This window comes from Ramlibacter cellulosilyticus (assembly GCF_014297465.1).
In the GTDB taxonomy this organism is placed as follows: Bacteria; Pseudomonadota; Gammaproteobacteria; order Burkholderiales; family Burkholderiaceae_C; genus Ramlibacter; species Ramlibacter cellulosilyticus.
In genome coordinates, this window is sequence record NZ_JACORT010000003.1 from 168370 (window position 1) to 223233 (window position 54864).

Here is a 54864-nt window from a genome sequence, read left to right on the forward strand (position 1 = left end):
ATCCGGCTGGGAGGGGCTGGACCCTGACCGGATCGCTGGGGTGCGCTTCGCGCAACCCAGCCTACGGCCTTGCTGGGTGCGCTTCGCGCAACCCGGCCTACACGGATGCGCACCGGCCGTAGTTCGTAGGCTGGGTTGCGCGAAGCGCACCCCAGCAGCTCACCTCCTCACCACGCAGCCCCGAACGCGGCGCGCAGCTCCGCGAGCGCCTCGGGCGGCAACGGCGAGGGCGGCACGGCGCTCAGCTGCCACAGCTTCGCGGTCTCCTCCAGCTCCTCCAGCACCGCCATCGCCTGCGCGGGCGACTCGTGCCAGACGTTCGGGCCCAGCCGCGCCAGCATCACGGCGCGGATGGGCGTGCCTTGCGAGCCGTAGCGCGCGATGCGTTCGGCCACCGCATCGCCCACGCGCGCATCGCCGGGACGGTGATAAGGCACCACGGGCACGTGCCCCACCTTCATCACGAAGTAGGGCGTGATCGGCGGCAGCAGCTCGGCTCCGACGTCGGGGCGCAGCGTGAGCGCCACGCAATGCGTGCTGTGCGTGTGGATCACGCAGCGCGCCGGCGCGTCCAGGGCCGCCTGCGCCTCGTAGATGCGCCTGTGCAGCGAGAGGGTCTTGCTGGCCTTCGCACCGGACCGCTGCCGGCCGTCCAGGTCCACGCGCGCCAGATCCGCCGGATCCAGGAACCCGAGGCACGCATCCGTCGGCGTGATCAGGAAGCCGTCGTCCAGCCGCACGCTGATGTTGCCCGCGGTCGCATGCACGTAGCCGCGCTCGAACAGCGAGCGTCCGACGCGGCAGATCTCCTCGCGCGCGCGGCCCTCGTTCATCCGAGCTGCCCGAAGGCCTTGGTGAAGAAGTCGGTCGTGCCGAAATTGCCGGACTTCAGCGCGAGGTGCACGGTGCGCCCGCAGGCCTGCGCCTCCGCATGGCACCAGGGCACGCCGGGATCGATCTGCGGTCCGATGCGCATCTGCTGCACGCCCAGCGCCTGCACGGCCGCGCCGGAGGTCTCGCCGCCGGCCACGACCAGCTGGCGCACGCCGCGGTCGACCAGGCCCTTGGCGATGGCGGCGAGGGCCTTCTCCACCATCTCGCCGGCGTTGCCCACGCCCAGCTGCTGCTGCACGCTGCGCACCGACTCCGGCGGCGCGCTGGAGTACACCAGCACCGGCTGGTCGCCGAGGCGCGGCTCCGCCCACGCGAGCGCTTCGCCCACCACGTCGCGGCCCGAGGCGATCTGCAGGGGATCGACGGCGAGCGCAGGCAGTCCGCGGCGCAGGAAGTCCGCGACCTGCGCGTTCGTCGCCTGCGAGCAGCTCCCCGACACGATGGCCGTGGCGCCATGGGCCGGCGGCAGCGCCGCCGCTGCGGCGGACGGCGCGAGGCCGTGGTTCTGCGGCAGCCCGATCGCCACGCCGGAGCCCGCGACCACCAGCGGCATGTCCGCGATCGCGCGGCCCAGGTGCATCAGGTCCTCGTTGTCCAGCGCATCGACGATCGCGAAGCGGTAGCCCTCGTCCTGCAGCTGCCGCAGGCGTGCGTGGATGGGCGCGGCGCCGCCCCGCACCACGCGGTGCTCGATCAGGCCGACCTTGCCTTGCGACTGCGCCTGCATCACGCGCACGAGGTTCGGGTCGGTCATCGGCGTCAGCGGGTGGTTGCGCATTCCCGAATCGCTCAGGAGCACGTCGCCCACGAACAGGTGGCCCTTGTAGACCGTGCGGGCGTTCTCGGGAAAGGCGGGCGTGACGCAGCAGAAGCTGCTGCCCAGCGCCTCCAGCAGCGCCTCCGCGACCGGGCCGATGTTGCCCTGCGGGGTGGAATCGAAGGTGGAACAGACCTTGAAGTAGAACTGGCGCGCCCCGTGCGAGCGCAGCCAGTGCAAGGCCGCGAGCGACTGCGCCACGGCTTCGGCCGCCGGGATGGTGCGCGACTTGAGCGCCACGACCACGGCATCCGCTTCGGGCGCGGGCCCTTCGGGGACGCCGATGGTCTGCACCACGCGCATGCCCGCGCGCACGAGGTTGTTGGCGAGGTCGGTGGCGCCGGTGAAGTCGTCGGCGATGCAGCCCAGCGGGAGGTTGGTGGTCATCCTGGAATCGTCAAGCGGCCGCGGCGGCGGCGGCCACCGCATCGCCGAAAGCCTTGCAGGCTATCGTACCGCCGATGTCGCGCGTGCGCGTCTTGGGGTTCTCCAGCAGCTTGTGAAGTGAAACGGGGGCGGTGGGGTTCGCGTTCGCTCACCCTCCGCGGCGGTGCCACGCCACCCTACATGCCGGGGTTCGCTGCGCTCACCACCAGCCTGCGAGGACCCAGCGCTTTTCGTAGGGTGGCGCGGCGAACGCCGCGGAAGGTGAGCGCAGCGAACCCCACCGAATGGCTCACGCCGTGCCCAACCCCTCCTGCACCGCGTGCAGCAGCGCATCCGGCCCCGCCGGCTTCACGAGGTGCTGCCCGAAGCCCGCTTCACGCGACTTGGTGATGTCGGCGGTGGTGCCGTAGCCCGTGAGCGCCACGAGGTAGCACGCGTGGCCGTTGCGGTGCGCGCGCAGGCGTTGCGCGAGCTCGTAGCCGCTCATGCCGGGCAGGCCGATGTCCAGCACCGCGACCTGCGGCATGAAGTCGTCCAGCATCGTGAGCGCCACGCCCGGGTCGTAGGCCACCTTCACCTCGTAGCCGGAGAGCTCCAGCAGCGATGCCGCCGTGTCGGCCGCGTCCTGGTTGTCGTCCACGAGCAGGATGCGGCCCTTGCCGTCCGCCGCCTGCGCGGCCGCGGCGCCTTCCTCGCTGCCCGCGGGTGCCGCGATGGTGGGCAGGCGCACCGCGAAGCAGCTGCCTTCCCCGGGGCCGCCGCTCCTGGCCTGCACGGAACCGCCATGCATCTCCACGAGGCTGCGCACGATGGCGAGGCCCAGGCCCAGGCCGCCGCGCGCGCGGTCGGCTTCCTGCGGTGCCTGGTAGAAGAGGTCGAACACGTGCTCCAGCACCTCCGGCGGCATGCCCATGCCGTCGTCGCCCACCGTGATTTCGGCGTCGTCGTCCACGCGGCGCAGGGCGAGCGCGATGCGGCCCTCCGGCCCGGTGAACTTCACCGCGTTGCCCAGCAGGTTGTTCAGCACCTGCACGAGGCGCACTTCGTCGCCGGACACCCACAGTTCCGCCGCTTCGGGCGCGACGTCGACGTCCAGCCGGCGCAGGCCCAGGACCGGCTGCACCGACTGCCCCGCGTGCCGCACGAGCTCCGCCAGGCGCAGCGGCTGCTGCCGCATCTGCAGGCGCTTGCCCGTGATGCGCGAGACGTCCAGCAGGTCGTCGACGAGCCGCTTCATGTGCGCGACCTGGCGCTCCATCACCTCGCGCTCCAGGCGCGTGCCGGGGTCGCCCTTGCGCGCCATGAGGTGCAAGGCCGTGGCCATGGGCGCGAGCGGGTTGCGCAGCTCGTGCCCCAGCATCGCGAGGAATTCGTCCTTGCTGCGGGCCGCGTCCTCGGCGCGGCGCAGCGCTTCGGTCACGCGCGTGAGCAGGCTCTCCCGCTCGGCCTCCGCGGCGCGGCGGGCTTCGTTCGCGCGGTCGCGCTCGGCCGACGCGATCTGCAGCGACCGGCCCACTTCCTCCAGTTCCGCGATGCCGAGCGGCTGCAGGTCCACCGGTTCGCCGCGCCCCAGCGCCCCGGCGGCGGCCTTGAGCGTGTCGATGGGTTCGGTCACGTCGCGCGCGAAGTACCAGGCCATGAAGGCGGCGAGCGCGAGCGACGCGAGCAGGCCCGCGCCGACGGCGCCGAGCACGCCGTACATGCCGCGGTCGGCGTCCTCCACCGACATGCCGGTGGCGACCACCCAGCCCGAGCCGGGCAGGCGCACGTAGCCCGTCTGGCTCTTCACGCCTTCGAGCGTCCAGGTCGTCCCCGCGCCTTCGGCCTTGCCTTGCCGCAGCAGCGCCTCCAGCGAGGGCGAGGGCCGGGCGGACGCGTGCATGCGCGAGCGGGCGATGCGGTTCAGGTGCTGGTCGAAGATGCCGACGACGGACGTGGGCGAGAGGCGCTGCCGCTGCACCACGCTCCTGATCTGCTCCACCGGGACCACCGCGGAGAGGACGTATTGCAGCTGCCCTTCGGCGAGCACGGGCACGCGCACCGCGAAAGCCGGGCCCATGCGTTGCGGGCCTTCGGCCACGGTGCCGACGGTGGGCTCGCGCGTGGCGATGACGCGCTGCATGCTTTCCTCCTCCACCGGGCGGGGGCTGGCGGACCCGAGCGGCTGCGAGGACGTGAGGATCACGCGGCCCACCCGGTCCGCCAGCACGATGGCGCGCCAGCCCTGCCGCTCGGCGATGCGGCGGGCCAGCGAGTGGAAGTCGGCATGCCGCGCGGGCTGCAGTTCGTCGGAGAGCGACAGGCTCTGCAGGATGCCCACGGTGGAACTCAGCTCCGCGTCCACCGCCGAGGCGATCGCGCGCGACACGGCCAGCGAAGCGTCCTGCGCATCGTGCTCGCGCTCCCCCGTCACGTAGGCCACGACGATCGCGGCCACGATCGCCAGCGGCAGCAGCCCGCTCGCAGCCAGCAGGAAGAGCCGGTAGCGCAGCGGGCGCACGAGGGGTTTCATTTCTGCCGGATCACGTAGCGGACGAAGTCGTCGGCGGTGGTGAAGCGGTCGTAGAGCCGGCGCGCTTGCGCGTTGTCCTGCTTCGTCATCCAGTAGAGGCGTGCCCACCCTTCGGCGCGCATCGCGTTGCGCAGCCACTCGATGAGCGCGGCGCCGAGACCCCGGCCGCGCGCTTCGGTGCGCACGAACAGGTCCTCGAGGTAGCAGATGGCCTGCGTCTCCCACGTCGCCTCGTGCACGACGCAGTTGGCGAAGCCGTAGACCTGGCCTTCGACCTCGGCCACGATGCACATCACCTGCGCATCGGGATCGAGGATGCGCTTCCAGGTGCGGTTCGTGACCTCCTCGGGCAGCCGCGTGCCGTAGAAGTCGCAATAGGCCTTCCAGAGCTCGCGCCAGGCGGCTTCATCGGAAGGGAGGGCGGCGCGGATGATGCAGGGCGTCGTCGACACCTCGGCATTGTGCCGTGTCGCCCGTCGTCGCGGGTGTCACCCGCGACGCGGGATCATGTGCGTTGCATTGCCATCCGCAGCACCACCGCCGCATGCACCGCCTCCCGCTGCGCACCGTCGTGGATCTGGTGGCGGCAGCTGGTGCCGTCGGCCACGACGATGGCGTCGGGCGCGGAGCGCACCGCCGGCAGCAGGCTCAGTTCGGCCATCTGCATGGACACGGCATGGTGCTTCGCTTCGTAACCGAAGCTGCCGGCCATGCCGCAGCAGCTGGACTCGATGAGCTGCGGCTGGGCACCGGGCACGAGCTTCAGGACCTCGAGCACGGGCGACACGGCGCCGAACGCCTTCTGGTGGCAGTGGCCGTGCACCAGGATGGGCTTGCCCAGCGGCTTCAGCTGCGTCTTCAGCGCGTCCAGTCGTCCCGCCGCCGCTTCGCGCGCCAGGAACTCCTCGAGCAGCAGCGACTGCTTCGCGAGCACTTGCGCGCGCTCGCCCAGGCCCATGGCCGTGACCTCGTCGCGCAGCGACAACAGGCAGGACGGCTCCAGGCCGACGATGGCGATGCCGCGCTCGGCCAGCGGATGCAGCGCGTCCAGCAGTTCGGTCGCCTTGGCCTTCGCCTCGTCGACCATGCCGCTCGCGAGGTAGGTGCGGCCGCAGCACAGGTGCTTGCCGTCGTCCCTTTCCTTGCGCGCGACGTGGATTGTGTAGCCGGCGGCCTGCAGCACGGCGAAGGCGGCGCGCGCATTCTCCGATTCGAAGAAGCCGTTGAAGGTGTCGACGAAGAGCACCACCGGCTTGGCCGCCGCCAGCACTTCCTCGCGCGTCGCGCCGGGCAGCCGGCCCTGGAAGAAATGCGCCCCCTGCCATTCGGGCAGGCTGCGCTTCGCGGAGAAGCCGAGCATCTTCTCGCCCAGGGTGGCGAGCAGGGGAATGCGGTTGCGCAGGTTCAGCAGCCCGGCGAAGCGGCTCGCCGTGGCGGCGTACTCGGGCAGGCGGGCGATCAGCTTGTCCTTGAGCGACCAGCCGTTCTTCCGGCCGTCCGCGTGCCTGGACTCGATCTTCATGCGCGCCATGTCCACGCCCGTGGGGCAGTCGCGCTTGCAGCCCTTGCAGCTCACGCACAGCTCCAGCGCCTCGCGCACGGCCTCGCTCGCGAGCCCTTCGGGGCCGAGCTGGCCGCTCACCGCGAGGCGCAGCGTGTTGGCGCGGCCGCGGGTGAGGTGCTGCTCGTCTCGCGTCACACGGTAGCTGGGGCACATGGTTCCCGCGTCGAACTTGCGGCAGTGCCCGTTGTTGTTGCACATCTCCACCGCCTTGGCGAAGCCCTTGGCGGGATCGCCGCCGGTGCCCGGCGCGGTGGTGCGTTCGGTGGCGGGGTCGTTCTGCACGTCCCAGGCGCTCCAGTCCAGCGCGGGCTGCAGCGGGATCACCTTGTACGAGGGCGGGAAGCGCATGAGCCGCGTGTCGTCCATGCGCGGCGGGTCGATGATGCGGTTGGGCGAGAGCAGGCCGATCGGGTCGAACAGCTGCTTGATCTCGCCGAAAGCGGTGTTGATCGCCGGGCCGAACTGCCACTGGATCCATTCGCCGCGGCACAGGCCGTCGCCGTGCTCGCCGGAGTAGGCGCCCTTGTACTTGCGCACCAGCTCGGAGGCTTCCTCGGCGATGCGGCGCATCTCCGGCGCGCCGTTGCGCCGCATGTCCAGGATCGGGCGCACGTGCAGCGTGCCGACCGACGCGTGGGCGTACCAGGTGCCCTTGGTGCCGTGCTTGCGGAACACCTGGGTCAGGGCGTCGGTGTATTCGGCCAGGTGCTGCAGCGGCACGGCGCAGTCCTCGATGAAGGACACCGGCTTGCCGTCGCCCTTGAGGCTCATCATGATGTTGAGGCCGGCCTTGCGCACCTCCCACAGCGCCTTCTGCGGCACGTCGTCGGGCATCAGCACCACCGAGCCGGGCAGGCCCAGGTCGCCCATCAGCTGTTCCAGCTCGGAGAGCTTGCGGACCAGGGCCGCCTTGTCGGCGCCGGCGAACTCGACCAGCAGCAGCGCGTCGGGCGAGCCGATGAGGGCACTGCGCACCGTGGGAGCGAAGGCCGGGTTCTGCAGCGACAGCTCGATCATGGTGCGGTCCACCAGTTCGACCGCGGTGAGCGTGCCGTCCGAGCCCAGCTTGACGATGTGCTGGGCGGAGTCCATCGCCTTGTAGAAGGTCGGGAAGTTCACCACGCCCAGGACCTTGCTGCGCGGCAGGTCCGAGAGCTGCAGCTTGAGGCTGCGCGTGAGGGCGAGCGTGCCTTCGCTGCCCACCAGCAGGTGCGCGAGGTTGACGCTGCCGTCGCGCGTGTACGGCTTCTCGTTCTGGTTGTGGAAGACGTCGAGGTTGTAGCCCGCCACGCGGCGCAGCACCTTGGGCCAGCGCGCCTCGATCTCGGGCCGCAGCGCCATGGCCAGGTCGCGCACGCGTTCGCCGAGCTGGCGCACCGTGCCGGTCGCTTCGTCGAAGCGCCCGAAGGTGTGCAGGTGGCCGTCGGAGGTCCAGGCCTGCGCGCCCAGCACGTTGTGCACCATGTTGCCGTAGGCGATGGAGCGGCTGCCGCAGGAGTTGTTGCCCGCCATGCCGCCGAGCGTCGCCTGCGCGGAGGTGGAGACGTCCACCGGGTACCAGAGGCCCGTCTTCTTCAGGTGCGCGTTGAGGTGGTCCAGCACGATGCCGGGTTCCACGGTGACGGTGCGGTTCGCCTCGTCGACTTCCAGTACCTTGCGCACGTGCTTGGAGAAGTCGATGACGAGGCCGGCGCCCACGGTCTGGCCGCACTGGCTCGTGCCGCCGCCGCGGGGGACGACGGGCACCTTCAGGTCGCGGCAGATGTCCAGGGCGATGCGGGCGTCCTCGGCGGACCTGGGCACGAACACGCCGACCGGCACCACCTGGTAGATGGAGGCGTCGGTGGCGTAGCGGCCGCGGTCCGCGGGGGAGAAGAGCACTTCGCCGGTGGTCTCGGCGGCGAGGCGCTGCGCCAACCGGCCGGCGACCTCGTTGCTGGCGCCGGCGACCTTGTCGTAGGCGTTCGCGGTGCCGCCCGCGATCTCCAGGGGGACGCGTGCGTTCATGCGGCACCCCGCTGGCCGTTCGCTGCTTCGCGCAGCTGTTCCAGCACCACGTCGCGCTTGTTGCGCAGGTGCAGCTGCAGGATCTCGCGCATGGCCTGGCCATCGCGCGCGACGAGCGCTTCGATCATCTTCTCGTGTTCCTTCACGGCGCGCTTCCATTTCTCGCCGTCCTGGTTGGAGCGGAAGCGCAGGGCCTGCAGGCGGGCGTTGACCTGCTTGTAGACGGTGGCGAGTACCGGGTTCTTGGCGGCGTCGCTGATGGCGGCGTGGATGCGCGCGTTGACCGCGTAATAGGCGGAGAGGTCGCGCCGCGTGTACGCGGCCATCATCTCGAACTGCATGGCCTGCACCTCGGCGAGCTCCTGCGCGGTGATGCGCTGCGCGGCGAGCTCGCCCGCCATGCCTTCGAGCCCGGCCATCACCTCGAAAGTATTCAGCACGTCGGCCTCGGTCAGGGAAACCGCTATCGCGCCGCGATTGGGCAGCAGTTCCACTAGCCCTTCGGCGGCCAGCATCTTGATGGCTTCCCGCAAGGGCGTGCGCGAGACGTTCAGCAGCTCGGAGAGTTCGCGCTCGTTGAGCTTGGCGCCGGGCGCGATGCGCCCTTCCACCAGCATCTGGCGCAGCCGTTGCGCCACCTGCTCGTGCAGGGCGGCGCGGGGGATGGAGATCACGTCCGCAGTCATGGAGTGGATTTTGTATGCAAATCGGATTCGGTGCAAACCCGTAGTTTCGGCTTGATGGCCCTTGACAACTGAATTTTGTATGCAAAAAATGGGCGCCTCCTGAAACGCAACCGGAACAGCCCGCATGGTCACGCTCGACTTCCACCCCACCGGCCGCCACTTCCTGCAGATCCCGGGCCCGTCCCCGGTGCCGGACCGCATCCTGCGGGCGATGAGCCTGCCCACCATCGACCACCGCGGCCCCGAGTTCGGCGTGCTGGGCCTGCGCGTGCTCAAGGGCATCCAGAAGATCTTCCAGACGAAGCATCCCGTCGTGATCTACCCGGCGTCCGGCACCGGCGCGTGGGAAGCCGCGCTGGCCAACACGCTGTCGCCCGGCGATCACGTGCTGATGTACGAGACCGGCCACTTCGCCACGCTGTGGAACAAGATGGCAACGCGCCTCGGCGTCAAGACCGAGTTCCTCGGCCTGCCCGGCACCGAAGGCTGGCGCAAGGGCGTGCAGGCGCACCTGATCGAGGAGCGCCTGAAGAAGGACACGCAGCACAGCATCAAGGCGGTGTGCGTGGTCCACAACGAGACCTCCACCGGCGCCACCAGCAACATCCTGGCCGTGCGCCGCGCCATCGACGCCGCGAAGCACCCCGCGCTGCTGATGGTCGACTCCATCTCCGGCCTCGCCTCCGCCGAATACAAGCACGACGAGTGGGGCGTGGACGTCACGGTGAGCGGCTCGCAGAAGGGCCTGATGCTGCCCCCCGGCATCAGCTTCAACGCGATCTCGCCCAAGGCGATGGAGGCGAGCAAGGCCGCGAAGCTGCCCAAGTCCTTCTGGGCCTGGGACGAGATCGTGGAGATGAACAGGACGGGCTACTGGCCCTACACCCCCAACACCAACCTGCTGTACGGCCTGGCGGAAGCCTGCGACATGCTGCTGGAGCCCGCGTTCGGCGGCCTGGAAGGCACGTTCGCCCGCCACAAGCGGTGGGCCGAAGGGGTGCGCGGCGCGGTGAAGGCCTGGGGCCTGGAGATCCAGGTGACCGAGGCCGCGAGCCAGTCGCCCGTGCTGACCGGCGTGATCATGCCCGAGGGCGTGGACGCGGACGCGGTGCGCAAGCTGATCTACGAACGCTTCGACCTGTCGCTCGGCACCGGCCTGGGCAAGGTCAAGGGCCGCATGTTCCGCATCGGCCACCTCGGCGACTGCAACGACCTGACGCTCATGGCGGCCCTCTCCGGCTGCGAGATGGGCCTGAAGCTGTCCGGCGTGAAGCTGGCCGGCTCCGGCGTGCAGGCGGCGATGGAGTACTTCGCCGGACATCCGGCCCCAGTCGCCCTGCAGAAGGCGGCGTAACGGTTTTCTCGATTCCCAAACCCAAGTCCACCAGGAGAGAGAGACAACATGCAACGCAGAACCTTCGTGACCGGCGCGGCCGGACTGGCCGCTTCCGTCGCGCTGCCGATGGCGCGCGCGCAGCAACTGCCCACCGGGCCGGTGCGCATCATCGTGGGCTTCGCGCCCGGCGGCGGCACCGACATCCTCGCGCGCGTCATCGGGCAGAAGCTCGCCGACATGTGGAAAACGCAGGTCATCGTGGAGAACAAGGCCGGCGCCTCCGGCACCATCGCCTCCGACTACGTGGCCAAGCAGCCGGGCGACGGCACCGTGCTGCACATGGCGCACATCAACAGCCATGCGCTCATGCCCAACCTGCAGAAGCTGGGCTACGACGCCGAGAAGGACTTCCAGCCGATCGCGCTGGTGGGCGTGACGCCCAATCTGCTGATCTGCGGCCAGATGCAGCCGGCCAAGACGGTGAAGGACCTCGTGGCGCTGTGCAAGGCCGAACCGGGCAAGATCAGCTTCGGCTCCGCCGGCCCGGGCTCCGCGCAGCACCTCGCGCTGGAGATGTTCATGCTGCAGGCCGGCGTGAAGGCGATCCACGTGCCGTACAAGGGCTCCGGCCCGATGCTGACCGACCTGATCGGCGGCCAGGTGCAGTACAGCTTCGACACGATGACGGCCGCCACGCCGCACGTGAAGAACGGCAAGGCCATCGCGATCGCCCAGACGCGCCAGAAGCGCGCCTCCGGCCACCCGAACGTGCCCACGATGTCCGAGAGCGGCTTCCCCGGCTTCGAGGCAACCACGTGGTACGGCCTGGTGGGCCCGGGCAAGATGCCCGTGGGCCTGGCCCGCCGCATGAACGAGGACGTGAACAAGGCCCTCGTCATGCCCGATGTCGTCGAGAAGCTGGAAGCCTCCGGCGCCGAGGACGGCGGCGGCTCGGTCGACAAGTTCCGCGAGTTCATGCACGTGGAACAGGTCAAGTGGGCCAAGGTCATCAAGGAAGCCAACGTCAAGGTCGACGCCTGACTTCCCGGCGCCTGCATCGGCATGTGCCGGTGCAGGCATTTTCCTGAACGCAGAGGTCGCAGAGGTTTCGCAGAGGTCGCAGAGGAACATCCACGGAAGGTTTTCTCTGCGACCTCTGCGTCTTCTCTGCGACCTCTGCGTTCGAAAGGGCTCGCGCCCGCACAGCAGAGACATTTCCGCATGAACGATACACAGCGCCCGCTCCCCCTCGCGGGCGTCCGCGTCCTCGACATCTCCCAGGTGATGGCCGGCCCTTACGCCTGCATGCTGCTCGGCGACCTCGGCGCCGACGTGATCAAGGTGGAGCCGCCCGGCACCGGGGACCAGACCCGGGGCTCCATGGGCTTCAAGATGAAGGGCGCCGACAGCCTCGGCTTCCTGAACATGAACCGCAACAAGCGCAGCATCACGCTGGACCTCAAGACCGAGGCCGGCAAGGAGGCGCTGAAGACGCTCGCGCGCGACGCCGACATCCTCGTCGAGAACTACCGCCCCGGCGCGCTGCGCCGCCTGGGCCTCGGCTACGACGTGCTGAAGGACATCAACCCGCGCCTGGTCTACACCAGCATCTCGGGCTTCGGCCAGACGGGCCCCTGGGCCGACCGGCCCGGCTTCGACCTCATGGCGCAGGCGATGTCCGGCGTGATGAGCGTGACGGGCTATCCCGATTCGCCGCCGGTGAAGGCCGGCGTGCCCGTGGCCGACATCGGCTGCGCGCTGTTCGCGATCTACGCCACGCTGGCGGCCTACATCGGCGCGAAGAACACGGGGCAGGGCCAGTACATCGACGCGGCGCTCTTCGACACCGCCATGGCTTTCTCGGTCTGGGACACCTGCGACTGGTGGGGCACCGGCAAGCCGCCGCAGCCGCTGGGCACGTCCAACAAGATGACGGCGCCGTACCAGGCGATGGCCTGCGCCGACGGCCACTTCGTGATGGGCGCCAACAACCAGAAGCTGTGGGTGCAGCTGTGCAAGGTCATGGGGCGCGAGGAGCTGCTCGAGGACCCGCGCTTCACCACGATCGCGCTGCGCCTGGCCAATCGCCCCGCGCTGCAGGACGAACTGGAGAAGACCTTCCGCACGCAGGGCAAGGACTACTGGGTGGAGACGCTGCTGGCCAACGGCATCCCCGCCGGCCCCATCCTCTCGTATCCCGAAGCCTTCGGCAGCGAGCACGCGAAGGTGCGCGGCATGCGCATGGAGATCGACCATCCGATGGAGGGCAAGGTGCCCAACATCGGCTTCGCCGTGAAGCTCTCCGGCACGCCGCAGCAGGTGCGCAGGCACCCGCCGCTGCTCGGCGAACACACCGAGGAAGTGCTGGCCGAAGCGGGGCTGGCCGCCGAGGACATCGCGCGGCTGCGCAGCGAAGGAGCGTTCGGGTCATGAGCAACGAAGGCGCCGTCCACCTCGCGATCGAAGGCCCGGTCGCCTCGATCACCTTCGACCGCCCCGAGGCGCGCAACGCGATGACCTGGGCGATGTACCAGCAGCTGCGCCGCCACTGCGAGCAGCTGCGCGAGAACAAGGCCGTGCGCGTGGTGCGCTTCCAGGGCGCGGGTGGCGAGGCTTTCGTCGCCGGCACCGACATCGCGCAGTTCCAGGACTTCACGAGCGGCAAGGACGGCGTGGAGTACGAGCACCGCATCGACGGCACCATGCAGCTGCTCGCGGCGCTGCCCATGCCCACCGTGGCCGTCGTGCAAGGCTGGTGCATCGGCGGCGGGCTCGCGATCGCGAGCACCTGCGACTTCCGCATCGCGACGCCCACGAGCAAGTTCGGCGTGCCGATCGCGCGGACGCTGGGCAACTGCCTGTCGATGGCGAACGTCGCGGGGCTCGTGGCCGCGTTCGGCCGTCCGCGCGTGCAGCGCCTGCTGCTGCTGGCGGACATCATCGGCGCCGAGGAAGCACAGGCTTGCGGCTACGTGCTCGAGATCGCCGCGCCCGAGGACATCGAAGCCGCCGCGCAGAAGCTGTGCGGCAAGCTCGCGAACCTGGCGCCCGTGACCCAGGCCGTGAGCAAGGAGGCGCTCGCGCGCCTGCTGCGGCACAGCCTGCCGGATGCCGAGGACCTCATCCGCCGCACCTACGGCAGCGAGGACTTCCGGGAAGGCGTGCAGGCCTTCGTGGGCAAGCGTCCGCCGGTCTGGAAGGGTCAGTAGCAACGCCGTCCTACGCGCCGCGCCGCGGGTGCTGCCTAGCATGGGTGCATCACGAGGTGCACCATGGCCGCGAAAGACGACTCCCCGCTGGGCTCCAGCAAGCCCGCCCGACCGGGCGACCCGCTCGACCTCGCCACGTCCGTGGCCGGCGAGGAAGACCCCGGCGCGTCCATCGACATGGCGCAGCCGCGCGGCACCGAAGGCCGCAACGACCAGCCGGCCGGCGAGGCGCCCACGCAGCCTTCCGGCGGTGGCGCGCAGGCGCAGATGGCCCCCGGCGACGAAGCGCCGGCCGGCACGCCCAGCACCGGCGAGAGCGTGTGCCCGCAATGCGGCGGCAGCGGCAAGCTGGGCGCATCCGCCTGCCCCAACTGCCTCGGCACCGGCAAGGTGATCGTGGGCATCGGCGGGGCCTGACCGGCGCGCCGATGCCAGGCGACCGCATCGGCGTCCTGCCTCCCGTCCGTGCGCTGCAGACGCGCAGCGGCCGCCTGGGCTACATGCTCTCCGGAACGGGCGATCCCACGATCGTCCTGGTGAGCGGCGCCGGCGTGAGCCTGCAAGGCTGGGAGGCCCTGTATCCGGGGATCGAACAGGTCGGCACCGTCTTCGGCTGGAACCGCTTCGGCCTGCAGGGCAGCGACCCGCCCGTGGAGCGGCAGACGGGCATCGTGGTGCTGGGGTCGCTGCGCGAGCTGCTCGGGTACAGCGGCCTGGAGCCGCCGTACGTGCTGGTCGCCCATTCCCTGGGGGGCCTGTTCGCCAACCTCTATGCGCGTGTCTATCCCGAGCAGGTGGCCGGCGTGCTGTTCCTGGAAGCCACGCACCCGGACGACCGCGAGCTGCTGCAGAAGCACGAGGAGCACCTCGTGCAGGCGCTCGGCAGGATGCAGGCGTTGCCCGAGATGTTCCTGCGGCCGAACGTCGAGCGTGAACTGGCCTGCGTGGACGACACGGTGCGCGAGATCGCGTCCGCCGGCCCTTTCCCCGACATCCCCGTGCGCGTGGTCACGGGCGGGCTCACGCCCCGGGGCGCGCTGATGTCGCCCGCCGCCATCGCGGCGAAGCGCGCGAACCAGCAGGCGCTCGCGCGCCTGTCGCCGCGGGGCGAGCACGTCATCGCGCAGAAGAGCGGGCACTTCCCGCAGCTCACCGAGCCGGACCTTGTCCTCTCCGTCCTGGAGGAGCTCTGCAGGCTGGTGGTGAGCGAAGCGAACCCCAGCTGACGGCGCCTCAGTCCCCCGCCTGCACCTCCACCCACTTGCGCCCGTTGAAATAGTGCACGCGCGACCGCTTCTCCAGGAACGCGTCCTCGATCCCCGCATGCTGGAACCGCACGACGATGCGGCCGCGCGCCTGGTTCTGCCGCCGATGCGCCTGCGTCGGGCCGATGGCGATCACGCTGCGCGAGAAGCCTATCCTGCCGCCGCCGACCTGCTGCAGGAAGTCGGCGTCCTTGCGCGCGGAGCCGGGCACTTCCTGCACGCCTTGTGCCGTGCCGCCCGGGTACACGAGGATGCGCGACGCGCGCGCGATCGAGCAGAGCACCGCCCAGTCGTCGGCATCGCTGCCGAGGAAGGTGCCGCGCGCGAAGTTGCCGGCGTTCTTCGCTGCGAACGCCTGCGGGATGCGGCAGCCGCGCCGCTCCAGGTCCGCGCGCACCGGCGCCGGCAGGGCCTGCACCTCCGAGGGCGCGAGGCGGCGCGTCGCGAGGTCGGCATCGCTCCATTCGTCCGCGTGCGCGGACGCCGAGAGGGCGAGGACGAGACTCGCCGCCACCTTCTTCATGCGAGCTTCACTCCGAGGGAGGACAGCGCCTCCTCGCCGGCGGGCGTGATACGCACCTCGCGCGAATGCTTCCTGCGCTCGATCCAGTGGCGCGCCTGCAGTTCGTCGGCGAGCGCGGCGCCGAGCGCGCCGCCGAGGTGGTCGCGGCGCTCGGACCAGTCGAGGCAGCGGCAGGCGAACTGGCGGCGGCGGGCCTGCGCGGCCTCCACGTCGACCCCGAGCTGGCCCAGGGCCTTCGTGCCGCGCGGCGTGAGCGCGAGCTGCTTGGGTTCGGCGTCGTCCTGCAGCCAGCCCTTGCGCAACATGTGCGCGAGCAGGCCGGTGCCGAGCGCACCCGCGAGGTGGTCGTAGCAGTAGCGCGCGCGGCGCAAGGGCTGCGGCGTCGACGGGCGCACGGCGGCCACCCGGCGCGGCGCCACGCGCATCAGGCTCTCCACGAGCTGCGCCACCTGCTCGGAGGCGAAGCGGAAGTACTTGTGGCGGCCCTGCGCGGCCGCCTCGAGGAGGCCGTCCTCCAGCAGGCGCTTGAGGTGCGTGCTCGCCGTGGCGGGCTCCACGCCCGCGCCCAGCGCGAGCTCCTTGGCGGTGAGCGCGCGGCCTTCCATCAGCAGGGCGAGCATCTGGATGCGGCGCGGGTCGCCCACGGTGGCGGCGATGCGCGCGAGGTCGGGTTCGGCTTCCATGCTTCGATCGTAGTCAAACCATTGGCGCTGGCCAAACCGCCGGTCGGGGGCCACACTGCGCCCATGGACGAACCGCGCCACGTGCTGGAGGCTCCCAGCCATGCCGACCCCTACGCCTGGTACGCACGCCTGCGCGTGAGCCGGCCCCTGTTCTTCGACGAGGGGCTGGGGCTCTGGGTGGCGAGCGGGCCGTGGCTGGTCGAGCAGGCCTTGCACCATCCGCAGCTGCGGGTGCGCCCGCCGGCGGAGCCGGTGCCGCCCGCGTTGCAGGGGCGCGCGGCGGGCGAGGTGTTCGCGCAACTCGTGCGCATGAACGACGGGGACTTCCACGCACGGCATCGGCCCGGGGTCGAGCAGGCGATCGTGCGCTGGGAGGAGAGCGCGGTGCAGCGCGCCGCGGAGGAATCCGCGAGCGACCTGGTCACTCGCTGCGATGCGAACGCGTTGCTGTCCGCCATCCCCGTGCAGGCGATGGCACGCATGCTGGGCGTCCCGCGGGACGCGCTCGATGCCACGGTCGCATGGGTGCATGCGTTCACGCGGGGCATCGCGGCCGGTGCGAGCGCCGGCGCGCTGCAAGAGGCCGACGCCGCCACGGTGGCCTTGATGGCGCAGGGCGAGCGGGAGGGCTTGCCGCACGTGCGTGCAGCGAACCGCATCGCCCTCATGCAGCAGGCGCTGGATGCGACGGCGGGCCTGTTGGGCAACGCGATCCGCGCCGCGCTGGACGGCGCCGGGGGCGACGCGGCGGAGATCGTCGCGCACGTGGCGCGCACCGATCCCGCGATCCACAACACGCGGCGCTTTGCCGCGGGGGACCTCGAGCTGGGCGGCTACGCCATTGCCGCGGGGCAGGGGCTCGTGCTGGTCCTCGTGCCCGAGCATCCGTTCGGCCGCGGCGCGCATGCCTGCCCCGGCGATCGCATCGCGCTGCAGCTGGCGGCGGCTGCACTGCGCACCTTGCAGTCGCACGCGCCCTTGTCGCGCATCTTCGGCCGGGCGAACGGTTACCGTCCGCTGCCGAACGCGCGCGTCCCCGTTTTCACTCCCGGAGCAACACCATGGTCACCGTGATCTTCGAAGTCTGGCCCGAGCCGCAGCACCGCCAGGGCTACCTGGACTGGGCCGCCGAACTGAAAGGCGAGCTGATGAAGATGGAGGGCTTTCTCTCCGTCGAACGCTTCCAGAGCCTGACCGACCCCGACAAGCTGCTGTCGCTGCAGTTCTGGCGCGACGAGGAATGCCTGGCGAAGTGGCGCAACCTCGAAGCGCATCGCGCCGCGCAGGACGCGGGCCGCCGCACCATGTTCAAGGAGTACCGCCTGCGCATCGCGGAGGTGACGCGGGACTACGGCAAGAACGAGCGGGCGCAGGCGCCGCGGGACTCGCGGCAGCGGCATGGGTGAGTCCCATCCTCACTTCGCCCCGGGCCACAGACCGCGCGCCATCGGCGAGCACAGGAACACGAAGGCCGCGACGTTGAGCACGACCGTTCCCCAGAACACGGCGCGGAACTCGCCCTTGGCCGACTTGTGCCGCAGGACCTGCTGCGCCAGCAGCGCGCCCGGCCAGCCGCCGGCGAGCGCGAGCAGGTGCAGGCTGCTTTCCCGGGTGCGCCAGCTCCCGTTCCGCGCAGCCGACTTGTCGATGGCATACGCGACGAAGGTGGCCAGGCTCGCGCCGACGTAGACGAGCGGAAACCATGCAGGCGGCCGCCACAGGACCGCGACGACCGCGCACAGGACGAGGAAGGGCAGCAGGACGAAGAGGGTCGCCGTGCCCCACCGGGCCGGCGATTCGCGCCTGCGCGGCGGCCGGGCGCGCGCAGCGCGCACCACCTGCACGTTGCGGGCCCGCTTCTTCCCCTGCGGGCCGGGTTCGACCTCGAACGAGAAGCGCTGGCCCGGCTGCGGCCGGCCGCCACCGCGCGGCAGCGACTTGATGTGGACGAAGATCGTGTCTCCCCCCTGGTCCGGTGCGAGGAAGCCGAAGCCGCGTTCGTCGTTCCAGGATTGCAGGGTGCCTTCGAAGCGCATCGGACCATGCTAAACGGACTGCGGTGGCGCCTCCTGCCCCGCCAGCACCTCCGGCGTCAGCTCGTGCACCGCGTCGTAGTGGGAAAGGTACACGCGGCCGCTCAGCGAGCGCAGGAAGTCCGTGTGCTGCAGGCGGTCCATCACGGGCCCTTTCACCTCCGACAGGTGCAGCCGGATGCCGGCCGCGCGCAGCCGCTCCAGGATCGTTTCCAGGCTCTCCAGCGCGCTGGCGTCGATCGCGTTGATGGCCGTGCACTGCAGCACCACGTGCTTCAGCTGCGGGCGCGCGGCCACGGCCTCGTTCACGGCGTCCTCCAGCGCGCGGGCATTGGCGAAGTAGAGGCTCTCGTCGACGCGCAGGCTCAGGAGGCGCGGGCTGGCCAGCACGCGATGGCGCAGCACGTTGCGGAAGTGCTGCGTGCCGGGCACGAGGCCCACGACCGCGATGTGGGGGCGGCTCGTGCGGTACAGGTGGAAGGCGAGCGACACGGCGACGCCGCTGACCAGCCCCTGCTCGACGCCGAGCAGCAGCGTCGCGACGAAGGTGGCGGCGACCGCGGCGAAATCGGACCGCGAATACGACCAGGTGCGGCGCAGCACGTCGAGGTCGACGAGCGACAGGACGGCCACCACGATCGTCGCGGCGAGCGTGGCCTGCGGCAGGTGGTAGAGCGTGGGCGTGAGCGCCACCGAAGCGAGGGCGATGCCGCCGGCCGTGAGGATGCCGGCCGCCGGTGTCTGCGCGCCCGCGTCGAAGTTGACCACCGAGCGCGCGAAGCCCCCCGTCACCGGAAAGCCGCCCGTGAAGGCCGCGGCGACGTTGCTGGCGCCCAGCGCCACCAGTTCCTGGTTCGGCTCGAGCCGCTGGCGCCGCCTGGCCGCGAGCGTGTGGCCCACCGACACCGATTCCACGAAGCCCACGATCCCGATCAGCAGGGCGGGTACGGCGAGGTCGCGCCAGAGCGCGGGATCGAACGGCGGCAAGGTGAGCGGCGGCAGCCCCGAAGGGATCGCGCCGACGACATGCACGCCGCGTGCGGACCAGTCGAAGGCCCACGCGAGCGTCGCGGTGACCGCGATGGCGCCCACCGGGCCCGCCTTGGCCAGCATGTCCGCCGGCCGCGCCCGCATGCCCCAGGAGAGCAGCAGCGGCTTCAGCCCCTTGCGCACCCAGAACAGGAAGGCCGTTGCCGCGGCGCCGATGGCGAAGGTGAGCCAGTGCACATCGGGCAGTTGCCCCGCCAGCGAGACGAGCAGGCGGGGCAGGTTGTCCCCGCCCGCCTTCACGCCCAGCAGCGTCTTGAGCTGGCTCGCGGCGATGAGGATCGCCGACGCGGAGATGAAGCCCGAGATCACCGGGTGGCTCAGGAAGTTCGCCAGTGCGCCCAGGCGCAGCACGCCCAGCACCAGCAGCATGAGACCGGAGAGGAGGGCGAGCGCCAGTGCGGCGCCCGCGTGCGCCGCGGGGCCCGCATTGGCGTACGGGGCGATGGCCGCAGCGGTCATCAACGAGACGACCGCCACCGGGCCCACCGCCAGCACGCGGCTGCTGCCGAACAGCGCGTACGCGAGCAGGGGCGCGATGCTCGCATAGAGGCCGTACTCCGGCGGCAGGCCGGCGAGCAGGGCATAGCCCAGGCTCTGGGGAATCAGCATGATCGTGACGATCACCGCGGCCAGCGCGTCGGCCGCGAGCGTGTCGCGCCCGTAGCCGCGTCCCCATTCCAGGAAGGTGAGCGAGGGCAACCAGCGCCGCCAGCGCGGCGCGCGGTTCAGTCCACCCGTTCGGGTTGCGCCATCCATTCCTTTCCTTTCAGCATGCCTTGCCAGTACAGGGGCGGCAGGATGCGTTCCTTGAGGTACCAGGCGAGCCGCGACGGACGCGTGCCGTCGATCAGCCAGGAGGGGAAACTCGGCGCCAGCCTGCCGCCGTAGAGGAACTCGGCGAGCACGATCTTGCCTTTCTCCACCGTGAGCGGGCAAGAGCCGTAGCCGTCGTAGCGCGCTTCGCCGCCGGCGTTGCCGCGCGCGGCCAGCACGTTGTGGGCGACCACCGGCGCCTGCTTCCGCGCCGCGGCCGCCGTCTTCGCGTTGGGCATGTTGCCCGCGTCCCCCAGTGCGAAGACGTTGGCGTACTTCCGGTGCCGCAGCGTGGCCGGATCGACGTCGACCCAGCCCGCGGCGTCCGCGAGCGGGCTCACCCGCACGAAGTCCGGCGCCTTCTGGGGCGGCACGACGTGCAGCATGTCGAACGCGCGCGTCACCAGCTGGCGGCTGCCGTCGGGGCCGGTGGTGGCAAAGGTCGCCTGCCGCGCCGGCCCGTCCACCGAGACGAGGTTCTGCCCGAAGTTCAGCTGGATGCCGTACTTCCTCACGTACTCCATGAGCGCGGGGACGTAGTCCTGCACGCCGAACAGGGCGGGCCCGGCACTGCAGAACGCCACCTCCACGTCCGGCAGGACGCCCGCGCGCCGCCAGAGGTCCGCGGACAGGTACATGGCCTTCTGCGGCGCACCGGCGCACTTGATCGGCATGGGCGGCTGGGTGAACACGGCGCGGCCGCGGCGCAGTTGCTGCACGAGCTGCCACGTGTAGGGCGCCAGGTCGTAGCGGTAGTTCGAGGTGACGCCGTTGCGCCCGAGCGTCTCCGGCAGTCCCGGGATCGCGTCCCAGTCCAGCTTGAGCCCCGGCGCGACCACGAGGTGGCGGTACTTCACGACGCGGCAGCCGTCCAGGATCACGGCGTCGCGCTCGGGCTCGAACGCGGCCACCGCGCCCTTGATCCAGTGCACGCCCCGCGGCAGCACGGAAGCCATCGTGCGCGCCGTCTCGCGCGCCTCGAACACGCCGGCGCCGACGAGCGTCCATCCGGGCTGGTAGTAGTGGACGTCCGCGGGATCGATGATCGCCACGTCCAGGTGCGGCTGCCGCCTGAGGAGGCTCGACGCGACCGCGATGCCGGCGGCGCCGCCACCCACGATCACCACCGCATGCGACGCGTCGACCACTTCCACCGGAGTCTTTCCCCCGTTCGCGATGCGGCGCACCACGCCCTTGAGGTCGTGACCCGCGGCCGCGGCGCGCTGCAGGATATCCGGCAGGGTGCGCCGCGTGGCCTGCGAGAGCGCCCACATGGTGGTGGAACGCATGCCCGTGCGGCAATAGGCAAGCACCGGGCCCGGCAGCTCTTGCAGCAAGCGTCCGAAGTCGCGCCCCTGTTCGTCGGTGACCTTGCCGGACTCCGCAGGGAGGTAGCGGGCGGCGAGCCCGTGTTCCTTGGCGGCCCGCTCGATCTCGGCGAAGCCCGGCTGGTCCGCGCCCTCGCCGTCGGGGCGGTTGCAGACGATGGCGCGGTAGCCGGCGCGTGCGATGGCCTGCACGTCTTCGGGCCGGACCTGGCCCGCGACGGCGAGTTCGGGCGCGAGGGATCGGATCTCCATGGTGTCCTCCGGTGCCTGGGCTACAGGGCGTTGAGCGGGATCTTCAGGTAGGACACGCCGTTGTCCTCCGCGGGAGGCAGCTCGCCGGCGCGGATGTTCACCTGCACCGCGGGGAGGATGAGCACCGGCATCTCCAGCGTGGCATCCCGCTTCGTGCGCATCGCCACGAACTGCTCCTCGGTGATACCGTCGCGGATATGGATGTTCTTCTCCCGCTGTTCGCCGACCGTGGTCTCGAAGGCCACCGGCCGCTGGTCCGGCGGGTAGTCGTGGCACATGAACAGCCGCGTGTCGCGGGGCAGCTCCAGGATGCGGCGCACCGACGCGTACAGCTTCCTCGCATCGCCGCCGGGGAAGTCGCAGCGGGCGGTGCCCACGTCCGGCATGAAGAGGGTGTCGCCCACGAACACCGCATCGCCGATGCGGTAGGCGACGTCGGCCGGCGTGTGGCCGGGGACGTGCATCACCTGGCCTTCGAGCTCGCCGATGCGGAAGGCCTCGCCGGCGCGGAACAGGTGGTCGAATTGCGAGCCGTCCTGCCGGAAGCCGGGCTCGAGGTGGAAGACGCCCTTGAACACCTTCTGCACCGTCGTGATGTGCTCGCCGATCCCCGTGCGGCCGCCGAGGCGCGCCTTGAGGTAGGGCGCGGCCGTCAGGTGGTCGGCATGGGCGTGTGTTTCCAGGATCCATTCCACCTTCAGGCGGTTCGCCTCCACGTAGGCGACGACGTCGTCGGCGGACGCGGTGCGCGTGCGGCCGGACTTGGGGTCGTAGTCGAGCACCGAGTCGATGATGGCGCAGGCGGTGCCCGGGCCGGCATGCACGACGTACGTGGCCGTCCAGGTGTTGCGGTCGAAGATGCCGTGCACTTGGGGTCGCGGGGAGGGGGTCATCGCAGCTCCTTTGTTAAGCTCCAAACAATATATTGACAGATAGATTGAAAGTCAATAGACTATCCTCAACTCGAAGATGAAGAACATGCCGGCCACCACCACACCCACCGTCCCGCTCGAGCAGATGCAGCAGGCCGCGCGCGAGGCGTGCGGCCTGCTGAAGGTGCTGTCCAACCCGGACCGCCTGCTGATCCTGTGCTACCTGTCGCAGGGCGAAGCGCGCGTGGGCGAGATGGAGGAGGTGCTCGGGATCCTGCAGCCCACCCTGTCGCAGCAGCTCACGGTGCTGCGCGAGGAGGCGCTGGTGACCACGCGCCGCGACGGCAAGAACATCTACTACACGCTCGCCAGCCCGAAGGCGCTGGCCGTGATCGAGATGCTGTACCTGCAGTTCTGCTGCGAGGATCCGGCGCCGAAGGCGCGCCGCAAGCCCAAACCGAAGGAGTAGTCCCTTGATCGACTGGAACCATTTCACCCCCTGGGCATCGCTGGCCGGCGGCGTCCTGCTCGGCGTCGCCTCGGCGGCGTTCATCCTGTTCAACGGCCGCATCCTCGGCATCAGCGGCATCGTGGGAGGCCTGCTCGGGCCGAAGCCGGGCGACGCCGGCTGGCGCATCGCCTTTCTCCTGGGGATGCTCGCCGCGCCGTTCACCTTCGCGCTGCTGGCACCCGCCGGCTTCCTGGCCGCGCCGCGCATCGACGCGGGCTATGGCGCCCTCGTGGCCGCTGGCCTGCTCGTCGGCTTCGGCACGCGCCACGGATCCGGCTGCACCAGCGGGCACGGCGTCTGCGGCCTCTCGCGCCTGTCGCCCCGCTCGCTGGTGGCCACGCTGGCCTTCATGGCCGCCGGCTTCCTCACCGTCTTCCTCGTCCGCCACGCCTGAAGGAGCGCCGCCATGCATCGCGCCCTCGAATTCGCCGTCGGCCTCCTGTTCGGTTGGGGGCTCCTGTTGTCGGGCATGACCGACCCCGGCAAGGTCCTGGGCTTCCTGGACCTCTTCGGGGCCTGGGACCCTTCGCTCGCCTTCGTGATGGGCGGCGCCATCGCGGTCGGGTTCTTCGCATTCGCGCTCGCGAAGCGGCGCACCCGGACCTTCCTCGGCGGCGCGCTGCACATGCCCACGCGTCGCGACATCGACAAGCCCCTGGTCGTCGGCTCGCTGTTGTTCGGTGCCGGCTGGGGCCTGGCCGGCTTCTGCCCGGGGCCCGGCATCGTCTCGATGGCGGCAGGACAGCCGAAGGCGGCGATCTTCGTCGCCGCGATGGTGGCCGGCATGCTCGCGCACCAGCTCCTGGACCACGCTTCGAGCCGCTCCCGCGCGGGCCAGCCGCGCTGAGAGTGGGGCATGCACTGGCAAGAGCAGGGAAAGCACCCCGACTACCGGTTCACGCTCGCCAACGAGCGCACCTTCCTCGCCTGGGTGCGCACCGCGCTCGGCATGCTGGCCGGCGGCGTGCTGCTGCACCAGCTGGCGCACAGCCTGGAGCCCCGGTGGGCGGTGGCCGCGCTGGCCGTCGCGCTCGCCCTGCTGGCGGCGTCCATGGGGCTGGCCGCGTACTTCCGCTGGAAGCACGTCGAGATCGCGATGCGGCACGACCAGCCGCTTCCCCGTTCGCTGCTGATTCCGGTGCTCGCCTTTTCCGTCGCCCTGATGGGCCTGCTGGTCGCCGTGATGCTCGCATGGCGCTGACCCGCGACCCCGGCCTGCAGCCCGAACGCACGGAGCTGGCGTGGGGCCGCACCTCGCTCGTCATGGCGGCGCACGCGCTGGTGGTCGTCCGGGCCGGGACGCAGTCCGGCGAACCTGCGCTGCTGCTGCTGGGCATCGTCGTGGCCGTGCTCGCGATCGGGCTGCTCGCGGCAGGGCAGGTCCGGCGCAGGCAGCTCGCGCGCTCGGTCGCAGCGCCTTCCGCGCGGCTGATGGCGTTCGCGGCCGGCAGCGTGGTCTTCGCTTCCGCCGTCGCCGTGCTCGCCATCGTGCGTTGACCTGGCGCAAGGAGGGCGGCCCATCCTGCGCCTAAGTTGTGGGCATGAGCGAGCCCATCCTCCGCATCACGCTGCAGCAGCAGGCCGACTACCGTTTCCTGGCGCACTTCGAGGGCACGGAGATCGATCCGCTGCAGACCGACGAGCCGCCGCCCCTGGGCGGGGGCACCGGCCCCGACCCGGCCCGTATGCTCGGGACCGCCGTGGCCAACTGCCTGGCGTCCAGCCTCTTCTTCGCGCTGCGGAAGTTCGGCAATGAACCGGGGAAGCTCCAGGCCCCGTGCACCGTGGCGCGCGAGCGCAACGCGCAAGGGCGGTGGAGGATCCCTCGGATCGACGTGGAGCTCCAGCTCGGCGTGCCGTGGGCGCGCCTGAAGCACGCGGACCGCGCCCTGGCGCAGTTCGAGGACTTCTGCGTGGTGACGCAGAGCGTGCGGGGCGGGATCGACGTGCGGGTGCGGGTGGTGGACAGCGCGGGCCAGGAGGCTCCACGAGAGGCCTGATCACAGCACGCCGGGATTGCGCAGCCACACCGACCACGTCAGCGCCGACGCGAAGCTGACCCACAGCAGGTAAGGCACGAGCAAGAGCGCGGCGACGCGGCTGCTTCGCCAGAACGCTACCGCCGTGGCGACGATCAGGGCCAGCAGCACCAGCACTTCGACCGCCGCGAAAGCGCCGCGGTGCCAGGCGAAGAACAGCCAGGACCAGAGGGCGTTGGCCGCGAGCTGGGCGAGGAAGAGGGCGAGCGCCGGGCGGGTGAGGCGACGCGCCCGCCAGACCAGCCACACGGAGATGGCCATCAGCGCATAGAGCACCGTCCACACGGGACCGAACACGCCGGCCGGGGGCGCCCACGAGGGTTTGTCCAGCTGCGCGTAGAACGCCGGAGCGTTCGCGGAAGCGATGGCACCGAGGGCGGCGGCGGCGAAGGTGAGGAGGAGCCAGCCAAAGAAGCCGGCGACGGACCTGGTGGTTCCCGGATTCACGTGGCCTCCGATGGTGCCATCTTCGCCGAACCCGTCTCGCATCGTGGCCTCACCTTCACCCAGTAGTACGCGAGCAACGGCCAGACAGGGGGGAGCAGCAGGAAGAGGGCCTTCGCCAGGATGATCGCCAGCTCCTTGCATGCGGTCCAGAACCCCATCTGGCCGGCATAGTTGCGGTCGGACAGCAGCGCGTGCGCCATCAGGCTGGTGGCCAGGTTGGCCGTGAAGAACGGAATCACGAGCAGCGCGATCTGGTATTGGGTCCGCAGGTCCTTGTCCTGGAAGGTCTTGTTCGGCAGGAGGTCCAGGATCGCCTGCGTCATGCCGAGGAAGATGGCGGAGATCAGCAGGAGCAGGATCGAAGCTGCGACGTCGAGCCATCGCGGGATGTCGCGCTCCCGGATCAGGAAGATCACCGAGGCAGCACAGACGACGCTGAGAGTGACGATGACGGCGAGCGCGACGCGGAATGAAGACATCGCGCGGAATATAGCGACTCCGAAAGAGAAAAGCGCCGCATGGCGGCGCTTTCCGGGGAGCCCTGGGTCCCCGCCTTCGCGGGGATGACGATAGGGGCGGGGATGACGGGAGGGGTAGCGCGATGACGGCTTAGGCCACCGTCTCCTGCTGCAGCTTCCGCAGGATCTGCCCCCCGCCGAAGCTCACCTGTTCGGGCGCCGTGCCGCCTGGCGTGACGCGGATCGCGCAGTACTTCAGCTCGGGGATCTTCGCGACGGGATCGAACGCGTCGTTCGTCACGCGGTTGATCGCCGCCTCGTAGTAGCAGAAGGGCACGAACACGGCCCCGCGCGGCGAGGTCTCGTCGGCGCGGCCGTACAGGGACACCTTGCCGCGACGCGACTCGATCGTCAGCAGCTCGCCCGGCTTCACGCCCAGTGCTTCCAGGTCCAGCGGGTGCACGAGCGCCACGGGATCCGGCTCGATCGCGTCCAGCACCGTGGCGCGGCGCGTCATCGAGCCCGTGTGCCAGTGTTCGAGCTGGCGGCCCGTGATCAGCACCATCGGGTACTCGCTGTCGGGGCGCTCGGCGGCCGGCACGATGTCGGCGGGAACGAAGCGGGCCTTGCCGTCGGCGCGCGGGAAGTCCTGCACGAACACCACCGGCTCGCCGGGGTCGCCTTCCTTCATGCACGGGTAGGTGACCGCGTGCTCGCGCTCCAGGCGGTCCCACGTGATGCCGCCGATGCTGGGCATCGTGTGCCGCATCTCGTCGAACACCTCGGAGACGTGCCTGTAGTTCCACTGCAGGCCGATGCGGTTCGCCAGCTCCTGGATGATCCAGAGGTCCTGCTTCGCATCGCCGGGCGGCGTCACGGCCTGGCGGCCCAGTTGCACCAGGCGGTCGGTGTTGGTGAAGGTGCCCGTCTTCTCGGGGAAGGCGCTCGCGGGCAGCACCACGTCGGCCAGGGCGGCCGTCTCCGTGAGGAAGATGTCCTGCACCACCAGGTGCTCCAGCTGCGCGAGCGACTCTCGGGCGTGGTTGGCATCCGGGTCGGACATCGCCGGGTTCTCGCCCATGACGTACATGCCGTGCACCTTGCCGTCGGCGATGGCGTGCATCACCTCCACGACGGTCAGGCCGGGCTGGGCGTCGAGCGTGCCGGGCTCCAGGTTCCAGTGCTTCTCGAAGCGGGCGCGGACCTCGGGCTCCACGACCTTCTGGTAGTCGGGGAACATCATCGGGATCAGGCCGGCGTCGGAGGCGCCTTGCACGTTGTTCTGTCCGCGCAGCGGGTGCAGGCCGGTGCCGGGACGGCCGATCTGGCCGGTGAGCAGCGACAGCGCGATCAGGCAGCGCGCGTTGTCCGTGCCGTGCACGTGCTGCGACACGCCCATCCCCCACAGGATCATGGAGGCGCGCGAGGTCGCGAACATGCGCGCCACGTCGCGCAGCGTCCCGGCGTCGATGCCGCAGACGCCTGCCATCTCCTCGGGGCTGTAGCCCACCAGGTTCTTCTTCAGCTCCTCGTACCCGATGGTGCGGTCGTCGATGAAGCTCTGCGCCACCAGGCCCTCGTGCACGATGACGTGCATGATGGCGTTGAGCATCGCCACGTCGGTATCGGGCTTGAACTGCAGGTGGCGGTAGGCCAGGCGCGTCAGGTCCGACTGGCGCGGGTCCATCACGATCAGCTTGGTGCCGTTCTTCGCCGCGTTCTTCATCCAGGTGGCGGCCACCGGATGGTTCACGGTCGGATTGGCGCCGATGACGACGATCACTTCGGCCTTGGTCACGTCCATCACGGGGTTGGACACGGCGCCGGAGCCTATGCCTTCCAGCAGCGCCGCCACCGAGGAGGCGTGGCACAGGCGCGTGCAGTGGTCGACGTTGTTGCTGCCGAAGCCGGTGCGCACCAGCTTCTGGAAGAGGTAGGCCTCTTCGTTGCTGCCCTTGGCGGAGCCGAAGCCGACCAGCGCCTTGGGGCCCTTCGTTTCGCGGATGGACTTCAGCTTCGAAGCGGAGAGCGCCAGCGCTTCTTCCCAGGTCGCTTCGCGGAAGATCTCGTGCACGCGCTCCGGATCGAAGATCGCCTTCGGATCCTTGGGTGCGTCCGCACGGCGGATCAGCGGCGTCGTCAGGCGCTGCGGGTGGTGCGCGTAGTCGAAGCCGTAGCGGCCCTTCACGCACAGGCGGCCGTGGTTTGCGGGGCCGTTGCGGCCTTCCACGAACAGGATCTTGTTGTCCTTGACGTTGTAGGTGAGCTGGCAGCCCACGCCGCAGTACGGGCAGACCGAGTCCACCTGCTTGTCCGGCACCGGCAGGGCGGCGCCGCGCGCCGGCATCAGCGCACCGGTGGGGCAGGCCTGCACGCATTCGCCGCACGCGACGCAGGTGGAGACGCCCATGGGGTCATCCATGTCGAACACGATCTTGGCATGCTCGCCGCGGAAGGCGAGGCCGATCACGTCGTTCACCTGCTCGTCGCGGCAGGCGCGCAGGCAGCGCGTGCACTGGATGCACGCGTCGAGGTTGACCGCGATGGCGGGATGCGAGAGGTCGGCGCTGACCTGGCCGCGCGAGGGGAAGCGGGGCTTGCCGACGCCGAGCTTCGCGGACCATTCGTCCACCTCGTTGTGGCGGGTGTAGTCCGTCTCGGGCATGTCGGACTGCAGCAGCTCCAGCACCATCTTCTGCGCGGCCACCGCGCGCGGCGTGTCGCTCTTGACGTCCATGCCGGGCGTCGGCGCGCGGCAGCAGCTCGGGGCCAGCACGCGCTCGCCCTTGATCTCCACCATGCAGGCGCGGCAATTGCCGGCGGTGTCCAGGCCCGGCTTGTAGCAGAGGCGGGGGATCTCCACGCCTTCGCGGTCGGCCACCTGGATCACGGTCTCGTTCGCGCGCGCCTCGACCTCCCTCCCGTTCAGCGTGAACTTCACGACGGGCGTTTCGATCTGGGCCAGTTCGGCGCGGGTGACGGCGTTCATGCTTGTAGTTCCTGAAAGACAGAACATCGAACGCAAAGAACGCAAAGGTTACGCAAAGGACGCAAAAGGAAGAAAGGATTTCTCATTGCCTCTTTTGCGTCCTTTGCGAATCCTTTGCGCCCTTTGCGTTCGGATGTCCGTATTGGCTGTTCCGTGTTCCGCTTCATCCCAACTCGTGCGGGAAGTACTTGATCACGCAATCGAACGGGTTTGGCGCGGCCTGGCCCAGTCCGCAGATGGATGCGTCGCGCATCACCTGCGACAGTTCCGCCAGCAGCGGCAGGTCCCACTTCGGTGCCTGCATCAGGGCGTAGGCCTTCGCCGTTCCCGACCGGCACGGCGTGCACTGGCCGCAGGACTCGTCGCGGAAGAAGCGCAGCGTGTTCCTCGCCGCGGCCGTGGCCGTGTCCTTGTCGGAGAGCACCACCACCGCAGCGGAGCCGATGAAGCAACCATGGGGCTGCAGCGTGTCGAAGTCCAGCGGGATGTCGTTCATGCTCGCCGGCAGGATGCCGCCCGAGGCGCCGCCGGGCAGGTAGGCGTAGAACTTGTGCCCGTCCGCCATGCCGCCGCAGTACTCGTCGATGAGCTCCTGGATCGTGATGCCCGCCGGCGCGACCTTCACGCCCGGGTTCTTCACGCGGCCGGAGACGGAGAAGGACCGCAGCCCCTTGCGCCCGTTCGCGCCCTGGGACGTGAACCAGGCGGGGCCGCGCTCCAGCAGCTCGCGCACCCAGAACAGCGTCTCGAAGTTGTGCTCCAGCGTCGGCCGCCCGAACAGGCCCACCTGCGCCACGTAGGGCGGGCGCAGCCGCGGCATGCCGCGCTTGCCTTCGATGGACTCGATCATCGCGGACTCTTCGCCGCAGATGTAGGCGCCCGCGCCGCGGCGCAGCTCGATGCGCGGCAGCCCCTGCGACGGCGGGTCGTTCTGCAGGCGCGTGAGCTCCTGCTGCAGCAGCGTGCGGCAGCCGTGGTACTCGTCGCGCAGGTAGATGTAGATCGCGTCGATGCCGACCGCCCAGGCCGCGATCAGCATGCCTTCGAGGAAGCGGTGCGGGTCGCGCTCCAGGAACACGCGGTCCTTGAAGGTGCCGGGCTCGCCCTCGTCGATGTTGATCGCCATCAGGCGCGGCGCGGGCTCGTTGCGCACGATGCGCCACTTGCGCCCGGTGGGGAAGCCGGCGCCGCCCAGGCCGCGCAGGCCCGTGGCTTCCAGGGTGGAGATCACCGATTCGACGTCGCGCTGGCCGGACAGGCACTGCTCCAGCAACTGGTAGCCGCCGGCCGCACGGTACTGCGACAGGCCCATGTAGCCCTCGGGCTCGTGCTTCGTGGCCCCTTCCTTGACGCATTCCACGACCTTCTGGGTCGTGGCGCACGGCACCGGCTTCTGGCCAACGACGGCGGCGGGGGCCTGCTCGCAGCGGCCAATGCACGGCGCGGGGATCACGCGCACGTCGCGGCCGAGCAGGGCGGGCAGCTTCTGCAGCAGTTGCTGCGCGCCCGCCAGCTCGCACGACAGGCCGTCGCAGACGCGCACGGTCAGCGCCTGCGGCGCCTCGTCGCCTTCCTTGACGATGTCGAAGTGGTGGTAGAAGGACGCCACTTCGTACACCTCGCTCTGGGCGAGGCGCATCTCCGTCGCCAGGGCGGAGAGATGCGCCGCCGAGAGGCAGCCGTAGTGGTCCTGGATCCTGTGCAGGTGCTCGATCAGCAGGTCGCGCTGGCGCGATGCATCTCCGAGCAGCTGCCGCACTTCGGCCAGCGCCTGGTCCGTGGGCTTGCGCCCCTTCGGACCCTGGCGCTTGCGCTCCCGCAGGACGGGAGAGGCCGCGGCGATGGGGATGACGCGCGATCCTGCCATCTCGCCTCGCTTACTTCAGCAGGCCCGCGGCGCGGGCCCACTTGAACTTGGCACCCAGCACTTCCACCGGCAGTTCGGTGGAGTACGCATAGGCGGGGATGCCGTTCTGGTACAGGTACTCGGCGGCTTCCTCCACTTCCACGTCGCCGGCCAGCGAGGCGACGACGGGCTTGACCTTGCCCTTCTCCTTCATCTCGTTGACCACCTGCACCATGTTCTTCGCGAAGACCATGGGCGGCGTCACGATCGTGTGCCAGTAGCCCAGGATCAGCGCGTGGATGCGGTCGTCCTCCAGGCCCAGGCGCACGGTGTTCATGTAGGTGATCGGGGGCTCGCCGCCGGTGATGTCCACCGGGTTGCCGGCCGCGCCGAACGGCGGGATGAACTTGCGGAACGCCGCGTCCAGGTCCTCGGGCATCGGCTTGAGCAGCTTCAGGCCATTGTCCACGCAGGCGTCGGACAGCAGCACGCCCGAGCCGCCGGCGCCGGTGATGATCACCACGTTCTCGCCCTTGGGCGTGGGCAGGATCGGCACGCCGCGCGACAGCTCCAGCATCTGGCGCAGGCTGTTGGCGCGGATCACGCCGGCGCTCTTGAGGATGTCGTCGTAGATCTTGTCGGTGCCCGCGACGGCGCCCGTGTGCGAGGCGGCAGCCGCGGCGCCCATGGCCGTGCGGCCGGCCTTGAGCATGATCACGGGCTTCTTCTTCGACACGCGCTTGGCCACTTCGGCGAACGCGCGGCCGTCCTTCAGGTCCTCGGCGTGCTGCGCGATGACGCGGGTGTTGTCGTCCTGCTCGAAGAACAGGAGCAGGTCGTCCTCGTCGATGTCCGACTTGTTGCCCAGGCCGACGATGGCCGACACGCCCATCTTGGTGGAGCGCGAGAAGCCGATGATGGCCATGCCGATGCCGCCGGATTGCGAGCTGAGCGCCGTCGCGCCCTTCACGTCGTAGGCCGTGCAGAAGGTGGCGCACAGGTTCGACGGCGTGTAGTAGAAGCCGTAGATGTTCGGCCCCATCAGGCGGATGTTGTACTCGCGGCCGATGCGCTGCAGTTCTTCCTGGCCTTCGATGTTGCCGGTCTCGCCGAAGCCCGAGGGGATCAGCACCGCGCCGGCGATCTTCTTCTCGCCGCACTCCTTCAGGGCACCGGCGACGAGCGCCGCGGGGATGGCGAACACCGCGGTGTCCACGTCGCCCGGAATGTCCTTGACGCTCTTGTAGGCCTGCAGGCCCATGACCTCGCCGCCCTTGGGGGTGACCGGGTAGATCGTGCCCTTGTAGCCGCCGTTGATCAGGTTCTTCATGACCGAGTTGCCGATCTTGCCCGCCTCGTTGGAGGCGCCGATCACGGCGATGGCCTTCGGCTTCATGATGCGGTTCATGGACGTGACCACGTCCTTCTCGTCCGGGCGGAAGCGCGGCGCCTTGGGCGAGAAGTTCACGACGATGCGCACGTCGGCGGCGATGGCCGTGTCCTCGGACGCGAACACGGGGTTCAGGTCCATCTCGGCGATTTCGGGGAAGTCGGAGACGAGTTGCGAGACACGGACGATCGTGTCCTGCAGCGCCTCGCGGTTCACGGGCTTGCCGCCGCGCACGCCCTTGAGCATCTCGGCGGCCTGGATGCCGTCGAGCATGGAAGCGGCGTCTTCGCGCGTGGCCGGGGCCAGGCGGAAGGTGACGTCCTTCAGCACCTCCACCAGCACGCCGCCCATGCCGAAGGCGACCAGCTTGCCGAAGCTGTCGTCGGTCATGGCGCCGACGATGGTCTCCTGGCCGCCCTTGATCATCTGCTGCACCTGCACGCCGACGATCTTCGCGTCCGCCTTGTACTTCTTCGCGTTCGCGATGATCTGCTCGTAGGCCGTGGTGGCGTCGTCGGCGTTCTTCACGCCCACCACCACGCCACCGGCCTCGGTCTTGTGCAGGATGTCGGGAGAGACGATCTTCATCACCACGGGGAAGCCCATGGAAGAAGCCATCTTCGACGCTTCCGCGGCGCTGGACGCCACGCCTTCCTTCGGCACGTTGATGCCGTAGGCGTCGCACACCAGCTTGCCTTCGGGCGCGGTCAGGGACGTGCGCCCCTCCTTCTTCACCGCGTCCAGGATCTGGCGGACCTTCTGCTTGTCACCTTGGAAGTTGGCCATCGTCGGCTCCTTGAAAAAATACAGAGGGATTAGGGGCTAGGGGCTAGGGTCTAGGGAGGGACAGGCTGCTGCCCTAGTCCCTGATCCCTAACCCCTAGTCCCTGGCTGTTCAGCAGACCTTGGCGGCCTTCAGTTCGGCGATCTGGTCCTGGGTGTAGCCCAGCATCGTGAGGATTTCCTCGGTGTGCTCGCCGAGCAGCGGCGAGCGGGTCACCTCGGTGGGGCTGTCCGACAGCTTGATGGGGTTGCCCACCGACAGGTACTTGCCGCGCTTCGGGTGGTCCACTTCCACGATGGTGCCGGTGGCGCGCAGCGACTCGTCCTGCGCCAGTTCCTTCATGGAGAGGATCGGGCCGCAGGGGATGTCGTACTTGTTCAGGATCTCCATCGCCTCGAACTTCGTCTTGGTCTTGGTCCACTCCTCGATGCGGCTGAAGATGGTCTTCAGGTGCGGCAGGCGGGCCTTGGGCGTGGAGTAGCTCGGGTCGGTGATCCACGTCTCCTCGCCGATCACCTTGCAGATGGACTCCCACACCGGCGCCTGCGTGATGAAGTAGATGTAGGCGTTGGGGTCGTGCTGCCAGCCCTTGCACTTCAGGATCCAGCCCGGTTGCCCGCCGCCGGAGGCGTTGCCGGCGCGGGGCACGGCCTCTCCGAATTCGCCTTCGGGGTATTGCGGGTACTCCTCGAGCACGTGCTTGCGGTCCAGGCGCTGCTGGTCGCGCAGCTTCACGCGACACAGGTTCAGCACGGCGTCCTGCATGGCGGCCATCACGCGCTGGCCGCGGCCGCTGCGCTCGCGCTGGAACAGGGCGGTGACGATGCCCAGGCACAGGTGCAGGCCGGTGCCGGAGTCGCCGATCTGCGCGCCGGTGACCAGCGGGGGGCCGTCGTCGAAGCCGGTGGTGGAGGCGGCGCCGCCCGTGCACTGGGCGACGTTCTCGTACACCTTGCACTCCTCGTACGGGCCGGGGCCGAAGCCCTTGACCGAGGCCATGATCATGCGCGGGTTGATCTGCTGGATGCGCTCCCAGGAGAAGCCCATGCGGTCCAGCGCGCCGGGAGCGAAGTTCTCCACCAGCACGTCGCACTGCTTGATCAGCTCGATCAGCACTTCCTTGCCCTTGGGGTTCTTGGTGTCCAGGGTGATGGAGCGCTTGTTGTGGTTCAGCATCGTGAAGTACAGGCTGTCCACGTCGGGGATGTCGCGCAGCTGCCCGCGCGTCGCATCGCCTTCGCCCGCCCGCTCCACCTTGATCACGTCGGCGCCGAACCAGGCCAGCAGCTGCGTGCAGGTGGGGCCGGACTGCACGTGCGTGAAGTCCAGGATCTTGATGCCGTCGAGTGCTTTACCCATCTTTCTACCTCTCGAGTTTTGGATTCGGTGCGTGCGCTTACGCGGTCTTCTTCTTCGCCGCGGCCGGGTTCAGGCTGGTGATCCGCCCCGACTCCGTGCCTGCCGTCTCGTCGATGATCGCGTTGATCAGCGTCGGGCGCTTCGAGGCGATCGCCTCCTTCAGCGCGCGATCGAGTTCCTCGGGGTTGTTCGCCGTGACGCCGACGCCGCCGAAGGCTTCCATCATCAGGTCGTAGCGCGCGTTCTTCACGAACTGCGTGGGCGCCATCGCGTCGCCGCGCGGGTTGACGTCCGTGCCCTTGTAGATGCCGTTGTTGTTCATCACCACGACGCAGACCGGCAGGTTGTAGCGGCAGATGGTCTCCACCTCCATGCCGCTGAAGCCGAAGGCGCTGTCGCCTTCCACCGCGATCACCTGCTCGCCCGTGACGGCGGCGGCCGCGACGGCGAAGCCCATGCCGATGCCCATGATGCCCCAGGTGCCCACGTCGAGGCGGCGGCGCGGCTCGTACATGTCGACGATGGAGCGCGTGAAGTCCAGCGCGTTGGCGCCTTCGTTCACCAGGTAGGCCTTCGGGTTGTCCTTGATCGTGTTGCGGATCACGTTCAGCGCCGAGTGGAAGTTCATCACCGGCGGGTTCTTGGAGAGGGTCTCCGCCATCTTGGTGAGGTTCTTGTCCTTGCGCTCGGCGATCGCGCCCGTCCAGTCGGAAGGCACCTTGCCGAAGCCGGAGCCGATCGCCTGGTTCATCGCGGAGAGCGCGGAGCCGATGTCGCCGATCACGGGAGCCGCGATGGCCACGTTGCTGTCCGCCTCGGTCGGGGAGATGTCCACCTGGATGAACTGCTGCTTGCCCCAGCCCTTGGACGCGCCGGCGCCCCAGGTCTTGCCCTTGCCGTGCGAGAGCAGCCAGTTCAGGCGCGCGCCCACCAGCATCACCACGTCGGCTTCGGCCAGCACGTAGGAGCGCGCGGCGGAAGCGGACTGCGCGTGGTTGTCCGGCAGCAGGCCCTTGGCCATGGACATCGGCAGGTAGGGGATGCCGGTCTTCTCGATGAAGCTCTTGATCTCCGCATCGGCCTGCGCGTACGCGGCACCCTTGCCCAGGATCACGAGCGGCTTCTTCGCGCCCTTCAGCAGGTCCACGGCGCGCTGGATCGCGTCCGGGGCGGGGATCTGCTTCGGCGCCGGGTCGACCACCTTGATCAGCGAGCGCTCGGCGACGTCCTTGGCCACTTCCTGCGCGAACACCTTCGCGGGCAGGTCCAGGTACACGCCGCCGGGACGGCCGGAGACCGCGGCGCGGATCGCGCGCGCGATGCCCACGCCGATGTCCTCCGCGTGCAGCACGCGGAAGGCCGCCTTGCAAAGCGGTTTCGCGATCGCCAGCTGGTCCATCTCCTCGTAGTCGCCCTGCTGCAGGTCGACGATCTCGCGCTCGCTGGAGCCGGAGATCAGGATCATGGGGAAGCAGTTGGTCGTGGCGTTCGCCAGCGCGGTGAGGCCGTTCAGGAAGCCGGGGGCCGACACCGTGAAGCAGATGCCGGGCTTCTGCGTGATGAAGCCGGCGGCGGCCGCGGCGTTGCCGGCGTGCTGCTCGTGGCGGAAGGAGATCACCTTCAGGCCGTCGGCCTGCGCCATGCGCAGGAAGTCCGTGATCGGGATGCCGGGCAGCGCGAAGATCGTGTCGATGTCGTTCAGTTTCAGCGCGTCGATGACGAGGTGGAAACCGTCGGTCGTTTCGCCAGCCTGCGTGTCAGTGCTCATGGTCGGAAGGTCCTGGTTGGGAGTGCGAGAATGGTAGAAGTGCGCCTCCGGAAACCCTCTTGACCGCAGTCAATTTTCGGGAAATCGAAGCGGCTGCTAGGGGAATCCCCCGCACCTGACCCCACATGTCCTCCATCGACAAACACCCCGAACGCAACGTCATCCGCGTCCAGCTCGCCCACAACGTGGCGCTCAAGGCCATGACGCCCGCCCAGATGGCGGAGCTGGAGCCCATGCTCGTGGTGGTGGATTGCCAGAAGGGCGAGGCACTGCTGAACCAGGGCGTCCACGAGATGGAGCAGTACTTCATCCTCGAAGGCATCCTCAAGCGCGTGGTGAGCAACCAGGAGGCGAAGGAGATGATCCTGCGATTCGCCGACGAGGGGCAGATGGAGACCAGCTACGCGGCCTGGCGCCTCGGCACGCCCACGCCCTACAGCGTGGTGTGCGTCACGCGGGCACGGGTCGCGAAGCTGCCGCTGCGCGAATGGGTCGCCTTCATCGACCGGCACCCGAACATCAAGCAGGCGTTCGAGTACGAAGTGATGCACCACATGAGCGAGATCATGGCGCACACGATCACGCTGCACCTGCTGGACGCCCCGGGGCGCGTGAAGCGCTTCCTGCGCAAGCACCCGGAGCTGGAGGAGCGGCTGCCGAAGAAGGAACTGGCGTCGTACCTGAACCTGTCAGCGGAGACGCTCAGCCGCCTGAAGTCCCGGGGGAAGATCTAGGAATGGGTCCCTGCCTGCGCAGGGACGTGATGCTCCGCATCACGTCTTCGCGTACGTGAACTTCCGCGTCACCTTCATCAGGTGCAGCTGGTTGTCCACCTTGCCGATGCCCGCCACGCCGCTCGCCACGCGTTCGGCTTCCGCCTTCTCGTGCTCGTTCACCACGATGCCGTTGAGCGTCACGCGGCCGTTGCGCGATTCGATCTGCACGTCGACGTTGCTGGTGGATTCGTTGGCCTTCAGCGCCGCGCGCACGTGCGCCGAGAGCGCCAGGCCCTCGAGCGTCGCGCGCGAGTCCGCCGTCTCCTGGAACTCCGGGCGCCTGGCGAGCTGCAGGATCATGTCGGCGCAGCTGTCCACCGAGAGGCGGTCGGTGTTCAGCACCATGTCGTAGAGGAGCGGGTCGCCCCAGGTCACGCCGAACTGCGCGTTCATGCGCTGGGCGTGGGCGTTGTCGCTGCGGCGCACTTCCGATTCCGCCGCGTCGCGGTCGTCGGTGCCCAGGTGCTCCATCAGCCAGGCCACGCGCTGCTCGAACGGGCGCGTGACGCGCACCCGCACCACGTGGCTCACGGGGCGCAGCAGCACCGTGGCGCCCCAGCCGCGCAGCACCACGTTGCCGCGCACCGCCTGCGCGAACAGTTCCTCCGCGGTGAACAGCGCCACCTGCTCCTTGTCCGTCGAGAGCCGCTCGACGAAGCCGGCCTTGCCTTCGCGCAGGCGGCGGACGAGGCTCGCGGGCACCTGCATGCGGCCGGCGACGTTGTCCACCACTTCGTTGCGCATCTCGGCGAGGCCGCCCACCTCGGCGAGGCGCAGGGCCACGTCCTTGGCGAGGGATCCCATTTCCTGGGTGAGGGCGATCACGGGCATGGCGCGGTTCCTTCCTCGCTCAATCCACCGGCTGTTCGGCCGCGAAGGTCGTGGGCTTCGGCTTGCGCACCTTGGCGATCGCCTTGGAGAGCAGCGGCCAGACAAGCAGCAGCAGGGCCAGGCCGGTGATGGTGCCCACCAGCGGGTTGGACACCAGGATGCCCAGGTCGCCCTGCGACAGCAGCATGGCCTGGCGGAACGAGTCCTCGGCCTTGTCGCCGAGCACCAGCGCCAGCACCAGCGGCGCGAGCGGGTAGTCGAGCTTCTTGAACACGTAGCCGACCACGCCGAACAGCAGCATCAGCCAGATGTCCAGCATCGCGTTGTGCACGGTGTAGGCACCGATCGCGCAGATCACCACGATCACCGGGGCGATGATCGAGAAGGGGATGCGCAGGATGGATGCGAACAGCGGCACGGTGGTGAGCACCACGATCAGGCCCGCCAGGTTGCCCAGGTACATCGAGGCGATGAGGCCCCAGACGAAGTCCTTCTGCTCGACGAACAGCAGCGGGCCGGGTTGCAGGCCCCAGATCAGCAAGCCGCCCAGCAGCACCGCGGCGGTGGGCGAGCCGGGGATGCCCAGCGCCAGCATCGGGAGCAGGGCGCTCGTGCCGGCGGCGTGCGCGGCGGTCTCCGGCGCGACCACGCCCTCGATCTGGCCCGTGCCGAACTTCGCGCCGTCCTTCGACATCTTCTTCGCGAGGCCGTAGGACATGAAGGAGGCGGGCGTCGCGCCGCCGGGGGTGATGCCCATCCACATGCCGACGACGGAGCTGCGCAGCGAGGTCATCCAGTACTTCGGCAGCTGCTTCCAGGTCTCGAACACCACCTTGGGGCTGATCTTCGCGGTCTTGCCGGAGAAGGCCAGGCCTTCCTCCATGGACAGCAGGATCTCGCCGATGCCGAACAGGCCGATCACCGCGATCAGGAAGTCGAAGCCGCGCATCAGCTCCTCGATGCCGAAGGTGAGGCGCAGCTGGCCGGTCACCGTGTCCATGCCCACGGCGGCGAGCGCGAAGCCGATCGCCATCGACGCGAGGATCTTCAGCGGCGAGCCCTTGCCCATGCCGACGAAGCTGCAGAACGTGAGCAGGTACACGGCGAAGAACTCGGGCGGACCGAACTTCAGCGCGAACTTCGCGACCATCGGCGCGAGGAAGGTGATCATCAGCACCGCGACGAAGGCGCCGAAGAAGGAGGAGGTGAAGGCCGCCGTCAGGGCCTGGCCCGCCTGTCCCTGCTGCGCCATCGGGTAGCCGTCGAAGGTGGTTGCCACCGACCACGGCTCGCCCGGGATGTTGAACAGCACCGAGGTGATGGCGCCCCCGAACAGCGCGCCCCAATAGATGCAGGACAGCATGATGATCGCCGAGGTGGGCGACATCGAGAACGTGAGGGGCAGCAGGATGGCGACGCCGTTGGCGCCGCCGAGTCCCGGCAGCACGCCGATGAGCACGCCGAGCGTGATCCCCACGAACATGAGCAGGAAGTTCATGGGCGTGAGGACGACGGCGAAGCCGTGGAAGAGTGCGCTGAGTTCGGTCATGGGGAAGCCGTGCCTGTTGTGTGGGGTCTGGAGGCCTCAGTAGCCCAGGAAGCCGGTCGGGTTGAGCACGCCCTTGAAGAGGGGCACCTTGAACCAGACCTCGAACATCAGGAAGAAGATCGTGGCGATCACCACGCCGAGCAGCACGCTCTTCACCCTGTTGAACTTGCCGAGCACGATCATGAAGCCGGCGATGTAGATGGCGGAGGCCACGTACAGGCCGAGCAGCTGGATCGCGCCCACGTACACCGCGGCGGGGATCAGCACCGCCATCACGCGGCGGATCTGCTCGCCGTCGACGAAGATCTCGGTATTGCGCTTCTTGCCCAGCAGGGACTGGTAGAGGACGCCCGCACCCGAGATGCACAGGATCAGCCCGATGTAGAAGGGGAAGTAGCCCGCGCCGGGGCCGTCGCTGGTCCAGCCGGCGCCGAGCTTGCGGCTGCCGAAGATCACGACCAGGCCCATCAGCAGGACGAGCGCGGCGACCGCGGCCTCGACGGCGAAAGTGGGGACGCCCGTGCGCTCGGCGGCGGGTTCGTGGGGGGTGCTCATGTGAGGGGGTTCTCCTGCAGACGCTGTCTTGTCTTGCTCCTCCCCCGGGGGGAGGGTTGGGGTGGGGGCGCGCGGAGGCCGTGCGTGCCCCCCTCCCGGCCTCCCCCCAGCGGGGGGAGGAGTAGGCCGGTCACTTCGCGAGGAAGCCCGCTTCCTTCATCAGCTCGCGGTGGTTCTGTTCGGCCTTGCCGAGCCAGGCGCTGAACTGCTCGCCCTCCATGGAGGTCTGGTTGAAGGCGCCCTTCTCCATGTAGTCCTTCCACTCCGGCGTCTCGCGCACCTTCTTCAGCAGCGCCGTGTAGTAGTCCACCTGCTCCTTGCTGACGCCCGGGGGCATGAAGATGCCGCGCAGCATGGTGTAGTCGGTGGGCACGCCGGCTTCCTTGCAGGTGGGGATGTCCTGCCACGACTGCTTGTCGGTGATCTTGCCGGGATAGGGCATGCGCTTGTCGTCGAAGACGCACAGCGGGCGCAGCTGGCCCGCGCGCCACTGCGCGACGGCCTCGATGGGGTTGTTCACGCTGGAGTCGATGTGCTTGCCCACGAGCTGCACCGCGACCTCGCCGCCGCCCTTGAACGGCACGTAGATGAACTTGCCGCCCGTGGCCTTCTCCAGGCCCACGGTGAGGATCTGGTCCTCCTGCTTGGAGCCCGTGCCGCCCATCTTGAACTTGCTCGGGCCGCCGGCCTTCACCGCGTCGAGGTACTGCTTCGCGCTCTGGTAAGGCGTCTCGGCGTTCACCCACAGCACGAAGTTGTCCAGCGCCATCATCGAGACCGGGGTCATGTCGCGCCAGTTGAAGGGCACGCCCGTGGCCATCGGCGTCGTGAAGAGGTTGGACAGCGTCACGACGATCTTGTGCGGATCGCCCTTGGCGTTCTTCACGTCGAGGAAGCCCTCGGCGCCGGCACCGCCGGACTTGTTCACCACCACGAGCGGCTGCTTCATGAGGTTGTGCTTGACGACGATGCCCTGGATCAGGCGCGCCATCTGGTCGGCGCCGCCGCCCGTGCCGGCGGGCACGATGAATTCGACGGGCTTCGCGGGCTCCCAGGCGGCCTGGGCAGCGGGGGCCGCGAACAGCGCGGCCGATGCGGCGACGGCCGAAGCGGCCATCGTCATGCGGGTCTTGAGGGTCGAAAGTCTCACGCGTTGTCTCCTGGTGGTTCGCCCCGCCTGCGCCGACTTATGAACCGACGTTCATTGCGGGACCGCGGCCGCATGGTCCAACCAAGCGGCCCCGAGTTCTCTTGACTGCGGTCAATTTTTCGGAAGAGAGGAGCCCGTCTAGGGTTTGTCCGGGGGAACGTGCCGCGAGCACTGCGTGAAAGGTTCCCATGCCTCGCGCGCGGCATCCGTACGAGTACTTACGAAAGAGGAAAACGCCCGCGGCGAATGCGCGGGCGCGAGGCGGATGCGGAAGGGGGAAGGCTCAGTGCGGCGCGGCTTGCGCTGCACTGCGGGAACGCTCGACGGCGTTCACGAGGAAGTCGGCGTCGTAGGCGCGCAGCAGGTGCGGCCGCTCGCGCTGGATCCAGTCGCGCACGCCTTCGGCGCCGCCGCACGCAGCGGCCAGCTCGCTGCAGAAATCCAGCTGGTCGTCGGCCGTGTAGCCGGGGGTCTTGTCCTGCGCCATCGTCGTCTCCTTGGGTTCGGGTGCTGCGATGGAGGTCACTCTAGGCGCGCGGAACGATCAAGGATAGTGAAAGTATTTGATGGTTTCCATTCACCATGCGTTATGGGATGATCGGCCCATGAAGAACGCCACCCTGCGCCAGCTGAAGGTCTTCGAGTCCGTCGCGCGCCACCGCAGCTTCTCGCGCGCCGCGGAGGAGCTGCACCTCACGCAGCCGGCCGTGTCCACGCAGGTGGGCAAGCTCGCGGAGCACGCGGGGCTGCCGCTCTTCGAGCAGGTGGGCAAGAAGATCCACCTCACCGCCGCGGGCGAGCAGATGCTGCTGTCCAGCCGCGAGATCATCCAGAAGTTCCAGGAGGCCGAGGAGGCGATGGCGCAGTTCAAGGGCGTGTCGGGCGGCCGCCTGAACGTGTCCGTGATCAGCGCCGGCGACTACTTCTTCCCCCGCCTGCTGGTCGACTTCGCGCAGCGGCACGCCGGCGTCACCTTCAACTTCGTCGTCGTGAACCGCGAGGAGCTGCTGTCGCAGCTGAAGGAGAACCGCACGGACCTGGCGGTGATGGTGCGTCCGCCGGAAGATGCGGACACGGTGGCCGAGCCCTTCGCGCCGCACCCTTACGTGATCGTGGCGCCGCCCGGCCATCCGCTCGCACGCACGCCGCGCATTCCCGTCACGCGCATCGCGCGCGAGCCCTTCGTGGTGCGCGAGCAGGGCTCCGACACCTGGAACTCGATGGTGCAGGCCTTCGGCGCTCAGCTGCCCGGGCTGAACATCGCGATGGAGATCCGCAGCACGGAGACGATCAAGCAGGCCGTGATCGCGGGCATGGGCGTGAGCTTCCTCTCCGCCCACACGGTGAGCCGCGAGCTGCAGTCCGGCAGCCTCACGGTGCTGGACGTGCAGGGTTTCCCGCTGATGCTGAACTGGTACGTGGTGTGCCGGCGCGGCAAGCGCCTGCCGCCGGTGGCGCAGGCCTTCCGCAACTTCCTGCTCTCGGACGGGGCAGGGCTGATCGAGCAGGCGCTCGAGCCGAGGAAGAAGCCCGTCAGGCGGGCCGCACCCACTCCCGCCAGGCGTCGCTGAGCGCCAGGCCGCGCTGGCGGGCGAACTCGCCGGCGCCGGTCTTCTTGCCTCCGCTTTCGGAGCGCAGCTTGAGGATCTCGATCAGTCCGCCCTGCGCCCAGATCACGATGGATTCGTCCGTGACGCCCGCCACGTCGCCCGGCTTGTGCCCGCGCGAGACGAAGCGGCCCACCACGTGCTTGCGGCAGTCGTACACGCGCACCTTCTCGCCCGCGAGCATCATCCACGCGCCGGGCGCGGGGTTGCACGCGCGGATGAGGTTGTAGATGGTGTCGACGTGGCCGGGCCAGTGGATCTCGGCCTCCTCGTCGTGCATCCACCCTTCGTAGGTGGCGCCGCGCTCGTCCTGCACCTGTTCGCCGTGCTTGCCGGCCATCACCAGGTCCGCGGCTTCCAGCAGCGCCTGCACGCCGAGCGGGAACAGCTTGTTGAAGTAGACCTCGCCCAGCGTCTCGTCGGGGCCGATCTCGCACTTCTTCTGCAGCACGACCGGGCCTTCGTCGAGGCCGTCGGTGGGGCGGAAGATCGTGATGCCCGTCTCGCGCGCGCCCAGCGCGATGGGCCAGCTGATGGACGACGGGCCGCGGTGCTTGGGCAGCAGCGAGGGGTGGAACTGGATCGTGCCGTGCCGCGGGATGTTCACGAACGATTGCGGCGCGAACTGCAGCACGTAGGCCATGATGCCCAGGTCCGCGTCGAGCGAGCGCATGGCCGCTTCGGCCTCGGGGCTGCGCAGGCTGGCGAAGGTGAACACCGGCAGGCCGAGCGCCAGCGCATCCGCCTTCAGCGCATCGGGCCTGGCGCCCGGCTTGTCGGGGATGCAGAAGACGCCGGCGATGGTGTCGCCGCGGGCGAGGAAGGCTTCGAGGACGGCCTTGCCGAATTCCTGTTGGCCGATGAAGGCGATGCGTGCGATTTTCGGTCTCCTTGGGACGTTCTTCGATGGTGTGCGGCTCCGCCGCGCACCATCACCGCAGGAGGAAGTATGCCGCGAGGCAGTACAGCACCACCGCGAACAACTTCCGCAGCGGCGTGATGTCCATGCGGTGCGCGGTGCGCGCGCCGAGCGGCGCCAGCAGCATGCTCGCCGCGGAGATGATGAACAGGCCGGGCAGGTACAGGTAGCCGACGGATCCCGCGGGCATCTGCGGCAGTCCGTGGCCTGCCCAGATGTAGCCGAGGGTGCCCGCCAGCGCGATCGGGAATCCCAGCGCCGCCGACGTGCCGACGGCGTCGTGGATCTTGATGTTGCACCAGAGCATGAAAGGCACGGACATGAACGCGCCGCCCGCGCCGACCAGCGCCGAGAGGCCGCCGATCATCGTGCCGACGCCGAACGTCGCCGCGGGCCCGGGTAGCGTGCGGCTGGGCTGGGGCTTGCGATTGAGCAGCATCTGCGTGGCGGAGAAGGCCACGAAGACCGCGAAGAAGATGCCGAGCAGCTTCCCGGGCAGCGCGTGCGCCACCTGCGCACCGAGCAGCGATCCGAGCAGGATGCCCGGGGCGAGCACCTTCACCACGGACCACAGCACCGCGCCGCGCTTGTTGTGCGCGCGCACGGAGGACACGGACGTGAACGCGATCGTGGCGAGCGAGGTCGCCACCGCCATCTTCACCGTGTATTCGGGAGGGAAGCCCTTGTGCGAGAGGATCATCGTGACGAAGGGCACCATGACCATCCCGCCGCCGATGCCCAGCAGGCCGGCGAGGAAGCCGGTGCAGGTTCCGATCAGGAGAAGGGCGAGTACGAGCTGCGGGTCCAGGGCGGACATGTTGTAGTTGTGGGCGCGTGCGGGAGAAGCAAGGCTGCATTGTCGCCGCATCGACGACATGGTTCAGCTATGTCCTACGCTGTCAAGCCCGGAATGCTTTCATGGCTTCACCAACGATTTGCACCCGCGCGCGGTTTTGCGTCCTAGAATCCAAACCGTCTGCAGTGTGTGTCGGGCTTTATATTTCCTTGAACCAATGCTCTTTGAGCGCGGGCTTGGAACATCGCCTGGTGAGCGTGAACGTCTCGCGTCAGATGATCCCAACGCCAGTTTGCTGACCTCGCCCACCTGAACTCCGGTTCAGGATGCGGTCCGGTACCGCTCGCAGACACCTTTTCCGAACGGGTTGCCTTGTGGCAGCCCGTTTTTCATTGGGGGGAGCGCTTCGCGCGCGGTGGGGTTCGCTGCGCTCACCTTCCGCGGCGTTCGCCGCGCCACCCTACAGGGGCGGGACCCCTTGCGGTGTTGTAGGGTGGCGGTGAGGCAGCGAAGCGCCGAACCCCACCGAAGGGCCTCAGATCAGGCGCCCGTCGTCGCCCAGCGCCTTGTCCAGCCGCACCAGCAGCTGCGCCACCCGCACGTCTTCCGCGAGGCTGCGCGAGGCCGGCACCGTGGGGTCGCCGTTGGCCGCGTGCACCTGCTGCTGCGAGGCGTTGCGCTCGGTGTCGAACGCGAGGTTCAGCGCCGCGAGCACCGCGATGCGGTCGCGGGCCTTCACCTTGCCGGCGTCGCGGATCTTGCACATGGCGGAGTCGACCTTCTCCACGGCTTCCAGCAGGCGCTGTTCGCCGCCTTCGGGGCATCCGAGCAGGTAGCTCTGGCCCATGATCTGGACTTCGAGCTGCTTCATGCGGGCGTGTTGAGGTCGGGGAGGCGTTCGAGCAGGGCGTCCACGCGCGAGCGGGCGGCGGACAGGCGCGACTTCAGCGAGTCGCGCTCCTGCGTGAGCAGCTCCACCTGCTGCGCGAGCAGCGCATTCGTGCGCTGCAGCTCCTCGTAGCGAACGAGCAGGCGCTCGACGCGTTCGACGAGGGGGTCGAGGTTGGAGCCACTGGCCATGGGCGAATTGTAGGGATTTGTACAAGCCCCGCGCATTAGAATCGACAACGTTGGTGCTCGCGGTGTGGTTCGCATGCCGCAGTTCAACGGGAAGCAGGGAGCCCGCCGCGCCACGCGCGAACGGCCAACCTGCGCTGCCCCCGCAACGGTAAGCGGAGGCGGGCGACGCGCAAGCCGAATCCGCCACTTCCATCACACCCAGCCACTGGGGCCCGCCTGAAACAGCGGCCCTGGGAAGGCGATGGAACGTCCTTCCGCCAGCCCGGATACCGGCCAACAAGGTGGGCCGCGCGCGAAGCGTGCGGTCCGTGATCGCCCAGTACGCCGGCGGGGAAGCCGGTTCGGGCCTCTTGCATCCGGCATCCCATGACAAAGACCGTGCATCCGCCGCGCGCGCGCGCCTGCCTCGCAGCCGCCGTCGCATCGCTTTCCATCCTGCCCCTCGCGGCCCAGACGCTTCCGGAGACCCGCGTCACCGCGACCCGCTTCTCCGAGCCTGCCTCCACGCTGCCCCTCGGCGTGAGCGTGATCACCGCGGACCAGATCCGCGCCGCCGGCGCCACGACCGTCAACGACGCGATCGTGCGCCTGCTCGGCGTGCCGGGCCGCCTGGACCTCTCCAACGGCAACGACACCAGCTTCGACCTGCGCGGCTTCGGTGCGACGGCCGACGCGAACCAGGTGGTGATCCTCGACGGCCTGCGCCTGAGCGAGGGCGACCTCGCCGCGCCGCGCCTGGCCGGCATCCCGATCGAGTCGATCGAGCGCATCGAGGTGCTGCGCGGCAGCGGGGCGGTGCTGTACGGCGAAGGCGCCACCGGCGGCGTGATCGTCATCACGACCCGGTCCGGCGCCGGCAAGCAGCGCTCCAGCGGCGGCACGGCGTATGCCGCGGCCGGCAGCGAGCACCTGCGCGAGCTGCGCGCGAGCGGCACCGTGGTGACGCCGAACGGCTTCGCGATCGACGCCGATGCGCAGAAGCGAAAGAGCGACGGCTTCCGGCAGAACGCCGCCTCCGACCAGGAAGCCGGCTCCGTCACGGGCCAGTGGTCCGACGACTGGCTGCGCCTCGGCGCGCGCGTGGCGCGCGACGATCTCGACGCGCGCCTGCCCGGTTCGCTCACGCCCGCGCAATATGCGGCGGACCCCACGCAATCGAACACCCCCAACGACCACGGCAGCATCCGCAACGAGCGCGCCCAGGTCTTCGCGCAGGCGGACGTCGGCAACTGGCAGCTCGCCTTCGACGCCGGCCAGCGCGACAAGGAAGTGCGCAGCGAGTTCGGCGGCTTCGCGGCCGACTACGACGTCGCGGCGCACAACTACTCGGTGCGGGGCCGCCACCAGGCGAAGATCGGCAACGTCACCAACATCCTCGTGCTGGGCGTCGACCGCAACGACTGGGCGCGCACCAACAACAGCTTCGGCGCGGACACGCGCTCCGAGGCGACCGCGCTCTTCGCGAAGGACGACGTGGTGTTCGCGACCGGCACGCGCGCCTCCTTCGGCGCCCGCACCGAGAAGATCCACAAGGACGGCGGCGGCGTGGTGCTGGACGACCGGCAGCACGCCTGGGAGCTGGGCCTGAGCCACCCCATCGCCACCGACTGGACCGCGTGGTTCCGCGTCGGCCACAGCTACCGCCTGCCGAACGCCGACGAGTTCTCCTTCATGCGGCCGGACGAGCCCCTGCGCCCGCAGGAGTCGACCGACACCGAAGCCGGCGCGCGCTGGACCTACGGCGCCGGCCGGCTGGAGGGGCGGCTGTACCACAGCGCGCTGAAGGACGAGATCGGCTTCGATCCGGACGCGCCGCGCACCTTCTTCGGCGCGAACGTCAACTTCGACCCCACGCGGCGCGAAGGCGTCGAGCTGGACTGGAACCACTCGCTCACCGCGGCGCTCGGCCTGCAGGTCAATGCCGCCGTGCGCCGCGCGACCTTCCGTTCCGGCCCATACCAGGGCAAGGACGTGCCGCTGGTGCCGCGCGAAGCACTGGCCGTGCGTGCCGACTGGGTGCCCGTGGCCGGACATCGGCTGAACGCCGGCGTGAACTGGGTGGGCTCGCAGTTCGTGGACTACCAGAACGCCTGCCGCATCCCCTCGCACGTGACGGCGGATGCGCGCTACGCCTGGCAGTTCCACCGCAACGCGGAGTTCGCGCTCGGCGTGACCAACCTGTTCGACCGCCAGTTCTACACGCAGGCCTTCGGCTGCTTCGGTGGCGAGATCGTCGGCATCTACCCGGAGGCGGGACGGCAGTTCACCGCATCCGTGCGCGTGCAGTTCTAGGATGGCGGGATGATCGCCATTCCCCGCGGCCCCCGACGCATCGTCTGCCTCACCGAGGAGACGACGGAATGGCTGTACCTGCTCGGCGAGGAGGCGCGCATCGTGGGCATCTCGGGCTACACGGTGCGCCCCCGCCGCGCGCGCGAGGAAAAGCCCAAGGTCAGCGCCTTCCTGAGCGCGAAGATGGATCGCATCCTCGCGCTGCGGCCCGACTGCGTCTTCGGCTTTTCCGACCTGCAGGCCGACATCGCGGCGGAACTCGTGCGCAAGGGCGTGCAGGTCACCATCTTCAACCAGCGCAGCGTGGAGGAGATCTTCGCCATGCTGTACCAGGTGGCGGCCATGGTCGGACGCGCGGAGGAGGGCCTCGGGCTGCTCGAAGGCATGCGCGCCCGTCTGCTCGCGGTCGAAGCCGCCGGCCGCGCGCTGCCGCGCCGGCCGCGCGTCTTCTTCGAGGAGTGGGACGAGCCGCACATCAGCGCGATCCGCTGGGTGTCGGAGCTGGTGGGCATCGCGGGCGGCGACGACGTCTTTCCCGAACTCGCGGTGCAGGCGCTGGGCAAGGACCGGATCGTCCCCGACGGCGCGGAGATCGTGCGGCGCAATCCGGACATCGTGGTCGGTTCCTGGTGCGGCAAGAAGTTCCGCGCCGAGAAGGTCGCCGCGCGCCCCGGCTGGGACCAGGTCAACGCCGTGCGCGACCGGCAGCTCTTCGAGATCAAGTCCGCCGACATCCTGCAGCCCGGCCCCGCGGCGCTCACCGACGGGGTCGAGCAACTGCACCGCATCATCGTCGAATGGAGCCGCAGCCATGCGTAAGGTGCTTGCGGCGCTCTTCCTGCTGCTCTCCACGGCATCGCACGCCCTCACCGTCACCGACGATCTCGGCCAGCGCGTCGACATCGCGCGTGCCCCCCAGCGCATCGTCTCCCTCCTCCCCTCGCTCACCGAGTTCACCTGCGTCCTCGGCGCCTGCGACCGCCTCGTCGGCGTCGACGATTTCTCCAACCACCCCGCCTCCGTCCGCGCGCTCCCCCACGTCGGCGGCCTCGAGGACGCGCGCGTCGAGAGCATCGTCGGCCTGCGGCCCGACCTCGTGCTCGTCCCCACGTCTTCCCGCGCCCTGGAGCGCCTGCAGGCCCTCGGCCTCAAGGTGCTGGCGCTGGAGCCGCGCACCTTCGCCGACGTGCAACGCGTGCTGGCCTTGCTCGGCCCGGTGCTCGCCGCGCGCGACGGCGCGCAGGTGTGGCGCGAGATCGAACGCGGCGTCGCGCAAGCGGCCGCGGAACTCCCCGCGGCCCAACGCGGCGCGCGCGTCTATTTCGAAGTGAGTTCCGCCCCCTACGCGGCTTCCGAAGCCTCCTTCATCGGTGAACTGCTCACCCGCATCGGCGCCCGCAACATCGTGCCCGCCGCGCTCGGCCCGTTCCCCAAGCTCAATCCAGAATTCGTCGTGCGCGCGGACCCCGACGTGATCATGCTCACCGAGGACGACGGACCGGCGCGCCTGGCCACGCGCCCCGGCTGGCAGCACATGCGCGCGCTGCGCGCAGGCCGTACCTGCGAGTTCACGCGCGCCGAGGGCGACGTGCTGGTGCGCGCCGGCCCGCGCATGGCGGAAGGCGCGCGGCTGATGGTGCAGTGCCTGCGCGGCACGCTGCGCACCGGGAACGGCCGCCCGTGAACGCGAACCGCCAGCCCGCCGCCGTCGCTGCCTGGCTGCTCGCCGCCACGGCCGGCCTGCTGGCGCTGGGCATCGCCGTCGGCAGCATGGGCTGGGAGCCCTTGCTCGACGAGACCGGGGCCGGCCTCACCATCCTGTGGGACATCCGCCTGCCCCGCACCGTCGGCGCGTGGACCGCGGGCGCGCTGCTCGGTTTCGCGGGCGCGGTCGCGCAAGGCCTGTTCCGCAACCCGCTGGCCGATCCCTACCTGCTCGGGAGCGCGACGGGTGCCGCTTTCGGTGTCGCCGTGCTGCTGCTCGTGCTGGGCGCCGCCCCCGCCGCAGCCGCAAGCTGGGGCGCGCGCATCGGCATGACGGGTGCCGCGTTCGCCGGGGCGTCGATCGCGGTGGCGGTCACCCTGGCGCTCGCCCGCGGCGTGCAGCACACCACGCGCCTGCTGCTGGCCGGCGTGATCGTCGGCATGGTCTTCGGTGCCTTCGCCGCGCTCGCGATGTTCCTCGCGCCCGAGCTGATGCGCACCATGCAGGCCTTCCTGCTCGGAACCACGGGCTTCCTCGGCTGGTCCGCGACCGGCGTGCTGGCCGGCGCGCTCGCGGTGACGGCGGTCATCGGCACCGTGTCCAGCCGCGCGCTCGACGCACTCGCGCTCGGCGAGACGACCGCGGCCAGCCTCGGCATCGCGCTCGGGCCGGTGCGCCTGCTGCTGGTCGCCGTGATGGCGCTGGCCACCGGCGCCGCCGTGGCCCACGTGGGCCTCGTCGCCTTCATCGGCCTCATGGCCCCGCACCTCGTTCGCGCCTTGTGCAAGCCGACGCATCGCTGGCTGCTGCCGCTCTCCGGCCTCGCAGGCGGCGTGCTGCTGCTGGGCGCCGACGTGCTCGCCCGGTGGCTGCTCGCGCCGCGCGAGTTGCCGGTCGGCGTGCTCACGGCGGTGCTCGGTGGCGGCTACCTGCTGGTGCTGCTGCAGGGGAGGGGGCGGTGAACGCGCTCGCGTGCACCGGCCTGCGCGTCGCGCTGGGTGATCGCGCCGTGCTGCACGGCATCGATCTCGCACTGCCCGCCGGACGCTGGACGGCGGTGGCGGGTCCCAACGGCGCCGGCAAGACGACGCTGCTCAAGGCCCTCGCGCAACTGCTGCCGGCGGAAGGCGCCATCGAGTTGCTCGGGCGGCCAGCGTCCGCATGGTCGCCGCGCGAGCGCGCCCGCCGCCTGGCGTGGCTCGGGCAGGCGGAAGCAGGGGCCGAAGACCTCCTCGCGCAGGACGTCGTGATGCTCGGTCGGCTGCCGCACCAGGACTGGCTGGGCGGCGCCAGCGCGGAAGACGAAGCCGCCGTGCGCGCCGCGATGGAGGAGACCCAGAGCTGGGACTGGCGCGCCCGCCCGCTCGGCAGCCTCTCGGGCGGCGAGCGCCAGCGCGTGCTGCTCGCGCGCGCGCTGGCCGTGCGTGCCCCCATCCTGCTCATGGACGAGCCGCTGTCGCACCTCGACCCGCCCCACCAGGCCGACTGGCTCGCCATCGTGCGCCGCCACGTCGAGCGCGGCGGCACCGCGGTGAGCGTGCTGCACGAGATCGGCCTCGCGCTGCAGGCCGACGACCTGCTCTTGCTGCGGGACGGCCGCGTGGCGCACCATGGGGCCTGCGGCGACCCCGCCACCCACCGCGCGGTGGAGGCGGTGTTCGACCAGCGCGTGCGCGTGCACCCCGTCGCGGGACGGTGGGTCGCGCTGCCGCGCGAGGAGGGGGATTCCTGAGATGACGGCCATGTGCGTCATGGTGCTCGGCACGCACAGTGGTGCGGGCAAGAGCTGGCTCGCCACCGCGCTGTGCCGCTGGTACGCGCGCATGGGCCTGCGGGTCGCCCCGTTCAAGGCGCAGAACATGAGCAACAACGCGCGCGTCGTGCCCGCCGCCGGCGGCGCGCTCGGCGAGATCGGCAGCGCGCAGTACTTCCAGGCGCTGGCCGCGCGCGCGCTGCCGGACGTGCGCATGAACCCCGTGCTGCTCAAGCCCGAGAGCGACACGCACAGCCAGGTGGTGGTGCTGGGGCAGGTCGACCCGGTCCTCACCGCGACGCCCTGGCGCGAGCGCAGTGCCGCGGCGTGGCCGCGCGTGCGGCAGGCGCTGGATGCCCTCTGCGCGGAGAACGACGTGGTCGTGATCGAAGGCGCCGGCTCGCCCGCCGAGATCAACCTGCGCGACAGCGACTACGTGAACCTGAAGGTCGCGATGCACACGCGGGCCCGCTGCCTGCTCGTGAGCGACATCGACCGCGGCGGCGCGTTCGCGCACCTCTACGGCACGTGGTCGCTGCTGCCGGAGCAAGAGCGCGCGCTGCTGCGCGGCTTCGTCCTGAACCGCTTCCGCGGCGACCCCGCGCTGCTGGACCCCGCGCCGCAGCAGTTGCAGCGGCTCACCGGCGTGCCCACCGTCGCCACGATCCCCATGGTCTGGCAGCACGGATTGCCGGAGGAGGACGGCGTGTTCGACACGCGCGCCGCCGCCGGCGACACGCAGCTCACCGTCGCCGTCGTCGCCTGGCCCCGCATCAGCAACCTCGACGAGTTCCAGCCGCTCGCCAACGTGCCCGGCCTGCGCCTGCGCTGGGCGCGCACGCCCGCGGCCCTCGACGGCGCCGACTGGGTGGTCCTGCCCGGCTCCAAGAACACGATCGCGGACCTCGCGTGGCTGCGCGCGCAGGGCCTGGACAGCGCGATCGCGCGCTTCGCGCAGTCCGGCGGGCGTGTGCTGGGCATCTGCGGCGGCCTGCAGGTGCTGGGCGAAGCCTTGATCGACCCGCAGGACATCGCCGGCAACGTGCCGGGCCTGGGCCTGCTGCCGCTGGTCACGCAGTTCCTGCCGGCCAAGACCGTGCAGCGCACCAGCGTGGCCTTCGCGCCGCTCGCCGGCGCATGGCGGGCGCTGTCGGGCCTGCGCGTGGAAGGCTACGAGATCCACACCGGGCAGACGGCGCAGCACGCCGGCATGGCCGCCGGCCGCGTGGCCCTGGCCGACGGCCTGGGCTGGCAGAACGCGGAAGGCAACGTGCTGGGCGTGTACCTGCACGGCCTGTTCGAGCAGCCGCAGGTGCTCCAGGCGCTGTTCGGCGCCGCGGTGCCGACGCTGGACACGGTGTTCGAGCGGCTCGCGGACGTGGTGGACCAGCACTTCGAGACGGGCGTGCTGCCTTCCTTGATCGCCTGCTAGTCGGTGGGGTGCGCTTCGCTCACCTTCCGGCGCTGCCGCGCCGCCACCCTACGAGGTGCGGCGCCTGCCATGGATGTAGGGTGGCGCGGCGAAGCCGCGGAAGGTGAGCGAAGCGAACCCCACCGGGCAGCGCCTCTAAGGGTTACAACGTACGCGCCCGCGTTGCCCAAGACGGCATGCGCGGGCTACATTTCGCCGAACCGGGGCATGTTGCCGCGGTACGTCCTTGGGGGCTTGCGATGGCGACATACAAGAAGATCCTGCTGGCCTATGACGGCTCCGATGCCGGCCAGAAGGCATTGCTCGACTGCCGCGACGTGGCGCAGTGGAGCCATGCGGAACTCCACCTCGTGGCCGTGATGCCATCCGCCATGAGCTTCGTCGGCCTCGAAGGCGGCGTCTACGACGTCGAACTCGAGGAGCGCGAGAAGAAGAAATACCGCGGCGTCCTCGACGACGGCCTGCACCGCCTGCAGGAGGCGGGCTTCAGCGCGCGCGGCGAGGTGGTCACCGGCGAGGCGATCGACGAGATCGTCAAGTACGCGCGCAAGATCGACGCGGACCTGATCGTCGTGGGCCACAAGCACCTGGACAGCTGGGCCGCCCGCTGGTGGCGCGGCTCCATCTCCGGGGCGCTGATCGAGCACGCGCCCTGCAGCGTGCTGGTCGTCATCACCCACTAGGGCCCGGGCCATGCCAAAGGCCTCCGGCCCGGGCCGGAGGCCCGATCCGGCCCTCTCCAACGCCAAGTACCGGCAGCGCGCGGCGCGGTACGACCTCGAGCTGCTGCCGTTCGAGCCGGTGCGCACCGAAGCCATCGCGCTGCTGGACGTGCGCACGGGCGACACCGTCGTCGACGTGGGCTGCGGCACGGGCCTGAGCTTCGGCCCGCTCGTCGGCCGCGTCGGTGCCGCGGGACGCATCGTCGGCGTCGATCCCTCGCCGGAGATGATGGCGCTCGCGCGGCAGCGTGTCGCGCAGCGCGGCTGGAGCGGCATCGCGTTGCTGGAGGCGACCGCCGGCGAGGCGCCGCTGCAGGGCCGGGCGGACGCGGCGCTGTTCCTCTTCACGCACGACGTGCTGCGCGACCCCGACGCCCTGGACCACGTGATCGCGCACCTGAAGCCGGGCGCCCACGTGGTCGCCGCCGGCCTGCAGTGGGCGCCGCCGTGGATGCTGCCCGCCAACCTGTTCGTGCTCGGTGCCGCGATGTACTCCGTCACCTGCATGGAGGGGCTGGAGCAGCCCTGGACGATGCTGGCGAAGCGGCTGCGGGACCTGAAGGTGCAGACGCGCGGCTTCGGCGGCATCTACATCGTGAGCGGCCGGGTCCCGGGCGCCGCGCCGGCCGGCGAGAGCCACTAGACGGGCATCCCCGGCCATGGGTTAGGCTCGCGGCCCATGAGGATCGCCCCCCTGTTGCGCGCCTGGATCGCGCTTGCCCTCGCCGCCTGGCTCGCCGCGTCGCCTGCGTTCGCCGCGACGGAGCGCCCGCGGCTCGTCGTGCTGTTCGTCGTGGACGGCCTGCCGCAGCGGCAGGTGGCCGCCTACCGGGACCAGCTCGCACCCGACGGCCTGGCGCGCTTCCTCGCGCGCGGCGCCTCGTTCGAGCAGGCGCACTATGGCTACGCCTTCACCGTGACGGCGGCAGGCCATGCGACGCTGCTCACCGGTGCGTATCCGCACCGCACGGGCATCATCGGCAACCAGTGGCTGGACATCGCCACCGGCCAGCAGGTCTACTGCACCGGCGACCCGCTCGCGGAGTACATCGGCCACCTCACCGATCCGCTCGACGGCACCAGCCCGCGCAACCTGAAGGTGGAGACGCTCGGCGACGTGCTGCGCAAGGCGGAACCGCGCGCCAAGGTGCTGGCCGTGTCGGGCAAGGACCGCGGCGCCATCCTGCCCGCGGGCCATGCGGGCACCGCGTACATGTACATGAGCGACAGCGGCGGCTTCGCCTCCAGCAGCTACTACATGCGAGAGCATCCGGGCTGGGTACAGGCGTTCAACGGCGCGAAGCCCGCCGACCGCTTCTTCCATGCGGAGTGGAAGCCCCTGCTCGCGGAAGAGGCCTACGCGCGCTCGCTGCCGGACAACCAGCCCTGGTTCCCGCGCCCCGGCCGCCTGCCGATGAAGATGGGCGCCGCCGATGAGGCTCCCGGGCCGAAGTTCTACGGCGCCTTGCTCGCCAGCCCCTTCGCCGACGCACTCACGCTGGACTTCGCGCGCGCCGCGATCGCGGGGGAGAAGCTCGGAGCGGACGACGTGCCCGACATCCTCGCCATCAGCCTCTCGGGGCACGACTACGTCAACCACCAGTGGAGCGCGGAGTCGCGCCTGTCGCACGACCACCTGCTGCACCTCGACCGCCTGCTGCAGGCCTTCTTCGCGGACCTGGACCGCACCGTGGGCCGCGACCGCTACCTCGCCGTGCTGACGGCCGACCATGGCTTCATGCCTGCGCCGGAGGTGAGCCAGGCGCGCGGCCTGTCGGCCGGCCGGCTCTCGGGCAGCCAGCTCCTGGCCGCCGTGAACGCGGCGCTGGAAAAGCGCTTCGACGCGCCCCGGCTCGTGCAGGCGATGTCCGCCTC

At 69.9% G+C, this 54864-nt stretch carries 54 protein-coding genes and 1 riboswitch (2 of these 55 cut by a window edge); of the genes, 26 read left to right on the forward strand and 28 right to left on the reverse strand.

Annotation, left to right across the window (positions count from 1 at the left end; all coding sequences use genetic code 11):
• Positions 1-27: the 3' end of a LysR family transcriptional regulator gene (locus tag H8N03_RS09465; protein WP_187075918.1), read on the forward strand. The gene continues 867 nt to the left of window position 1, outside the view; 27 of the gene's 894 nt are visible here — the last part of the coding sequence; its start codon lies beyond the left edge, outside the window; the stop codon is at positions 25-27.
• A gap of 140 nt (positions 28-167) precedes the next feature.
• On the opposite strand, the gene H8N03_RS09470 is transcribed toward H8N03_RS09465, so the two are convergent.
• The 6 genes from H8N03_RS09470 to H8N03_RS09495 form a co-directional block, all read right to left on the reverse strand.
• A complete protein-coding gene (locus H8N03_RS09470; protein ID WP_187075919.1) occupies positions 168-833 on the reverse strand; it encodes a class II aldolase/adducin family protein in 666 nt (221 codons plus the stop codon).
• On the reverse strand, positions 830-2098 hold the full coding sequence (gene otnK, locus H8N03_RS09475) for a 3-oxo-tetronate kinase (RefSeq protein WP_187075920.1): 1269 nt from the start codon (positions 2096-2098) through the stop codon (positions 830-832). Before otnK ends, H8N03_RS09470 begins: the two co-directional genes overlap by 4 nt.
• Before the next feature lie 289 nt (positions 2099-2387).
• Positions 2388-4610, reverse strand: coding sequence for a hybrid sensor histidine kinase/response regulator (locus H8N03_RS09480; protein WP_187075921.1), 2223 nt, complete (start codon positions 4608-4610; stop codon positions 2388-2390).
• Positions 4607-5062, reverse strand: a complete 456-nt coding sequence (locus H8N03_RS09485; RefSeq protein ID WP_354005098.1) for a GNAT family N-acetyltransferase — start codon at positions 5060-5062, stop codon at positions 4607-4609. Before H8N03_RS09485 ends, H8N03_RS09480 begins: the two co-directional genes overlap by 4 nt.
• Before the next feature lie 53 nt (positions 5063-5115).
• Entirely contained in the window at positions 5116-8181 is a 3066-nt protein-coding gene (locus tag H8N03_RS09490; RefSeq protein WP_187075922.1) for an FAD-binding and (Fe-S)-binding domain-containing protein, read from the reverse strand.
• Positions 8178-8867 carry a GntR family transcriptional regulator gene (locus H8N03_RS09495; RefSeq protein WP_187075923.1) on the reverse strand — a complete coding sequence of 230 codons (690 nt, stop codon included), beginning with the start codon at positions 8865-8867 and terminating at the stop codon, positions 8178-8180. The genes H8N03_RS09490 and H8N03_RS09495 overlap by 4 nt, the downstream gene beginning before the upstream one ends.
• 124 nt (positions 8868-8991) lie before the next feature.
• Here H8N03_RS09495 and H8N03_RS09500 point away from each other — a divergent pair, with 124 nt between their 5' ends.
• From H8N03_RS09500 to H8N03_RS09525, 6 genes are all read left to right on the forward strand, one after another.
• On the forward strand, positions 8992-10221 hold the full coding sequence (locus tag H8N03_RS09500) for a pyridoxal-phosphate-dependent aminotransferase family protein (RefSeq protein ID WP_187075924.1): 1230 nt from the start codon (positions 8992-8994) through the stop codon (positions 10219-10221).
• 48 nt (positions 10222-10269) lie between these two features.
• Complete coding sequence (locus H8N03_RS09505) at positions 10270-11244, forward strand: Bug family tripartite tricarboxylate transporter substrate binding protein (RefSeq protein WP_187075925.1); 975 nt, start codon at positions 10270-10272, stop codon at positions 11242-11244.
• Positions 11245-11424: 180 nt separating this feature from the next.
• Entirely contained in the window at positions 11425-12636 is a 1212-nt protein-coding gene (locus H8N03_RS09510) for a CaiB/BaiF CoA transferase family protein (protein WP_187075926.1), read from the forward strand.
• On the forward strand, positions 12633-13412 hold the full coding sequence (locus H8N03_RS09515) for an enoyl-CoA hydratase/isomerase family protein (RefSeq protein ID WP_187075927.1): 780 nt from the start codon (positions 12633-12635) through the stop codon (positions 13410-13412). Before H8N03_RS09510 ends, H8N03_RS09515 begins: the two co-directional genes overlap by 4 nt.
• A 63-nt stretch (positions 13413-13475) precedes the next feature.
• Complete coding sequence (locus H8N03_RS09520; protein WP_187076211.1) at positions 13476-13829, forward strand: hypothetical protein; 354 nt, start codon at positions 13476-13478, stop codon at positions 13827-13829.
• A gap of 11 nt (positions 13830-13840) precedes the next feature.
• Positions 13841-14638: an alpha/beta fold hydrolase gene (locus tag H8N03_RS09525; RefSeq protein ID WP_187075928.1), complete on the forward strand. Its 798-nt coding sequence runs from the start codon at positions 13841-13843 to the stop codon at positions 14636-14638.
• A 7-nt stretch (positions 14639-14645) separates the two neighbouring features.
• Here the strand turns inward: H8N03_RS09525 and H8N03_RS09530 are convergent, their stop codons facing one another.
• Together H8N03_RS09530 and H8N03_RS09535 are read right to left on the reverse strand one after the other, a co-directional pair.
• Positions 14646-15200 carry a hypothetical protein gene (locus tag H8N03_RS09530; protein WP_187075929.1) on the reverse strand — a complete coding sequence of 185 codons (555 nt, stop codon included), beginning with the start codon at positions 15198-15200 and terminating at the stop codon, positions 14646-14648.
• The gene (locus H8N03_RS09535; protein WP_187075930.1) at positions 15197-15883 is read right to left on the reverse strand and encodes an ArsR/SmtB family transcription factor; all 687 of its coding nucleotides are present in this window, start codon (positions 15881-15883) and stop codon (positions 15197-15199) included. The genes H8N03_RS09530 and H8N03_RS09535 overlap by 4 nt, the downstream gene beginning before the upstream one ends.
• Positions 15884-15946: 63 nt before the next feature.
• On the opposite strand from H8N03_RS09535, the gene H8N03_RS09540 reads away from it, so the two are divergent.
• Both H8N03_RS09540 and H8N03_RS09545 read left to right on the forward strand, forming a co-directional pair.
• Complete coding sequence (locus tag H8N03_RS09540; RefSeq protein ID WP_187075931.1) at positions 15947-16957, forward strand: cytochrome P450 family protein; 1011 nt, start codon at positions 15947-15949, stop codon at positions 16955-16957.
• Positions 16945-17289 carry an antibiotic biosynthesis monooxygenase family protein gene (locus tag H8N03_RS09545; RefSeq protein WP_187075932.1) on the forward strand — a complete coding sequence of 115 codons (345 nt, stop codon included), beginning with the start codon at positions 16945-16947 and terminating at the stop codon, positions 17287-17289. The genes H8N03_RS09540 and H8N03_RS09545 overlap by 13 nt, the downstream gene beginning before the upstream one ends.
• A 9-nt stretch (positions 17290-17298) precedes the next feature.
• Here H8N03_RS09545 and H8N03_RS09550 read toward each other — a convergent pair whose 3' ends face one another.
• The 4 genes from H8N03_RS09550 to H8N03_RS09565 are packed head-to-tail and all read right to left on the reverse strand — an operon-like array spanning position 17299 to position 22252.
• Entirely contained in the window at positions 17299-17919 is a 621-nt protein-coding gene (locus H8N03_RS09550) for a cold shock and DUF1294 domain-containing protein (RefSeq protein WP_187075933.1), read from the reverse strand.
• A 9-nt stretch (positions 17920-17928) separates the two neighbouring features.
• Positions 17929-19722, reverse strand: coding sequence for a SulP family inorganic anion transporter (locus H8N03_RS09555; RefSeq protein WP_187075934.1), 1794 nt, complete (start codon positions 19720-19722; stop codon positions 17929-17931).
• A complete protein-coding gene (locus H8N03_RS09560; protein WP_187075935.1) occupies positions 19692-21359 on the reverse strand; it encodes a bifunctional protein tyrosine phosphatase family protein/NAD(P)/FAD-dependent oxidoreductase in 1668 nt (555 codons plus the stop codon). The genes H8N03_RS09555 and H8N03_RS09560 overlap by 31 nt, the downstream gene beginning before the upstream one ends.
• A gap of 20 nt (positions 21360-21379) precedes the next feature.
• Positions 21380-22252, reverse strand: coding sequence for an MBL fold metallo-hydrolase (locus H8N03_RS09565; RefSeq protein WP_187075936.1), 873 nt, complete (start codon positions 22250-22252; stop codon positions 21380-21382).
• An 85-nt stretch (positions 22253-22337) separates the two neighbouring features.
• Here H8N03_RS09565 and H8N03_RS09570 point away from each other — a divergent pair, with 85 nt between their 5' ends.
• From H8N03_RS09570 to H8N03_RS09595, 6 genes are read left to right on the forward strand one after another with little or no spacing between them, the layout of a single operon-like run.
• Positions 22338-22700 carry an ArsR/SmtB family transcription factor gene (locus H8N03_RS09570; RefSeq protein WP_187076199.1) on the forward strand — a complete coding sequence of 121 codons (363 nt, stop codon included), beginning with the start codon at positions 22338-22340 and terminating at the stop codon, positions 22698-22700.
• A gap of 4 nt (positions 22701-22704) precedes the next feature.
• Positions 22705-23136, forward strand: coding sequence for a YeeE/YedE family protein (locus H8N03_RS09575; protein ID WP_222622920.1), 432 nt, complete (start codon positions 22705-22707; stop codon positions 23134-23136).
• 12 nt (positions 23137-23148) lie between these two features.
• Positions 23149-23589: a YeeE/YedE family protein gene (locus H8N03_RS09580; RefSeq protein WP_187075937.1), complete on the forward strand. Its 441-nt coding sequence runs from the start codon at positions 23149-23151 to the stop codon at positions 23587-23589.
• 9 nt (positions 23590-23598) lie between these two features.
• Entirely contained in the window at positions 23599-23943 is a 345-nt protein-coding gene (locus H8N03_RS09585) for a YidH family protein (protein ID WP_187075938.1), read from the forward strand.
• Positions 23934-24239: a DUF202 domain-containing protein gene (locus H8N03_RS09590; RefSeq protein ID WP_187075939.1), complete on the forward strand. Its 306-nt coding sequence runs from the start codon at positions 23934-23936 to the stop codon at positions 24237-24239. Before H8N03_RS09585 ends, H8N03_RS09590 begins: the two co-directional genes overlap by 10 nt.
• Before the next feature lie 44 nt (positions 24240-24283).
• A complete protein-coding gene (locus tag H8N03_RS09595) occupies positions 24284-24742 on the forward strand; it encodes an OsmC family protein (protein WP_187075940.1) in 459 nt (152 codons plus the stop codon).
• On the opposite strand, the gene H8N03_RS09600 is transcribed toward H8N03_RS09595, so the two are convergent.
• From H8N03_RS09600 to oxc, 7 genes are all read right to left on the reverse strand, one after another.
• A complete protein-coding gene (locus H8N03_RS09600) occupies positions 24743-25228 on the reverse strand; it encodes a TspO/MBR family protein (protein ID WP_354005099.1) in 486 nt (161 codons plus the stop codon).
• Positions 25225-25707 carry a hypothetical protein gene (locus tag H8N03_RS09605; protein ID WP_187075942.1) on the reverse strand — a complete coding sequence of 161 codons (483 nt, stop codon included), beginning with the start codon at positions 25705-25707 and terminating at the stop codon, positions 25225-25227. The genes H8N03_RS09600 and H8N03_RS09605 overlap by 4 nt, the downstream gene beginning before the upstream one ends.
• A 130-nt stretch (positions 25708-25837) precedes the next feature.
• Positions 25838-28675: a formate dehydrogenase subunit alpha gene (gene fdhF / locus H8N03_RS09610; protein WP_187075943.1), complete on the reverse strand. Its 2838-nt coding sequence runs from the start codon at positions 28673-28675 to the stop codon at positions 25838-25840.
• Between the two features lie 163 nt (positions 28676-28838).
• Complete coding sequence (locus H8N03_RS09615; RefSeq protein ID WP_187075944.1) at positions 28839-30542, reverse strand: NAD(P)H-dependent oxidoreductase subunit E; 1704 nt, start codon at positions 30540-30542, stop codon at positions 28839-28841.
• A 10-nt stretch (positions 30543-30552) separates the two neighbouring features.
• Positions 30553-32697: an acetate--CoA ligase family protein gene (locus tag H8N03_RS09620; RefSeq protein WP_187075945.1), complete on the reverse strand. Its 2145-nt coding sequence runs from the start codon at positions 32695-32697 to the stop codon at positions 30553-30555.
• 109 nt (positions 32698-32806) lie between these two features.
• Positions 32807-34054: a formyl-CoA transferase gene (gene frc, locus H8N03_RS09625; RefSeq protein WP_187075946.1), complete on the reverse strand. Its 1248-nt coding sequence runs from the start codon at positions 34052-34054 to the stop codon at positions 32807-32809.
• Positions 34055-34091: 37 nt separating this feature from the next.
• On the reverse strand, positions 34092-35822 hold the full coding sequence (gene oxc / locus H8N03_RS09630; RefSeq protein WP_187075947.1) for an oxalyl-CoA decarboxylase: 1731 nt from the start codon (positions 35820-35822) through the stop codon (positions 34092-34094).
• A gap of 125 nt (positions 35823-35947) precedes the next feature.
• On the opposite strand from oxc, the gene H8N03_RS09635 reads away from it, so the two are divergent.
• A complete protein-coding gene (locus tag H8N03_RS09635) occupies positions 35948-36556 on the forward strand; it encodes a Crp/Fnr family transcriptional regulator (protein ID WP_187075948.1) in 609 nt (202 codons plus the stop codon).
• A 39-nt stretch (positions 36557-36595) separates the two neighbouring features.
• Here the strand turns inward: H8N03_RS09635 and H8N03_RS09640 are convergent, their stop codons facing one another.
• The 5 genes from H8N03_RS09640 to H8N03_RS09660 form a co-directional block, all read right to left on the reverse strand.
• Positions 36596-37429, reverse strand: a complete 834-nt coding sequence (locus tag H8N03_RS09640) for a cytidylate kinase family protein (RefSeq protein ID WP_187075949.1) — start codon at positions 37427-37429, stop codon at positions 36596-36598.
• Positions 37430-37448: 19 nt separating this feature from the next.
• A complete protein-coding gene (locus H8N03_RS09645) occupies positions 37449-38978 on the reverse strand; it encodes a tripartite tricarboxylate transporter permease (RefSeq protein WP_187075950.1) in 1530 nt (509 codons plus the stop codon).
• Positions 38979-39014: 36 nt separating this feature from the next.
• Positions 39015-39533 (reverse strand): tripartite tricarboxylate transporter TctB family protein, encoded by a 519-nt coding sequence (locus tag H8N03_RS09650; RefSeq protein WP_187075951.1) that lies wholly within the window; start codon positions 39531-39533, stop codon positions 39015-39017.
• A 130-nt stretch (positions 39534-39663) separates the two neighbouring features.
• Positions 39664-40650, reverse strand: a complete 987-nt coding sequence (locus H8N03_RS09655; protein WP_255428162.1) for a Bug family tripartite tricarboxylate transporter substrate binding protein — start codon at positions 40648-40650, stop codon at positions 39664-39666.
• A gap of 316 nt (positions 40651-40966) precedes the next feature.
• Positions 40967-41170 carry a hypothetical protein gene (locus H8N03_RS09660; protein ID WP_187075952.1) on the reverse strand — a complete coding sequence of 68 codons (204 nt, stop codon included), beginning with the start codon at positions 41168-41170 and terminating at the stop codon, positions 40967-40969.
• Positions 41171-41288: 118 nt separating this feature from the next.
• Here H8N03_RS09660 and H8N03_RS09665 point away from each other — a divergent pair, with 118 nt between their 5' ends.
• Entirely contained in the window at positions 41289-42254 is a 966-nt protein-coding gene (locus H8N03_RS09665) for a LysR family transcriptional regulator (protein ID WP_187075953.1), read from the forward strand.
• Here the strand turns inward: H8N03_RS09665 and H8N03_RS26615 are convergent.
• From H8N03_RS26615 to H8N03_RS09685, 4 genes are all read right to left on the reverse strand, one after another.
• The gene (locus tag H8N03_RS26615) at positions 42217-43170 is read right to left on the reverse strand and encodes a methionyl-tRNA formyltransferase (RefSeq protein WP_187076202.1); all 954 of its coding nucleotides are present in this window, start codon (positions 43168-43170) and stop codon (positions 42217-42219) included. The genes H8N03_RS09665 and H8N03_RS26615 overlap by 38 nt on opposite strands.
• Before the next feature lie 52 nt (positions 43171-43222).
• Positions 43223-44026 (reverse strand): sulfite exporter TauE/SafE family protein, encoded by an 804-nt coding sequence (locus tag H8N03_RS09675; protein WP_187075954.1) that lies wholly within the window; start codon positions 44024-44026, stop codon positions 43223-43225.
• 514 nt (positions 44027-44540) lie between these two features.
• The gene (locus tag H8N03_RS09680; RefSeq protein ID WP_187075955.1) at positions 44541-44876 is read right to left on the reverse strand and encodes a cell division protein ZapA; all 336 of its coding nucleotides are present in this window, start codon (positions 44874-44876) and stop codon (positions 44541-44543) included.
• Positions 44873-45085, reverse strand: a complete 213-nt coding sequence (locus H8N03_RS09685) for a cell division protein ZapB (protein ID WP_187075956.1) — start codon at positions 45083-45085, stop codon at positions 44873-44875. Before H8N03_RS09685 ends, H8N03_RS09680 begins: the two co-directional genes overlap by 4 nt.
• A gap of 34 nt (positions 45086-45119) precedes the next feature.
• Positions 45120-45377: riboswitch (cobalamin riboswitch) on the forward strand.
• Positions 45378-45451: 74 nt separating this feature from the next.
• Here H8N03_RS09685 and H8N03_RS09690 point away from each other — a divergent pair.
• The 9 genes from H8N03_RS09690 to H8N03_RS09730 form a co-directional block, all read left to right on the forward strand.
• The gene (locus H8N03_RS09690; protein WP_187075957.1) at positions 45452-47377 is read left to right on the forward strand and encodes a TonB-dependent receptor; all 1926 of its coding nucleotides are present in this window, start codon (positions 45452-45454) and stop codon (positions 47375-47377) included.
• Positions 47378-47386: 9 nt separating this feature from the next.
• A complete protein-coding gene (locus tag H8N03_RS09695; protein WP_187075958.1) occupies positions 47387-48196 on the forward strand; it encodes a cobalamin-binding protein in 810 nt (269 codons plus the stop codon).
• Complete coding sequence (locus H8N03_RS09700; protein ID WP_187075959.1) at positions 48189-49061, forward strand: ABC transporter substrate-binding protein; 873 nt, start codon at positions 48189-48191, stop codon at positions 49059-49061. Before H8N03_RS09695 ends, H8N03_RS09700 begins: the two co-directional genes overlap by 8 nt.
• Positions 49058-50044, forward strand: coding sequence for a FecCD family ABC transporter permease (locus tag H8N03_RS09705; RefSeq protein ID WP_354005100.1), 987 nt, complete (start codon positions 49058-49060; stop codon positions 50042-50044). Before H8N03_RS09700 ends, H8N03_RS09705 begins: the two co-directional genes overlap by 4 nt.
• Entirely contained in the window at positions 50041-50814 is a 774-nt protein-coding gene (locus H8N03_RS09710; RefSeq protein ID WP_187075960.1) for an ABC transporter ATP-binding protein, read from the forward strand. The genes H8N03_RS09705 and H8N03_RS09710 overlap by 4 nt, the downstream gene beginning before the upstream one ends.
• 1 nt (position 50815) lies before the next feature.
• The gene (locus H8N03_RS09715; RefSeq protein ID WP_187075961.1) at positions 50816-52267 is read left to right on the forward strand and encodes a cobyric acid synthase; all 1452 of its coding nucleotides are present in this window, start codon (positions 50816-50818) and stop codon (positions 52265-52267) included.
• Between the two features lie 239 nt (positions 52268-52506).
• A complete protein-coding gene (locus H8N03_RS09720; protein WP_187075962.1) occupies positions 52507-52950 on the forward strand; it encodes a universal stress protein in 444 nt (147 codons plus the stop codon).
• Between the two features lie 10 nt (positions 52951-52960).
• The gene (locus H8N03_RS09725; protein ID WP_187075963.1) at positions 52961-53632 is read left to right on the forward strand and encodes a class I SAM-dependent methyltransferase; all 672 of its coding nucleotides are present in this window, start codon (positions 52961-52963) and stop codon (positions 53630-53632) included.
• Between the two features lie 36 nt (positions 53633-53668).
• Positions 53669-54864: the 5' portion of an alkaline phosphatase family protein gene (locus H8N03_RS09730; protein ID WP_187075964.1), read on the forward strand. Its footprint extends 436 nt past the window's final position; only the first 1196 of its 1632 coding nucleotides appear in the window; it begins with the start codon at positions 53669-53671; its stop codon lies beyond the right edge, outside the window.

What these genes read in the sequence shown, in the direction of transcription:
- H8N03_RS09490 (WP_187075922.1), bottom strand. Translation starts at nt 8,181, where the DNA reads ATGAACGCACGCGTCCCCCTGGAGATCGCGGGCGGCACCGCGAACGCC.
- H8N03_RS09530 (WP_187075929.1), bottom strand. Translation starts at nt 15,200, where the DNA reads ATGAAGAAGGTGGCGGCGAGTCTCGTCCTCGCCCTCTCGGCGTCCGCG.
- H8N03_RS09480 (WP_187075921.1), bottom strand. Translation starts at nt 4,610, where the DNA reads ATGAAACCCCTCGTGCGCCCGCTGCGCTACCGGCTCTTCCTGCTGGCT.
- H8N03_RS09525 (WP_187075928.1), top strand. Translation starts at nt 13,841, where the DNA reads ATGCCAGGCGACCGCATCGGCGTCCTGCCTCCCGTCCGTGCGCTGCAG.
- H8N03_RS09615 (WP_187075944.1), bottom strand. Translation starts at nt 30,542, where the DNA reads ATGGCAGGATCGCGCGTCATCCCCATCGCCGCGGCCTCTCCCGTCCTG.
- H8N03_RS09510 (WP_187075926.1), top strand. Translation starts at nt 11,425, where the DNA reads ATGAACGATACACAGCGCCCGCTCCCCCTCGCGGGCGTCCGCGTCCTC.
- H8N03_RS09550 (WP_187075933.1), bottom strand. Translation starts at nt 17,919, where the DNA reads ATGCGCTTCGAAGGCACCCTGCAATCCTGGAACGACGAACGCGGCTTC.
- H8N03_RS09660 (WP_187075952.1), bottom strand. Translation starts at nt 41,170, where the DNA reads ATGGCGCAGGACAAGACCCCCGGCTACACGGCCGACGACCAGCTGGAT.
- H8N03_RS09680 (WP_187075955.1), bottom strand. Translation starts at nt 44,876, where the DNA reads ATGAAGCAGCTCGAAGTCCAGATCATGGGCCAGAGCTACCTGCTCGGA.
- H8N03_RS09500 (WP_187075924.1), top strand. Translation starts at nt 8,992, where the DNA reads ATGGTCACGCTCGACTTCCACCCCACCGGCCGCCACTTCCTGCAGATC.
- H8N03_RS09565 (WP_187075936.1), bottom strand. Translation starts at nt 22,252, where the DNA reads ATGACCCCCTCCCCGCGACCCCAAGTGCACGGCATCTTCGACCGCAAC.
- H8N03_RS09695 (WP_187075958.1), top strand. Translation starts at nt 47,387, where the DNA reads ATGATCGCCATTCCCCGCGGCCCCCGACGCATCGTCTGCCTCACCGAG.
- H8N03_RS09505 (WP_187075925.1), top strand. Translation starts at nt 10,270, where the DNA reads ATGCAACGCAGAACCTTCGTGACCGGCGCGGCCGGACTGGCCGCTTCC.
- H8N03_RS09605 (WP_187075942.1), bottom strand. Translation starts at nt 25,707, where the DNA reads ATGTCTTCATTCCGCGTCGCGCTCGCCGTCATCGTCACTCTCAGCGTC.
- H8N03_RS09640 (WP_187075949.1), bottom strand. Translation starts at nt 37,429, where the DNA reads ATGCCCGTGATCGCCCTCACCCAGGAAATGGGATCCCTCGCCAAGGAC.
- H8N03_RS09545 (WP_187075932.1), top strand. Translation starts at nt 16,945, where the DNA reads ATGGTCACCGTGATCTTCGAAGTCTGGCCCGAGCCGCAGCACCGCCAG.
- H8N03_RS09700 (WP_187075959.1), top strand. Translation starts at nt 48,189, where the DNA reads ATGCGTAAGGTGCTTGCGGCGCTCTTCCTGCTGCTCTCCACGGCATCG.
- H8N03_RS09675 (WP_187075954.1), bottom strand. Translation starts at nt 44,026, where the DNA reads ATGTCCGCCCTGGACCCGCAGCTCGTACTCGCCCTTCTCCTGATCGGA.
- H8N03_RS09495 (WP_187075923.1), bottom strand. Translation starts at nt 8,867, where the DNA reads ATGACTGCGGACGTGATCTCCATCCCCCGCGCCGCCCTGCACGAGCAG.
- H8N03_RS09685 (WP_187075956.1), bottom strand. Translation starts at nt 45,085, where the DNA reads ATGGCCAGTGGCTCCAACCTCGACCCCCTCGTCGAACGCGTCGAGCGC.
- frc (WP_187075946.1), bottom strand. Translation starts at nt 34,054, where the DNA reads ATGGGTAAAGCACTCGACGGCATCAAGATCCTGGACTTCACGCACGTG.
- H8N03_RS09665 (WP_187075953.1), top strand. Translation starts at nt 41,289, where the DNA reads ATGAAGAACGCCACCCTGCGCCAGCTGAAGGTCTTCGAGTCCGTCGCG.
- H8N03_RS09720 (WP_187075962.1), top strand. Translation starts at nt 52,507, where the DNA reads ATGGCGACATACAAGAAGATCCTGCTGGCCTATGACGGCTCCGATGCC.
- H8N03_RS09585 (WP_187075938.1), top strand. Translation starts at nt 23,599, where the DNA reads ATGCACTGGCAAGAGCAGGGAAAGCACCCCGACTACCGGTTCACGCTC.
- oxc (WP_187075947.1), bottom strand. Translation starts at nt 35,822, where the DNA reads ATGAGCACTGACACGCAGGCTGGCGAAACGACCGACGGTTTCCACCTC.
- H8N03_RS09725 (WP_187075963.1), top strand. Translation starts at nt 52,961, where the DNA reads ATGCCAAAGGCCTCCGGCCCGGGCCGGAGGCCCGATCCGGCCCTCTCC.
- H8N03_RS09620 (WP_187075945.1), bottom strand. Translation starts at nt 32,697, where the DNA reads ATGGCCAACTTCCAAGGTGACAAGCAGAAGGTCCGCCAGATCCTGGAC.
- H8N03_RS09515 (WP_187075927.1), top strand. Translation starts at nt 12,633, where the DNA reads ATGAGCAACGAAGGCGCCGTCCACCTCGCGATCGAAGGCCCGGTCGCC.
- H8N03_RS09635 (WP_187075948.1), top strand. Translation starts at nt 35,948, where the DNA reads ATGTCCTCCATCGACAAACACCCCGAACGCAACGTCATCCGCGTCCAG.
- H8N03_RS09590 (WP_187075939.1), top strand. Translation starts at nt 23,934, where the DNA reads ATGGCGCTGACCCGCGACCCCGGCCTGCAGCCCGAACGCACGGAGCTG.
- H8N03_RS09645 (WP_187075950.1), bottom strand. Translation starts at nt 38,978, where the DNA reads ATGACCGAACTCAGCGCACTCTTCCACGGCTTCGCCGTCGTCCTCACG.
- H8N03_RS09520 (WP_187076211.1), top strand. Translation starts at nt 13,476, where the DNA reads ATGGCCGCGAAAGACGACTCCCCGCTGGGCTCCAGCAAGCCCGCCCGA.
- H8N03_RS09650 (WP_187075951.1), bottom strand. Translation starts at nt 39,533, where the DNA reads ATGAGCACCCCCCACGAACCCGCCGCCGAGCGCACGGGCGTCCCCACT.
- H8N03_RS09470 (WP_187075919.1), bottom strand. Translation starts at nt 833, where the DNA reads ATGAACGAGGGCCGCGCGCGCGAGGAGATCTGCCGCGTCGGACGCTCG.
- H8N03_RS09655 (WP_255428162.1), bottom strand. Translation starts at nt 40,650, where the DNA reads ATGGCCGCTTCGGCCGTCGCCGCATCGGCCGCGCTGTTCGCGGCCCCC.
- H8N03_RS09540 (WP_187075931.1), top strand. Translation starts at nt 15,947, where the DNA reads ATGGACGAACCGCGCCACGTGCTGGAGGCTCCCAGCCATGCCGACCCC.
- H8N03_RS09555 (WP_187075934.1), bottom strand. Translation starts at nt 19,722, where the DNA reads ATGGATGGCGCAACCCGAACGGGTGGACTGAACCGCGCGCCGCGCTGG.
- H8N03_RS09715 (WP_187075961.1), top strand. Translation starts at nt 50,816, where the DNA reads ATGACGGCCATGTGCGTCATGGTGCTCGGCACGCACAGTGGTGCGGGC.
- fdhF (WP_187075943.1), bottom strand. Translation starts at nt 28,675, where the DNA reads ATGAACGCCGTCACCCGCGCCGAACTGGCCCAGATCGAAACGCCCGTC.
- H8N03_RS09560 (WP_187075935.1), bottom strand. Translation starts at nt 21,359, where the DNA reads ATGGAGATCCGATCCCTCGCGCCCGAACTCGCCGTCGCGGGCCAGGTC.
- H8N03_RS09690 (WP_187075957.1), top strand. Translation starts at nt 45,452, where the DNA reads ATGACAAAGACCGTGCATCCGCCGCGCGCGCGCGCCTGCCTCGCAGCC.
- H8N03_RS09570 (WP_187076199.1), top strand. Translation starts at nt 22,338, where the DNA reads ATGCCGGCCACCACCACACCCACCGTCCCGCTCGAGCAGATGCAGCAG.
- otnK (WP_187075920.1), bottom strand. Translation starts at nt 2,098, where the DNA reads ATGACCACCAACCTCCCGCTGGGCTGCATCGCCGACGACTTCACCGGC.
- H8N03_RS09580 (WP_187075937.1), top strand. Translation starts at nt 23,149, where the DNA reads ATGCATCGCGCCCTCGAATTCGCCGTCGGCCTCCTGTTCGGTTGGGGG.
- H8N03_RS09595 (WP_187075940.1), top strand. Translation starts at nt 24,284, where the DNA reads ATGAGCGAGCCCATCCTCCGCATCACGCTGCAGCAGCAGGCCGACTAC.
- H8N03_RS09535 (WP_187075930.1), bottom strand. Translation starts at nt 15,883, where the DNA reads ATGGAAGCCGAACCCGACCTCGCGCGCATCGCCGCCACCGTGGGCGAC.